54 protein-coding genes (2 of these 54 running past the window's edge) are annotated in these 55,930 nt (G+C 56.1%); 35 read left to right on the forward strand and 19 right to left on the reverse strand.

Annotation, left to right across the window (positions count from 1 at the left end):
• Positions 1-720, reverse strand: partial view of a class I adenylate-forming enzyme family protein gene (locus AC8GFZ_RS10715; RefSeq protein WP_506644870.1) — the start only. 840 nt of this gene lie to the left of the window's left edge; the window shows 720 of its 1,560 coding nt (coding positions 1-720); the start codon lies at positions 718-720; the stop codon falls past the left edge of the window.
• Positions 721-1,050: 330 nt separating this feature from the next.
• On the opposite strand from AC8GFZ_RS10715, the gene AC8GFZ_RS10720 reads away from it, so the two are divergent.
• From AC8GFZ_RS10720 to AC8GFZ_RS10740, 5 genes are read left to right on the forward strand one after another with little or no spacing between them, the layout of a single operon-like run.
• Positions 1,051-1,947: an NAD(P)-dependent oxidoreductase gene (locus AC8GFZ_RS10720; protein WP_506644871.1), complete on the forward strand. Its 897-nt coding sequence runs from the start codon at positions 1,051-1,053 to the stop codon at positions 1,945-1,947.
• Between the two features lie 16 nt (positions 1,948-1,963).
• The gene (locus AC8GFZ_RS10725) at positions 1,964-2,836 is read left to right on the forward strand and encodes an SMP-30/gluconolactonase/LRE family protein (protein ID WP_506644872.1); all 873 of its coding nucleotides are present in this window, start codon (positions 1,964-1,966) and stop codon (positions 2,834-2,836) included.
• Positions 2,837-2,847: 11 nt separating this feature from the next.
• Positions 2,848-4,101: an aromatic ring-hydroxylating oxygenase subunit alpha gene (locus AC8GFZ_RS10730; RefSeq protein ID WP_506644873.1), complete on the forward strand. Its 1,254-nt coding sequence runs from the start codon at positions 2,848-2,850 to the stop codon at positions 4,099-4,101.
• Positions 4,098-4,568 carry an aromatic-ring-hydroxylating dioxygenase subunit beta gene (locus AC8GFZ_RS10735; RefSeq protein WP_506644874.1) on the forward strand — a complete coding sequence of 157 codons (471 nt, stop codon included), beginning with the start codon at positions 4,098-4,100 and terminating at the stop codon, positions 4,566-4,568. The genes AC8GFZ_RS10730 and AC8GFZ_RS10735 overlap by 4 nt, the downstream gene beginning before the upstream one ends.
• A 19-nt stretch (positions 4,569-4,587) precedes the next feature.
• The gene (locus AC8GFZ_RS10740) at positions 4,588-5,394 is read left to right on the forward strand and encodes an SDR family NAD(P)-dependent oxidoreductase (protein ID WP_506644875.1); all 807 of its coding nucleotides are present in this window, start codon (positions 4,588-4,590) and stop codon (positions 5,392-5,394) included.
• A 20-nt stretch (positions 5,395-5,414) separates the two neighbouring features.
• On the opposite strand, the gene AC8GFZ_RS10745 is transcribed toward AC8GFZ_RS10740, so the two are convergent.
• The gene (locus AC8GFZ_RS10745; protein WP_506644876.1) at positions 5,415-6,005 is read right to left on the reverse strand and encodes a cupin domain-containing protein; all 591 of its coding nucleotides are present in this window, start codon (positions 6,003-6,005) and stop codon (positions 5,415-5,417) included.
• Positions 6,006-6,030: 25 nt separating this feature from the next.
• Entirely contained in the window at positions 6,031-6,765 is a 735-nt protein-coding gene (locus tag AC8GFZ_RS10750) for an SDR family oxidoreductase (RefSeq protein WP_506644877.1), read from the reverse strand.
• A 258-nt stretch (positions 6,766-7,023) separates the two neighbouring features.
• Between AC8GFZ_RS10750 and AC8GFZ_RS10755 the strand changes: the two genes are divergently transcribed.
• The 9 genes from AC8GFZ_RS10755 to AC8GFZ_RS10795 all read left to right on the forward strand — a co-directional run bounded on the left by AC8GFZ_RS10755 (position 7,024) and on the right by AC8GFZ_RS10795 (position 16,893).
• Complete coding sequence (locus AC8GFZ_RS10755; protein WP_506644878.1) at positions 7,024-7,704, forward strand: hypothetical protein; 681 nt, start codon at positions 7,024-7,026, stop codon at positions 7,702-7,704.
• Between the two features lie 32 nt (positions 7,705-7,736).
• On the forward strand, positions 7,737-9,497 hold the full coding sequence (locus AC8GFZ_RS10760) for a flavin-containing monooxygenase (RefSeq protein WP_506644879.1): 1,761 nt from the start codon (positions 7,737-7,739) through the stop codon (positions 9,495-9,497).
• 275 nt (positions 9,498-9,772) lie between these two features.
• Positions 9,773-10,156: a lipocalin-like domain-containing protein gene (locus AC8GFZ_RS10765; protein ID WP_506644880.1), complete on the forward strand. Its 384-nt coding sequence runs from the start codon at positions 9,773-9,775 to the stop codon at positions 10,154-10,156.
• Between the two features lie 804 nt (positions 10,157-10,960).
• Complete coding sequence (locus AC8GFZ_RS10770) at positions 10,961-11,953, forward strand: substrate-binding domain-containing protein (protein ID WP_506644881.1); 993 nt, start codon at positions 10,961-10,963, stop codon at positions 11,951-11,953.
• Positions 11,954-12,160: 207 nt separating this feature from the next.
• Positions 12,161-12,628: a hypothetical protein gene (locus tag AC8GFZ_RS10775; protein WP_506644882.1), complete on the forward strand. Its 468-nt coding sequence runs from the start codon at positions 12,161-12,163 to the stop codon at positions 12,626-12,628.
• Between the two features lie 82 nt (positions 12,629-12,710).
• Entirely contained in the window at positions 12,711-13,967 is a 1,257-nt protein-coding gene (locus tag AC8GFZ_RS10780; protein WP_506644883.1) for an MgtC/SapB family protein, read from the forward strand.
• 118 nt (positions 13,968-14,085) lie between these two features.
• On the forward strand, positions 14,086-14,511 hold the full coding sequence (locus AC8GFZ_RS10785) for a universal stress protein (protein ID WP_506644884.1): 426 nt from the start codon (positions 14,086-14,088) through the stop codon (positions 14,509-14,511).
• A gap of 132 nt (positions 14,512-14,643) precedes the next feature.
• Positions 14,644-15,759, forward strand: a complete 1,116-nt coding sequence (locus tag AC8GFZ_RS10790; RefSeq protein WP_506644885.1) for a DSD1 family PLP-dependent enzyme — start codon at positions 14,644-14,646, stop codon at positions 15,757-15,759.
• Positions 15,760-15,843: 84 nt separating this feature from the next.
• Positions 15,844-16,893 carry an Ldh family oxidoreductase gene (locus tag AC8GFZ_RS10795; RefSeq protein ID WP_506644886.1) on the forward strand — a complete coding sequence of 350 codons (1,050 nt, stop codon included), beginning with the start codon at positions 15,844-15,846 and terminating at the stop codon, positions 16,891-16,893.
• 37 nt (positions 16,894-16,930) lie between these two features.
• Here the strand turns inward: AC8GFZ_RS10795 and AC8GFZ_RS10800 are convergent, their stop codons facing one another.
• Both AC8GFZ_RS10800 and AC8GFZ_RS10805 read right to left on the reverse strand, forming a co-directional pair.
• Positions 16,931-18,679, reverse strand: a complete 1,749-nt coding sequence (locus AC8GFZ_RS10800) for a cation:proton antiporter domain-containing protein (protein ID WP_506644887.1) — start codon at positions 18,677-18,679, stop codon at positions 16,931-16,933.
• A gap of 18 nt (positions 18,680-18,697) precedes the next feature.
• Complete coding sequence (locus AC8GFZ_RS10805) at positions 18,698-19,276, reverse strand: TMEM165/GDT1 family protein (protein ID WP_506644888.1); 579 nt, start codon at positions 19,274-19,276, stop codon at positions 18,698-18,700.
• A 103-nt stretch (positions 19,277-19,379) separates the two neighbouring features.
• Between AC8GFZ_RS10805 and AC8GFZ_RS10810 the strand changes: the two genes are divergently transcribed.
• Together AC8GFZ_RS10810 and AC8GFZ_RS10815 are read left to right on the forward strand one after the other, a co-directional pair.
• Positions 19,380-20,345, forward strand: coding sequence for a Bug family tripartite tricarboxylate transporter substrate binding protein (locus AC8GFZ_RS10810; RefSeq protein ID WP_506644889.1), 966 nt, complete (start codon positions 19,380-19,382; stop codon positions 20,343-20,345).
• Between the two features lie 18 nt (positions 20,346-20,363).
• Positions 20,364-21,116 (forward strand): SDR family oxidoreductase, encoded by a 753-nt coding sequence (locus tag AC8GFZ_RS10815; RefSeq protein WP_506644890.1) that lies wholly within the window; start codon positions 20,364-20,366, stop codon positions 21,114-21,116.
• Positions 21,117-21,139: 23 nt separating this feature from the next.
• Here AC8GFZ_RS10815 and AC8GFZ_RS10820 read toward each other — a convergent pair whose 3' ends face one another.
• The 6 genes from AC8GFZ_RS10820 to AC8GFZ_RS10845 are packed head-to-tail and all read right to left on the reverse strand — an operon-like array spanning position 21,140 to position 24,908.
• Positions 21,140-21,601 (reverse strand): surface-adhesin E family protein, encoded by a 462-nt coding sequence (locus AC8GFZ_RS10820; protein ID WP_506644891.1) that lies wholly within the window; start codon positions 21,599-21,601, stop codon positions 21,140-21,142.
• Positions 21,579-21,962 carry a lactoylglutathione lyase gene (gene gloA, locus AC8GFZ_RS10825; protein ID WP_506644892.1) on the reverse strand — a complete coding sequence of 128 codons (384 nt, stop codon included), beginning with the start codon at positions 21,960-21,962 and terminating at the stop codon, positions 21,579-21,581. The genes AC8GFZ_RS10820 and gloA overlap by 23 nt, the downstream gene beginning before the upstream one ends.
• Positions 21,959-22,537 carry a PaaI family thioesterase gene (locus AC8GFZ_RS10830; protein ID WP_506644893.1) on the reverse strand — a complete coding sequence of 193 codons (579 nt, stop codon included), beginning with the start codon at positions 22,535-22,537 and terminating at the stop codon, positions 21,959-21,961. The genes gloA and AC8GFZ_RS10830 overlap by 4 nt, the downstream gene beginning before the upstream one ends.
• Before the next feature lie 9 nt (positions 22,538-22,546).
• The gene (locus tag AC8GFZ_RS10835) at positions 22,547-23,332 is read right to left on the reverse strand and encodes an enoyl-CoA hydratase/isomerase family protein (RefSeq protein WP_506644894.1); all 786 of its coding nucleotides are present in this window, start codon (positions 23,330-23,332) and stop codon (positions 22,547-22,549) included.
• Entirely contained in the window at positions 23,329-23,958 is a 630-nt protein-coding gene (locus AC8GFZ_RS10840) for a 2-dehydro-3-deoxy-6-phosphogalactonate aldolase (RefSeq protein WP_506645113.1), read from the reverse strand. The genes AC8GFZ_RS10835 and AC8GFZ_RS10840 overlap by 4 nt, the downstream gene beginning before the upstream one ends.
• Complete coding sequence (locus AC8GFZ_RS10845) at positions 23,958-24,908, reverse strand: 2-dehydro-3-deoxygalactonokinase (protein WP_506644895.1); 951 nt, start codon at positions 24,906-24,908, stop codon at positions 23,958-23,960. Before AC8GFZ_RS10845 ends, AC8GFZ_RS10840 begins: the two co-directional genes overlap by 1 nt.
• A 174-nt stretch (positions 24,909-25,082) precedes the next feature.
• On the opposite strand from AC8GFZ_RS10845, the gene denD reads away from it, so the two are divergent.
• Positions 25,083-26,090, forward strand: a complete 1,008-nt coding sequence (denD, locus tag AC8GFZ_RS10850) for a D-erythronate dehydrogenase (RefSeq protein ID WP_506644896.1) — start codon at positions 25,083-25,085, stop codon at positions 26,088-26,090.
• 5 nt (positions 26,091-26,095) lie between these two features.
• Here denD and AC8GFZ_RS10855 read toward each other — a convergent pair whose 3' ends face one another.
• Complete coding sequence (locus AC8GFZ_RS10855; protein WP_506644897.1) at positions 26,096-27,832, reverse strand: IlvD/Edd family dehydratase; 1,737 nt, start codon at positions 27,830-27,832, stop codon at positions 26,096-26,098.
• A gap of 75 nt (positions 27,833-27,907) precedes the next feature.
• Between AC8GFZ_RS10855 and AC8GFZ_RS10860 the strand changes: the two genes are divergently transcribed.
• From AC8GFZ_RS10860 to AC8GFZ_RS10890, 7 genes are all read left to right on the forward strand, one after another.
• On the forward strand, positions 27,908-28,855 hold the full coding sequence (locus AC8GFZ_RS10860; protein WP_506644898.1) for a 2-hydroxyacid dehydrogenase: 948 nt from the start codon (positions 27,908-27,910) through the stop codon (positions 28,853-28,855).
• Positions 28,856-28,920: 65 nt separating this feature from the next.
• A complete protein-coding gene (locus tag AC8GFZ_RS10865; RefSeq protein WP_506644899.1) occupies positions 28,921-29,700 on the forward strand; it encodes a FadR/GntR family transcriptional regulator in 780 nt (259 codons plus the stop codon).
• 36 nt (positions 29,701-29,736) lie between these two features.
• Positions 29,737-31,113, forward strand: a complete 1,377-nt coding sequence (locus tag AC8GFZ_RS10870; protein ID WP_506644900.1) for an ABC transporter substrate-binding protein — start codon at positions 29,737-29,739, stop codon at positions 31,111-31,113.
• Between the two features lie 65 nt (positions 31,114-31,178).
• A complete protein-coding gene (locus tag AC8GFZ_RS10875; protein WP_506644901.1) occupies positions 31,179-32,036 on the forward strand; it encodes a carbohydrate ABC transporter permease in 858 nt (285 codons plus the stop codon).
• 10 nt (positions 32,037-32,046) lie between these two features.
• Entirely contained in the window at positions 32,047-32,898 is an 852-nt protein-coding gene (locus tag AC8GFZ_RS10880) for a carbohydrate ABC transporter permease (protein WP_506644902.1), read from the forward strand.
• 10 nt (positions 32,899-32,908) lie between these two features.
• Entirely contained in the window at positions 32,909-33,979 is a 1,071-nt protein-coding gene (locus AC8GFZ_RS10885) for an ABC transporter ATP-binding protein (RefSeq protein ID WP_506644903.1), read from the forward strand.
• Positions 33,942-34,499: a gluconokinase gene (locus AC8GFZ_RS10890; protein ID WP_506644904.1), complete on the forward strand. Its 558-nt coding sequence runs from the start codon at positions 33,942-33,944 to the stop codon at positions 34,497-34,499. The genes AC8GFZ_RS10885 and AC8GFZ_RS10890 overlap by 38 nt, the downstream gene beginning before the upstream one ends.
• A gap of 49 nt (positions 34,500-34,548) precedes the next feature.
• Here the strand turns inward: AC8GFZ_RS10890 and AC8GFZ_RS10895 are convergent, their stop codons facing one another.
• Complete coding sequence (locus AC8GFZ_RS10895) at positions 34,549-36,303, reverse strand: DEAD/DEAH box helicase (RefSeq protein WP_506644905.1); 1,755 nt, start codon at positions 36,301-36,303, stop codon at positions 34,549-34,551.
• A 259-nt stretch (positions 36,304-36,562) separates the two neighbouring features.
• On the opposite strand from AC8GFZ_RS10895, the gene ettA reads away from it, so the two are divergent.
• A complete protein-coding gene (ettA, locus tag AC8GFZ_RS10900; RefSeq protein ID WP_506644906.1) occupies positions 36,563-38,224 on the forward strand; it encodes an energy-dependent translational throttle protein EttA in 1,662 nt (553 codons plus the stop codon).
• On the opposite strand, the gene AC8GFZ_RS10905 is transcribed toward ettA, so the two are convergent.
• Entirely contained in the window at positions 38,217-39,206 is a 990-nt protein-coding gene (locus tag AC8GFZ_RS10905) for a P1 family peptidase (protein WP_506644907.1), read from the reverse strand. The genes ettA and AC8GFZ_RS10905 overlap by 8 nt on opposite strands.
• Before the next feature lie 323 nt (positions 39,207-39,529).
• On the opposite strand from AC8GFZ_RS10905, the gene AC8GFZ_RS10910 reads away from it, so the two are divergent.
• The 4 genes from AC8GFZ_RS10910 (at position 39,530) to AC8GFZ_RS10925 (ending at position 44,189) form a co-directional block, all read left to right on the forward strand.
• Positions 39,530-40,174: a response regulator gene (locus tag AC8GFZ_RS10910; protein WP_506644908.1), complete on the forward strand. Its 645-nt coding sequence runs from the start codon at positions 39,530-39,532 to the stop codon at positions 40,172-40,174.
• A gap of 93 nt (positions 40,175-40,267) precedes the next feature.
• On the forward strand, positions 40,268-42,013 hold the full coding sequence (locus AC8GFZ_RS10915; protein ID WP_506644909.1) for a long-chain fatty acid--CoA ligase: 1,746 nt from the start codon (positions 40,268-40,270) through the stop codon (positions 42,011-42,013).
• A gap of 77 nt (positions 42,014-42,090) precedes the next feature.
• The gene (locus AC8GFZ_RS10920; RefSeq protein ID WP_506645114.1) at positions 42,091-43,128 is read left to right on the forward strand and encodes an LLM class flavin-dependent oxidoreductase; all 1,038 of its coding nucleotides are present in this window, start codon (positions 42,091-42,093) and stop codon (positions 43,126-43,128) included.
• Positions 43,129-43,151: 23 nt separating this feature from the next.
• Complete coding sequence (locus AC8GFZ_RS10925) at positions 43,152-44,189, forward strand: methionine synthase (protein WP_506644910.1); 1,038 nt, start codon at positions 43,152-43,154, stop codon at positions 44,187-44,189.
• Here the strand turns inward: AC8GFZ_RS10925 and AC8GFZ_RS10930 are convergent.
• The 3 genes from AC8GFZ_RS10930 to AC8GFZ_RS10940 are packed head-to-tail and all read right to left on the reverse strand — an operon-like array spanning position 44,180 to position 46,702.
• Entirely contained in the window at positions 44,180-44,671 is a 492-nt protein-coding gene (locus AC8GFZ_RS10930; RefSeq protein ID WP_506644911.1) for a hemerythrin domain-containing protein, read from the reverse strand. The two genes, AC8GFZ_RS10925 and AC8GFZ_RS10930, sit on opposite strands and share 10 nt — an antisense overlap.
• A gap of 54 nt (positions 44,672-44,725) precedes the next feature.
• On the reverse strand, positions 44,726-45,907 hold the full coding sequence (gene bktB, locus AC8GFZ_RS10935; protein WP_506644912.1) for a beta-ketothiolase BktB: 1,182 nt from the start codon (positions 45,905-45,907) through the stop codon (positions 44,726-44,728).
• A 36-nt stretch (positions 45,908-45,943) separates the two neighbouring features.
• Entirely contained in the window at positions 45,944-46,702 is a 759-nt protein-coding gene (locus AC8GFZ_RS10940; RefSeq protein WP_506644913.1) for an SDR family NAD(P)-dependent oxidoreductase, read from the reverse strand.
• Positions 46,703-46,941: 239 nt separating this feature from the next.
• On the opposite strand from AC8GFZ_RS10940, the gene AC8GFZ_RS10945 reads away from it, so the two are divergent.
• The 6 genes from AC8GFZ_RS10945 to AC8GFZ_RS10970 all read left to right on the forward strand — a co-directional run bounded on the left by AC8GFZ_RS10945 (position 46,942) and on the right by AC8GFZ_RS10970 (position 53,917).
• Positions 46,942-47,973, forward strand: coding sequence for a Bug family tripartite tricarboxylate transporter substrate binding protein (locus AC8GFZ_RS10945; RefSeq protein WP_506644914.1), 1,032 nt, complete (start codon positions 46,942-46,944; stop codon positions 47,971-47,973).
• A 9-nt stretch (positions 47,974-47,982) separates the two neighbouring features.
• Positions 47,983-49,188 carry an FAD-dependent monooxygenase gene (locus AC8GFZ_RS10950; RefSeq protein ID WP_506644915.1) on the forward strand — a complete coding sequence of 402 codons (1,206 nt, stop codon included), beginning with the start codon at positions 47,983-47,985 and terminating at the stop codon, positions 49,186-49,188.
• Positions 49,189-49,255: 67 nt separating this feature from the next.
• A complete protein-coding gene (locus AC8GFZ_RS10955) occupies positions 49,256-50,428 on the forward strand; it encodes an alpha-hydroxy acid oxidase (protein WP_506644916.1) in 1,173 nt (390 codons plus the stop codon).
• Positions 50,429-50,528: 100 nt separating this feature from the next.
• Positions 50,529-51,326: an SAM-dependent methyltransferase gene (locus tag AC8GFZ_RS10960; RefSeq protein ID WP_506644917.1), complete on the forward strand. Its 798-nt coding sequence runs from the start codon at positions 50,529-50,531 to the stop codon at positions 51,324-51,326.
• 53 nt (positions 51,327-51,379) lie between these two features.
• Positions 51,380-52,855, forward strand: a complete 1,476-nt coding sequence (locus tag AC8GFZ_RS10965; RefSeq protein WP_506644918.1) for an aldehyde dehydrogenase — start codon at positions 51,380-51,382, stop codon at positions 52,853-52,855.
• A gap of 36 nt (positions 52,856-52,891) precedes the next feature.
• The gene (locus AC8GFZ_RS10970; RefSeq protein ID WP_506644919.1) at positions 52,892-53,917 is read left to right on the forward strand and encodes a uroporphyrinogen decarboxylase family protein; all 1,026 of its coding nucleotides are present in this window, start codon (positions 52,892-52,894) and stop codon (positions 53,915-53,917) included.
• 56 nt (positions 53,918-53,973) lie between these two features.
• Here the strand turns inward: AC8GFZ_RS10970 and AC8GFZ_RS10975 are convergent, their stop codons facing one another.
• Positions 53,974-54,516, reverse strand: a complete 543-nt coding sequence (locus AC8GFZ_RS10975; protein ID WP_506644920.1) for a chromate resistance protein ChrB domain-containing protein — start codon at positions 54,514-54,516, stop codon at positions 53,974-53,976.
• A gap of 28 nt (positions 54,517-54,544) precedes the next feature.
• Positions 54,545-55,930: the 3' portion of an L-arabinonate dehydratase gene (araD, locus tag AC8GFZ_RS10980; protein WP_506644921.1), read on the reverse strand. The gene runs 366 nt beyond the window's last position; 1,386 of the gene's 1,752 nt are visible here — the last part of the coding sequence; its start codon lies beyond the right edge, outside the window; its stop codon occupies positions 54,545-54,547.

The following is a 55,930-nucleotide window of genomic DNA, read 5'->3' on the forward strand; positions in this document are numbered from 1 at the left end:
GTCAAAGTGTTCTTGCAAAACAATGCAGCCACCGTGGGTGAATAAATTGAACAGCGCGTTCTCGCAGCCCAAACCCCAAAACAATGACACGGCCAGCCACAGTTTGTCGTGCTCGGTGACATGTTGGCGTTGACCGATTTGCCACATGTTTTCAATCAATGCGTAGTGTTGCAACACCACCCCTTTGGGGTTGGCCGTGGACCCCGATGTGTACAAAATATAAGCGTCATCGCTGGGAGCAACTTGCCGCTTGGCTTCGGCCAGCGCGTCCAACTCGCTGCTGTTGGGCGCTTGCATCCATTGATTCCAAGACCATTCACTGCCGCTTAAAGTGGTGCCAACCATGAGTTGACCTTTTAAGGCGGGCAAGTGTTCACCAGAGCTTTTGATCTGGGCCAACATGTGGCGGTAGTCTTGTTTGAGGTACTGGCCCGTGGTGATGAGCAAGCACGATTCGCTGTGGCTGAGCACATAAGCCAGCTCTCGGGCCGTGACCCATGTGTTCACGCCCACCATGATGGCGCCAATGGAGCAAATGGCGAAGTCTGCAACGATCCACTCAACCCGGTTGCCCATGAGGATGGCCACCTTGTCGCCTTTGGTGACACCGTGTCTCAGCAAACTCGCAGCCATGGCATCCACCGCTGTGGCCAATTGCGCATAACTCAGGCGCTGATCGCCGCCAATCAATGCCTCGCGTTCAGGAAAACGCTTCGCCATCTCTGCGATCAAGGCAGGAATGGTGCGGCTGATGGGGGCAGAAAGCGTGGGTGATGGGGGTGACACAGCGAGACGGTGAGGCAATTTGAAAGAAGTATATTCAGTGAACGTGTGTTTGTCTGTCTTGCATGTGCCATGCACACGAAGGTTGGGGAATTCCTAGGGATTACCCGAGCCGAGAGGGCCCATGCTTCTTTGTTTGATGGGTTTTAAGGCGCAAATCTTTTCGCATGTACGTTGCATGCATCAACATGCCGTTAATATCTGCGCTCACTTGATCACGCAAGGTTTCAGTGATCACACACAAGGTTAAACCTAAGGAGATGGATGATGAGTAAGCATGTGGGTTTCATCGGATTGGGAGCCATGGGGACACCGATGGCCGAGCGTTTGTTGAAGGATGGCTACACCCTGACCGTGTTTGATGTCAATGCAGCGGTGGCTCAGGCCTTGGCACAAAAAGGTGCACAGGTGGTGGCGTCTGTGCAAGCGGTGGCGGATGCGGTTGATACCGTGTTGATTTCACTGCCCACACCAGACATCGTGAAAGATGTGACCACTGGGGACAAAGGATTGATCCATGGCTCTAAAGTCAAGACCGTGGTGGACCTCTCCACCACCGGCGCTGGCATGGCCCAATGGGTGCATGCGGCTTTGGCAGCAAAAGGCATCGAGTTTGTGGACTCGCCCGTCTCAGGTGGGCGAGGTGGCGCCATCGCTGGCACCTTGGCGGTGATGGTTTCGGGCCAACACGCCACTTATGAACGCTTGACACCGGTGCTGAAAAACATCGGGAAAATGTTTTTCATTGGCGACAAATCTGGCATGGCACAAACCATGAAATTGGCCAACAACTTGTTGTCGGCTGCGGCCATGGCCATCACCTCAGAAGCCGTGGGCATGGGGGTGAAAGCCGGTCTGGACCCCAGCATCATGATCGACGTGATCAACGCCGGCAGTGGCATGAGCACGGCCAGCCGTGACAAGTTTCCCCGCTCCATCTTGCCGCGCAAGTTTGATTACGGTTTCACCACAGCCCTGATGTACAAGGACGTGCGTTTGTGCCTTGAGGAAAGCCAGGCCTTGGGTGTGTCCATGCCTGTGGCGACGGCGGTGCGCGATATTTGGAAGCGCACCAACGACGATTTCGGCGGTGACAAAGATTTCACCAATGTCATTCGAGTGATCGAGCAATCCATGGGCGTGGAAGTCAAGGCCAAAACTTGATGACGGGCTGTCGGGGATGAACCTGAGAAGTTGGATCGATTGCGGCAACGGCTTGGGCGAAGGGCCCTTGTGGTGTCCCTTGAGCCAATGTTTGTGGTGGTTGGACGTGGCCGACCCCCATTTGTTTTGTGCCAACGCTCAAGGCCAGTTGCTCAATCGATGGAAATTACCCAAGTACCCAGGCTCAATGGCCTTGCGACATGACGGCAGCTTGCTGTTGATGTTTCGCCATGGCCCCTCGATTTTCCAGCCCATCGATGGATCGGTTCAATGGTTGGATGTGCCTGGACTTGATTTGGGCGAAACACGATTCAATGACGGCAAATGCGATCGCTTGGGGCGCTTTTGGAGTGGCACCATGGACCGCCGCACCGAGCGCGCCATTGGATCGCTTTACCGGATGGATGGTTTGCAGCGCATCCGCCAAATGGATGCCAGTGGGGTGACGATTGCCAATGGCATTGCATGGAGCCCTGACAACCGCACCATGTATTTCGCCGATACCCCAGCGGGTTGCATTTACGCCTACGACCATGATTTGGAGCGAGGGGAAATATCCCAGCGCCGGGTTTTTGCCCAATTCAAATCGGGTGAGGGTGGTCCCGATGGCTTGACGGTGGATTCTGAAGGCGGCGTTTGGTGTGCCTTGTTCAATCGCTCTGAGTTGCATCACATCGCCCCCAGTGGGCAACCCATCCAGGTCATTGATTTGCCTGTCCAGCAACCCACATCGGTGATGTTTGGCGGCCCTGATTTGGGAACTTTGTTCATCACCACGGCGCGCATGCACTTGAGTCCAGCGCAATTGCAAAATCAGCCCTGGGCAGGTCATGTGTTGTGCTTTGAGCCGGGTGTCAAAGGCCTGCCTGAACCGCGTTGTGCTTTTTGATGGAGAACGCCATGCACATTGATTGGCCCCGCAAAGACTACTCACAAGTGCCCTTTTCGGTTTACCACGACCCTGAGTTGTACCAACTGGAAATGGAGCGCGTATTTCGCGGTGACTGCTGGAGCTATCTGGCATTTGAAGCCGAGGTGCCCAATCCTGGCGATTTCCGAACGACCTGGGTGGGGGACACGCCTGTGGTGGTGTCTCGCAGTGATGATGGGCAATTGCACGCATTTGTCAACCGCTGCAGTCACAGGGGTGCGCAAATTGTGCGCGAGGTGTCCGGTCACTGCAAAACGGATCATGTCTGCATCTACCACCGCTGGTGCTATTCCAAGAAAGGCGAGCTGATTGGCGTGCCATTTCGCCGTGGCTTGCAAGGACAAGGCGGCATGCCCGCGGACTTTGACATGAAAGCCCATCATCCCAGGGCATTGCGCTTGGCCAATTACCATGGGGTTTTGTTCGGCACCTTTTCTGAAGCAGCAGAGCCCATTGAGTCTTATTTGGGAGAGTTTGGCACGGGCATGATCAAGCGTTTCATGCACAAGCCCATCAAAATTTTGGGCTATACGCGCCAGTTGATTGAGGGCAATTGGAAGCTCTACGCCGAAAACTTGCGCGACACCTATCACGCCAGCTTGTTGCATGAGTTTTTTGTCACTTATGGCGTGGACCGTGCCACCCAAAAGGGTGGGGTGCGCATGGATGATCGGCATCGCCACAACATGAACTACGCTTTCAGCAATTCAGACACCCAAAGCCAAGCGCAACAGGCATATGCGGGTATCAGTGGCGTTGAGCTGGACCGGATGCGTTTATCCGATCAAAAAATATTGGCCTATCAAAGCGAATTTGCGGACGGTTTGAACCTGGCCACTCCGACGTTTTTCCCGAATGCCATCATCATTCAAATCAACAACAGTTTGAGCAGCCGTCAAATCAGGCCCAAAGGCGTGAACGCGCATGAAATTTTCCAGACCTTGTTTGGTTATGAAGATGACACGGAAGAAATGACGCGCCACCGATTGATCAGCGCCAACCTAGTCGGGCCCGCAGGCTTGGTCAGCATGGAGGACGGAGAGGCGATTGAAATCGTGCAGAAAGCCACACGCCGTGAAACCGCCAGCCACAGCTTGGTTGAGATGGGCGGCTTGGGCCCCATCCAAAACCTGGAGCACAGGGTCACCGAAACGCCCATCCGTGGCTTTTGGTCTTACTGGTCTGAGTTGATGGGCGTGGAGCCTGAGGGGGGCGTCCGATGACTGCCCAATTCACCTGGGAGGCGATGTCGTTCTTGTCCAAGTACGGCATGCTGCTGGACCAAGACCGGCTGGAGGATTGGGTCGAGTTGTTTGAGCCGCAGGCTGAGTACAAGGTTTACTCGCGTGAAAATGAAGAGCTGGGCTTGCCGGCACCATTGATATGGTGTGACAACAGGGCCATGCTCAGCGATCGCATCCAGTCTTACCGCAACGTCAACGAACATAATTTCCACTGGGCGCGCCACATCATCGGCATGCCCCACATTTTGCATGCCGAGCCTGATTCTTTGCACTTCCAAGCGGGCTACAGCTTGTTCCAAACCAATTTGGAAGGCGAGACCCGGACCTTCAGCGTGGGCCGCTACGACTTCATTTGCCACCGCCATTCAGACGAGCTGCGCCTGAAAAGGGCTTGGGTGATTGCAGACACCGGCTTGATCAAAACACTGCTGGCAGCACCCATTTAACCGAACATCAGGAGACATCATGGGCAATCGTGTGGCCAACAAATTGGCGGTGGTTTTTGGCGGCGGACAAACGCCTGGTTTGACGGTTGGCAATGGGCGTGCCACCAGCGTCGTGCTGGCCCGTGAGGGTGCGCATGTGGTGGTCGTCGACCGTGACCTGTCATCTGCACAAGAAACAGTGGACATGATCAAGGCGGCAGGTGGGTCGGCCCAAGCGATGCAAGTGGACCAAACCCATGAAACTGAAGTTCAGTCGCTTTTGGCAGCGGTGCACCGAGAACACCATCGCCTGGACATCGTGCACAACAACATTGGTGCCAGCTTGTCAGTGGGGGATGCAACCGCTGATGTTCTCACCGAGTCCTCTTTTGACGCAAGCTTTGCCGTGAATGTGAAAAGCGCTTGGTTTGCTGCCAAACATGCACTGCCATTCATGCGGGAGCAAGGCCATGGTTCCATTGTGAGCATTTCCTCGGTGGCTTCCATTCAGGCCTATCCGCTGTTGGGTTATAAAACCATGAAAGCGGCGCTCAATGCCATGACGGAAAACATGGCCGCTGGCAATGCGAAATATGGTATTCGCGTGAATGCCATCTTGCCCGGTTTGATGAACACGCCCATGGCCATTGAAAACAGGGTGGCCAAAGGGCATAAGCGCGAAGACGTGGTGGCCGATCGCGACCGGCGCATTCCGCTCAAGGGCAAGCAGGGCACGGGTTGGGATGTGGCCCATGCCGCTTTGTTTTTGCATTCAGATGAAGCCAGCTTCATCACCGGTGTGACCCTGGTGGTCGATGGCGGTGAAACCATCGCCCACGGTCATTGACACCCATCGGTGTCTAAGAATCAAAGCTCAACGGTTTTAAACGTGCCGGGCAAAATCAGCTCAATCATTTCGCAATTTTCCGAGTAGTCCAGCACGGTATGCGGAATGGAGTTGGGCTGTATCCAGCATGATCCCTCTTCCATCTTGACCCGGCGGCCGTTGTATTCGCCGATCATCCAGCCTTTGAGCATGTACAGAAATTGAAACTGCACGCCGTGCAAGTGTCGGATGGAGACCACTTCGGGGTCGCATGCGCCCAGGAGGCGAATCACATGGGCCTGCACTGCGCCGTCTGTGGCTTGGTGCACCCCCAAATCGCGGTATGCAGCGTAGCTGCGAAGTCCGGTTTTAAACTTGCCGCTTTTCAGGTGCTGAACCATGAATTCTTGCGGTGTCCAGCGAGTGGTTTTGGGTATTTTCAGGGGCTTGATGGCGGAGAGTGTGGTTTTCGACGTCCCGCTTTTGCTCGGTTTCTTGACCGCTTTTGGGGCTGATGGCTTGACCGCCTTGCCAGCTTTTTCGGGTGTCGGTGGGGCTTTGCTGGTCGCGGTCTTTGATTTCAGAGGTTTGGTTGCAGCAGATTTGGTTTTAGATGCAGATGGACGTGCCATGGTGAACTCCTTTGGGGGCTGGTGATCAGACGGAACCTTGAGGTCTCAACTCGATCAGGTCGGGACACAGATTGGGCGGTGATTGAAGGGCATACAAAACGGCAGACGCCACCTCGGCTGGGCTCAAGGGAGAAAACTTCCGATTTTGAATGGCTGCGACCACAACCGGGTGGTCACTGCTGGCGCGGATATCGGTGTCCACCATCCCTGGCGCTATCTCACTGACCTTGATGCCGAATTCTTGTAACTCCATGCGAAAGGAACGCGCCATGGCTGACAGCGCGTGTTTGGTGGCGCAGTAAGCGGAGGCAGTTCGGTAGACCTCTCTGGCTGCAATAGACGTCATGAACACCAAATGGCCCTTGCGACGGGTCAGCATGTGGCGCGCCACACGTTGCGTTATTTCGATTGAAGCCAGCACATTGGTTTGAAACATCCACGAAAAATCTGTGGATTTCAAATCCATGATGGGGGCATAACGCAGCACACCCGCGTTGTTCAGAAAGACATCCACATCGGTCAATTCAGGCTCGAGGGCATCCAAATATGACGCCTCGTTGAGGTCCCCGGCAAACCAGCGCAGGCTGCCCTTGGGCGCCAAGTCTTGCAAAGACTGCAAAGCCTCTTCATTTCTACCCAAGGCCAGCACCTTCATGCCTTGAGAGGCCAAAAGCAAAGCGGTTTCTCTGCCAATCCCAGCAGAGGCACCAGAGATCAATATTTTTTGACCAGACAGAGTTTGTTCATGAGGGGTCATCATGTGCAGTCCTTTTCAATTCGTGATCGTCGATGTTAAAGCGGAGTTTTCCAGCATGGCTTGGACGGCAGATTGGAGCATTGGTTTCTGCCTGGTGATTAATGGTTATCCATGACGCCATTTGTCCAAAGCGCTTGGGCTATCAGCGCAAAATGGCACACAGTTGTTTTACAAAAAACCGCTCGTTCGTGGTTGGTGTATCTGGACAACCGATCATCGCCAATTTGGGAGCGATGGCAACTTCCATCAAGGGTTTTTACTATGAGTGAAAAGGGTGCACTGGCTTATTGGTTCGACATAGCGCCAGAGGTCAGAGAGATGTGGCTGGAGTGGTATCTCAGTGACCACATGCCCAGCAGGGTGGGCACGGTTTTTTCTGCGGGTCGGTGCTATGAAGCCATAGACGCATCTTCCAGCCACATGGTGTTGTTTGAAACGCCCTTGGCAGAAGATTTGCTCGCGCCTTCGTATGTGGCGCTGCTCAAGCAAGTCTCTGACAGTGATCGTGAGCGTCGCGCCTGGTACAGCCAAACCGTGCGCGCCACTTGCCGGGTTTTATCGGTGCTGGGCAACGGCACGGGTGGTGTCTTGGGGGTGGTCCGCATTCGCGGTGCCAAAGCACGTCAATCTGATATTCAAGCGTGTTTGACGCAGGATATTTTGCTTCTGTTGGGCGCGTTTTCCAGCATAGGAAGCGTTTCTGTCTTGTGCAATGATCCTGACATTCGCCAGCGCATGGATCAGGTTCGTGTGACAGGTCACCAAGATGGCCACACGGATTGGGTGGTCCTGATGGAAGCTGGCCAGGAGCGAGATGTTCGACATGCTTGGAAAGCCATGGAACAGTCCAGTGCTTGGCAAAGCCTTCACTTGGGAGATGCTGTCATTCACGATCTTTACAGGCTGTTGTATGTCATGGTTCAATCCAGCCCAGCCCCATAACTGTGTTCAATCAAGTCAATTTGGAAAACCGCATGAAACCAGATCCATCGTCAACACTCTCCATGGCGCAAGATTGGCTTCGAAAGTTTGAACTGGCCCTTTCGCAGCCAACTGTCGCCGCTATGGACAGTTTGTTCAATTCGGATTGCCATTGGCGCGATGTGTTGGCCCTGAACTGGGAGATCATCACGCACTCAGGTTCAACAGCCGTGCCACAAGCTTTGATCCGCGCTGCGCGACACCATGGCCCGCATGATTTCAAGGTCAATCAGCAGCGCTTGCCTGCGCAGTGGGTCAAGCGAACCGATGTTGACACCATTGAAGTCTTTTTTGACTTTCAAACCAAGATCGGGCCATGTGAAGGGGTGGTCAGACTGACGCAGGCGTCCGAGACGAGTGCACCCAAAGCTTGGACTTTGATGACCGCATTGGTTGAAATTGCAGGCCATGAAGAACGCTTCAAGCGCAAAGCCAAATTGAGCGATGGTTTCGGGCGCAGCTTTCTGGGCCCCAACTGGCTGGAAAAGCGTGAAAAAGAAGCCCGCTATGAGGACCGGCAACCCACGGTATTGGTCATTGGTGCGGGACAGGCTGGTTTGTCCATAGCCGCCCGGCTGAGACAGCTGGACATCGACTGTTTGGTGATTGAGCGCAACCCCAGGGTCGGAGACAACTGGCGCAAACGATATCAAGCGCTGGTGTTGCACAACCAGCGAACCGTCAATCATTTGCCCTACATCCCATTTCCAGATGTGTGGCCAGAATTTTTGCCCAAAGACATGGTGGCTGCTTGGTTTGAAAATTATGTCCAAGCCATGGAATTGAATGTCTGGTGCAACACCGAATTTGTCACCGCCCAATTTGATGAAAAGGCAGGGCATTGGAATGCCCAATTGACCTGTGAGGGTGTTGAACGGCATCTGCAACCCCGTCACATCATCATGGCCACCGGGGTCAGTGCCATACCCGACCGAAGCCCTGTGGCTGGATTGGAGGCCTTCAAAGGTGAGGTTTTGCACTCCGCAGACTACAAGTCGGCACAGAAGTGGGTGGGCAAAAAGGTCGTCGTCTTGGGCACAGGCACCAGTGGTCACGATGTATCACAGGACCTGTGTGAGCACGGAGCGCATGTGACGATGGTGCAAAGAAGCCCGACCATGGTTCAAAACGTCGAACCCACAGCGCAGCTGCCGTATGTGCTTTATGGACAGGGCATTGACTTGGCTGAGTGCGACTTGATCACCGTGGGCACGCCAATGGCTTTGTACCGTGCCTCCAACCGCATCAACTTGAAGTTGGCCCTTGAGTTGGACAAAGAAACCATGGAAGGTTTGAGCAATGCCGGCTTCAGGCTGAACAAAGGTGAAGACGGCAACAACTGGCAAATGATGTATTTGACACGGGGTGGTGGCTATTACTTCAATGTCGGATGCTCTGAGCTGATCAGTCAAAAGCGAATTTCCTTGATCCAAGCCCATGATATTGAACGCTATGAGGCCAATGGGTTGCGCCTGAAATCTGGTGATTTGTTAGAGGCAGATTTGGTGGTCACAGCAAAAGGGTATTTGGGTCAGTCGGCGATGGTTGAAAAATTGTTTGGAAAACCTTTGGCCGACAAGGTCGGCCCGATTTGGGGCGTCAATGAGCAGACCCAAGAACTGTGCAACATGTGGAATCCAACGCCGCAACAAGGTTTGTGGTTTCACGCGGGTAGCTTTGCCCAATGCCGCATCTTTTCAAAATATTTGGCCCTGCACATTCAAGCCTGTGAATTGGGCATGGCTAAACATTAAGCGATTATTCGTTTTTTGGAGTTGTGCATGCATCGGTCTCACGTCAAATGTCGACGGGAAACATTGGACTCATCACCCAACAGAGCCCATGAGCGCGTTAATCTGATATCTTTCAGCTTGGTTGAGGTGTTTGTAGGTCATAAGCGACTTCGACTGCCAGGTCAAGAAGCTTTGAATGCTAAACATCCTCAGCCATCCAACCATCAGTTATTCAAAGTTGCACTTCGTGCTTGAATCTGCCTTTCATAAAATATCGTTAAAAGGAGACAAAGAAAATGGATGATTTACAAGGTATTTGGCGCCTAGATGAGGCACGTGCATGGGATTCGAACGGAAATCAAATGCCACCTCCATACGGTCTTAATCCCATAGGACAAATTGCTTTTTCCAATGATCGAATGTTGGCTTCCCTTTGCAACGGGGATGCCACGGTGCTCCAAAGACGTGATTACATGTCGTATGGTGGCGTTTACCAATTTGATGGAAAGGTGCTTGACTGCTTGGTGGACATTGCTTCTGATGCACACCGTGTCGGTGGCCACGAAATTCGGCAAGTCGAAAGGGTCGGTCAGCAAATCATGCTCAGGCCGCCGGCGCGAATGTATGGTGATGTGATGCAGCAAAGAGAGTTGTTGTGGACCAAGGTCTGGGCACCCTGATCTCTGCCGTTGGCCACCATTGGCGTTGGCCCCAACCACCCTTACCTATGTGAAAGCCAATTCAATCCTGGGACGGTTCCAGGTTTGGACTTAACGCGAATCCGGCCTGTCCCCACCAATGGAGCTTTGCCAGTTGTGCAGTCCTAGATGGTTGGCGATACACAGGTTTTTTGTCATGTCGTCCGTGGTGTTGCCAAAGGCGCGGACCAATTGCCTTCGGGCTTTGTCCGTCACGGCGCATGGGCCCTTCAATTTTGACCTTGCTTGATTTTGAGCGCTATCGTGGGGTAAATCGCAGGGGCTTGATACACAGCTATTTGGAGATGAATGCGATTGTTTTCGAAATCTTATGTGCCAAGGCAAGCTGCTGAGTATTTTCTGAATTAGTCTCTCTTCCCCAAGTAAAGCAGCGCATTTTTAGCATATTTCTTGAGGTAATAATTTGAAAGGGTACTGCTCATTTTCGTTGTTTCAGGGTACCTTTCTTTCAGAACTGGCTGTTAATATCAATCGGCATCGTCCCTTTGAAGCCTGAAATAAATGGAGAAAAGAAAAGTACTTGAAGTTTCAAAGAGTCACGTTTTGACGCATCAAAAAGATATGCATTTCACTCGTTTCTGCCGGAAGTGTTGCTCAAGCGACAGCGAACCCAAGGCCCAAATGATGCTGTGGTTTGTTTTTGGAAGCGAAGCCCAGATGTAACACTATGATTGATGATTGTCGGCTTAGGTACTGCTGAGTTGGCTCAATCACCACGCACTTGTCGCGGTGGTGAAATTTAATCATCAAAGTTGGAGAACCCCAATGGGTAAATTGCGCGTCACCTTGGCATGCTGGGACTACGACAGAACATCGGCTTTGGCCAATGGCACCGTGGTGGCAGACGGCTTGGACATCAATTATTTGTCATTGCCCGTGGAGGAAACTTTCTTTCGCATGTTGCGCAATAAGGAGTTTGAATGCGCAGAAATGTCGCTGTCCTCATACTGCGTCTCTTTGATGAAATCTGAACCAGACTTCATTGCCATTCCGGTTTTTCCGTCACGCATGTTTCGGCACAACTCCATTTACGTGAACGTGGATAGCGGAATTCAAAGCCCTTCTGATTTGATCGGCAAAAAAATTGGAACACCTGAGTATCAAATGACCGCTCCGGTTTGGATTCGAGGCATTTTGGAGGAGCACTACCAAGTGCCCCACACCAGCGTTCAATATTTGACCGGTGGGGCTGAAACGGCTGGACGCGATGAAAAGATCAAGTTGCAATTGCCGCCAGAAGTGAAAATTTCTCCCATCGGCCCCACCCAGACCTTGACCGAGATGATTGCCAATGGCGACATCGATGCCATGCACACGGCACGCGCACCGTCGAGCTTTTACACCCAGCCCCACAAAGTCAAAAGACTTTTTGAGAATTATCCGGAAGTGGAGTTGGAGTACTACCGAAAAACCAAAATTCTGCCCATCATGCACACCGTCGTGATTCGCAGAGATGTGTATGAAAAAAATCGTTGGATGGCCCAGTCTTTGTTCAAGGCCTTTGTCATGTCGCAAAAAGTCACTTATCAGTCTTTGCGCGAGGTGGCGGCTTTGAAGACCATGTTGCCTTGGTTACCCGCCCATGTGGAGCAAGTTGAAAAGGAATTGGGCCCTGATTGGTGGGCCTACGGTTTTCAGAGCAATCGACACGTGTTGGAAACCTTCTTGCGCTATCACCATCAACAAGGTTTATCCAGCCGCTTGCTCAAACCGGAGGAGTTGTTTGCGCCAGAGACCTTTGACGCATTCAAAATCTGAACAAGGCCCTTTGGGCCTACGGACGTTGAGTGCCGTGTCTCCTGGCTTGTTTTTGAGGGCCGGTATCAAAACCCTGCGTTGAAGCCTGGCTTTTGCCAAAGCTTGATGCATATCAAGCTGTTAATGGTTGTCACGCCTACGATGGGGCATTGATGGCCGCAGTCTTCTTTTCATGTGGCCATCCGATCTCTGCGAAAGGAACCCCACATGAAGACCCAGGCCACCAATCACCAATTGGGCTTGTGGGCCTTGGTCAAAAGATCCAGGCCCATCAACCTGATCACAGGTCCGATGATTTACAGCGTCATCGTGCCTTTGTTGGTGTTGGACGCATTTGTAACGCTGTATCAATATTTGTGTTTCCCCATCTACCAGGTGAAGCCTTTCCGGCGATCAGACTTTATTGTGTTTGACCGCCAGGAGTTGAAATACCTGGATTGGATTTCGAAATTTCACTGCACCTATTGTGCTTACGCTGTGGGCTTGATCGGTTTCGTCAGCGCAGTCATCGGTGCCACTGAAGCCTATTTTTGTCCCATCAAGCACCATTCAAAAAATTCTCACGCTTCCAATCGAACTTATTCATACGTGGCGTTCGAACAAGCTGACGACTTTGACTTTGATTCGCGATTGAATGGCATGCGCGAAGCCATGATGAAACAACGCAATTTATGACCGGTATGGATGAAGGCCTGTTCAAAGGATTCGAGTGTTACAACCGCAGGGAATGCGGTTATGGCGCAAGCCCTCGGGCCTGATGGATGAGTTGATACCCGCCATATCCAGCCTGGAAAACCTGGGTTTGGCCCTGGGCATTGGGTTGTTGATTGGTGCCGAGCGAGAGCGCAGCAATGCAGCACTGCCCAGCCACATTGCAGGCATTCGAACCTTCGCCATCAGTGCATTGGCCGGTGCAGTGGCTGTTACCTTGGATGGGGCGGGCATCTTTCCTGTTGTGTTGATTCAATTGGTGCTTTTGATTGGCATTGGCTATTGGCGAAGCAGCCTCCTCAACCCGGGCGTGACCACGGAGTTGGCCTTGTTCATGACTTGTCTCATTGGTGGTTTGGCAGTGACCCAACCCACCTTGGCGGCTTTCAGTGGGTTGGGCTTGGCTGTTTTGTTGGCGGCTAAAAAACGCATGCACGAATTTGCGCAAAACATTTTGAGTGCCAGTGAATGGAAGGATTTGGTGTTGTTCACCGCTTTGATCCTGATTCTCTACCCATTGACCCCGGATGTGGACATGGGCCCTTGGAAGGCCATCAATCCGCATCAGTTGGTGCGCTTTGTGGTGCTGATCATGGCCATCGGAGCCCTGGGGCACATCAGCAGTCGCCATTGGGGAGGTCATCATGGTTTGGCATTGACTGGTTTTGCCGGTGGTTTTGTTTCCAGCACGGCCACGGTGTATGCGATGGGAAAACTTTCGCGCGACATGCCAACGCAAATACATGGCGCTGTGATGGGCGCTGTCTTGACCAGCGTATCCACCATCATTCAGCTTTTTTTGTTGATCAACCTGATCTTGCCGCAGCAGGTGATGGTTTTCAGTTGGCCATTGCTGTCGGGCGTCATGTGCGCCATTGTTTATGCCACGGCGATGTGGTCCCGGGCAGGCCCCCCATTGCCAGTCCAAGAGCCCTTGATTTCTGCCCACCTGTTTGAATGGAAGTCCACCTTGACGTTGGTGGGCCTGGTGGTTGTTGTGATGCTGTTGTCTGCTGGCATGAACCATTGGCTGGGACAAGAAGGCATCTTGATCACTTCAGCCATCGCTGGCTTGGCGGATGCACATGCCATCGTGGCCTCCATGGGCTCTCTGGTTCAGTCGGGTCAGATCGCGGTCGAACAAGCCCAATGGCCCATCGTGGCTGCATTGCTGAGCAACATGGTGTCCAAGTCTTGGGTTGCATGGCATTCCGGCACAGCGGCCTATTACATGCGGGTGATTTTGGGCCAATTGCTGGTGATGACGGGTATTTTGATGGCCTTCGTCCTCACCACTGCCTGAGTCCACAGCTGGCTTGGGCTGTTTTCCCTTGCCGCTCAATTGAGGATTGTTTGCGCCAACGCAAATTTAAATGCGCCAAAGCGACTTATGGTGAAGGCTTTTACCCAGGAGTCTCAACATGAAAATTCTTGTCCCCACAGATGGTTCGGTATGTGCTTTGCGTGCTTTAGATTACGCCATTGAAATGGCTCATTTAATGGGCAATATCGCCAGTATTTCCTTGCTGTCTGTGCATGATGACACTGGTTTAAAGCATGTCAGAAAACATTTTCCCAAGGGGACCATTGAAGACTATCTGCATGATTTGAGTGCCAAAGAGTTGAAGGTGTCCAAATCCAAATTGGACAAATCAAACCTGGACCATGAAGTCATCATCAAAACAGGTCATGTGGCCGGAGAAATTGTCAAAGTGGCTAAATCGGGCAAGTTTGATTTGATTGTGATGGGTGCCAAGGGCCGGTCGACCTTTACCGACTTGCTGATCGGTTCAGTGGCTCAAAGGGTGCTCAGTGCCACCCATGTGCCGGTGACTTTGATCAAGTAGGCCCATACGATAGGCTGGGGTGATGCCTTAAAATTTATCGGACTATATGGATGATTTGCCTGCGACTGAGCTGATCCATTCAGATCCGGAGCCAAAAATGATTGATCTTTCTGCCTTGAATGGGCTTGGGCGGTGAGCCCATGGTCTGCCGCTGCGCTGGGTGATCCCGTCGCGAACATTGAAACCCCAGCCTTGGTGTTGGATTTGGATGCCTTTGAGCGCAACTTGCTGCGCATGGTGGAGGCATTGAAGGGCAGCGGTATGCGCTTGCGGGCACATGCCAAAAGTCACAAATGCCCTGAGATTGCACATCGGCAAGTGGCGATGGGGGCGGTGGGTATTTGTTGTCAAAAAGTCAGTGAAGCGGCGGTATTTGTCAATGCGGGCATTCAAGATGTGTTGGTGACCAATCAAATTGCGTCTATGGCCACAGCCCGTCATTTGGCCAACTTGGCCCACAAATCGCGTATCGGTGTGTTGGTTGACGATATCCAACAGGTGCTTTGGTTGCAGCAGGCCGCCAAGGATGCTGGCGTTAGCCTGGATGTCTATGTGGAGATTGACGTGGGCTCAGCCCGATGCGGGGTGGCCCCAGGTGATGAGGCTGTGGCCTTGGCCATGCAAGTTGATCGATCGAAACCCTTGCGCTTTGCCGGATTGCAGTGTTACCAAGGTGCGGCGCAACACATGCGTCAACCTGAACAAAGGAAAGCCGCTATAGCGCAAGCCAGTGAATGGGCGCGCATGACAAAAGACGCCATCGTCGCCAAAGGGGTGGCTTGTGAGCGCATCACTGGTGCAGGGACTGGGACGTTTTGGCACGAGCGCGACTCAGGCGTGTTCAATGAAATACAAGCAGGTTCGTACATCTTCATGGACCGCGACTACAGCGACAACCAATCGGCTGCAGGGGATTGTGCGTTCGAGCATGCTTTGTTTGTGCAGACAACGGTGATGAGCCAAACCAAGTCAGGCAGGGCCATCGTTGATGCGGGACTCAAAGCCTCGAGTGTGGACAGCGGCATGCCAGCACTTTGGCAAAGGCCTGATTTGACGTACATCAAGGCCTCGGACGAGCATGGTGTTTTGGCGTTGACACCCCAAGCCCAGTTGTCATTGGGCGACAGGCTGTGGTTGGTGCCGGGACATTGCGATCCGACCGTTAATCTTTATGATGAATTGATTGGCGTTCGCCAGGGGCGCGTGGAGTCCATCTGGCCCATCAGCGCACGCGGTGCCTTGTTGTGATTGAGAGCGCCGCAGAGGCGATGCGACCGCCGCGGGCAGCGGAATGGTTCGAACCTAGCCATTGGCGAACGATGTGAGGCCCCCATGACCTATGACCCGATTCAACTGAAACAGTTTGCTCAGTCCTTGTTGCAAGCGGCGGGCTTGCCCGAGCTGAGGGCCGATTGTGTCGCTGAGGTGTTGTTGGAGGGGGATTTGCTGGGACACACCACCCATGGCCTGGCCTTGTTGGCGCCGTATTTGAACGAAATTCAGTCGGGCTCCATGCAAACAAAAGGTGAGCCTTTGGTGATCAGTGACCACCCCAGCGCATTGCTTTGGGATGGGTGCCGATTGCCTGGCCCTTGGCTGGTTCGCCAAGCGATGGCTGTGGCCATGGCGAGGGCAAAAGTCAATGGAACTGGTACGGTGGTGATCAAGCGCAGCCACCACATTGCCTGCTTGGCCGCTTATCACCCCTGGGCCACTGAGCAAGGCATGGTCATGCTGCTCCATTCATCAGATGCCAACACCGCCAGCGTGGCGCCTTTTGGCGGACTTGACCCTGTGTTCACGCCGAATCCCATGTCTGCGGGCTGGCCAACTTCTGAATCGCCTGTTTTGGTGGATGTATCCACGTCCGCCACCACCAATGGCATGACCAATCGCATTTACAAAGAGGGAGGGCAATTGCCGGCGGCGTGGGTCATGGACGGCCATGGCCATAGCAGCCGTGACCCTGCTGTCCTGTTTCAAAAACCTGTTGGCACCATATTGCCTTTGGGTGGCATGGACTCAGGCCACAAGGGCTACGGATTGAGCTTGACGGTGGAGGCCTTGACGGGTGGTTTGGCGGGTCACGGTCGGGCCGATCCACCAGAGGGCTGGGGTGCGACGGTGTTCTTGCAAATCCTGGACCCCCAGGCGTTTGGTGGACTCGCTGCTTTTCAGCGCCAAATGGATCAGGTCAACATGCTGTGCCATTCGGCCAGACCGAGCAAACCCGGTGAAGATGTGCGTTTGCCGGGTGAGCGCGGTTTGCGCCACAAAGCGTTGGCCACGTCAAAGGGTTTGGCACTGCACCCCAGCATCATGCTGATGTTGCAAACTTGGGCTGACAGATGGCAGGTCGCTGTGCCTGCCCCACTGGACTGACCACCTCAAACAATCGCTAACGATAGAAGAGGGCGCTTCAATGGGATGACGCGTTGGAGTCATCCTTGAAACCTGCGTAGCGCGTTTGCCGTTGTGACTGAACCAAGCGGCGAACGCGTCGCGCTGGAATACCAATGTGGTGCAAAGTTTGGCTGGCCAAACTCAGACTGGCTTCAAAAATTTCTGGAACCACATCCCGCGCACCTGCTTCGCGGAAATCGTTCAGGTCATGGTCGTCGCGGGTGCGCACCACCACAGGCACCTCAGGCGCATGGGCCTGAACCAAGGCCAGCACCTTGAGGGCAGAGGGGGTGTCCTCGTAACTGATCACCACGGCCGATGCACGGGCCAAGCCCGCAGACATCAAGCTGGCCAATTGAGTGGCATCGCCGTACTCCACTCGGTGACCGGCCAGCATGGCAGAGTGCACCACATCTGGATGCAATTCCAACGCAAGATAGCCAATCTGCTCTGACTCGAGTAAGTTGCACAGGTTTTTGCCGGTCCGGCCAAAACCGCAAACGATCACATGGTGATCGATGTTGATGGTGTGTTGGGCCAATGCGGTGATGCTGAGGGATTGTGAGAGCCAGTCATCGGCGGCAAATCGGTACACCAGGCGGTCTGCGTACTGGATCAAAAATGGCGTGGCCACCATGGACAAGACCATCGCTGCCAGCACCGGGTTGGACCACAGCGGATCGATCAGCCCGTTGCTCAAGCCCAGGGACAGCAGCACAAATCCAAATTCACCGGCTTGCGCCAAATAAATACCTGTCCGCGCAGCCACCCCCGTGGGAGCACCAAAACCATGGGCCAAAACGGCCACCAACAGCGCTTTGACGGCAATGGGGACCAGGGCCAGCACCAGCACCCAGGCCCATTGTTGGTACAGCACCGCCCAATCGAGCTTCATGCCAATGGTGATGAAAAACAAGCCCAGCAGCACGTCATGGAAGGGCCGAATGTCATTTTCAACGCGTTGCTTGTAATCGGTCTCCGCAATCAACATTCCGGCCAAGAAAGCACCCATGGCCAGTGACAGGCCCGCATGTTCGGTGAGCCAAGACAAGCCCAGGGTCATGAGCAAAATATTGAGCATGAACAGTTCATCGCTTTTGCGTTGATCAATGGTTTTCAGCCACCAGCGCATCAGCTTTTGACCACCCCACAGCAACAGCATCACCAAAGCTGTGGCCTTGAACATGGCCAGGGACAGGGTGCTCCACAAATTGCCTTCATTGACTTTGCCCAGTGCCGGAATCAACACCAGCAAAGGCACCACCGCCAAGTCTTGGAACAGCAAAACGCCCATCACGCGTTGACCATGGGGTGTTTCCAATTCGGCCCTGTCGGCCATCATTTTGACGACGATGGCGGTGCTCGACATGGCAAAGGCTGCGCCCAGCGCCAGTGCGCCTTGCCAGCTCAAGTCCCAGGGTATTCCCATGGATTGCAGCAACCACCACAACAAGGTGTGCCCAGCCACAGCACCGAGCAAGGTGATCATGACTTGGGCCATGCCAAAGCCAAAAACCAGTTTTCGCATCCCCATCAGCTTGGGTAAATTGAACTCCAGGCCAATCACAAACATCAGGAAAACAACACCAAACTCGGCCAAATAGACCACGCCCTTGTCGTCGGTGAAATTTTCATTGAAGGCGTGGCCCAACAAGATGCCTGCCAACAAATAACCCAGCATGGCTGGCCAATGCAGCAACCTGCAAACCACCACACTGGTGACAGCGGCAAGCAAATAGATCAAGGTGATGTCGAGGGCATTCATCGTCAATGGTCCATCGCGTTAAAACCCAATTCGTTCACCAGCACCCAAAAGGGTGGCAACCCCCAGGGCTGCAAAAACCAATGCGGCAGCCGCATGCACCCACTTCAAGGATATTTTGCTGGACAGCTTGTCGCCCAGAAAAACCGCTGGCACATCGGCGATCATCATGCCCAGGGTGGTGCCGGCAACCACCTTCCAGGCATCCATGTAATGCGCCGCCATGGCCACGGTGGCCACTTGTGTTTTGTCGCCCATCTCTGCCAAGAAAAATGTAACGAAGGTGGCGCCCAATACCCCAAACCGATGGGAGGCAATGCTGTCATCGTCTTCCATTTTGTCCGGAATCAGGGTCCAGGCCGCCATGGCCAAGAATGAGATGCCCAGCACCCAGCGCATGACTTGAGGGCTCAGCGAGGTGGTGATCCATGCGCCGAGCGCGCCGGCCAATCCGTGGTTGATGATGGTGGCCAAAAAAATCCCCGCGATGATGGGCACGGGGCGCTTGAAGCGAGCCGCCAGCAAAAAAGCCAGCAGCTGCGTTTTGTCGCCCATTTCGGCCAAGGCAACCACGCCTGTCGATACCCAAAAAGATTCCATGAATGTGACGATGCTTGGAGGAGTGGCAAAGCTTGATTGTCTCGCATGAGTCTGCGGCACTGCGGTTAAACTGATTTAACTGTTTTTCCAGCCATGGGGTCATATGCGCAACTTGAAATCTTTATGTGTGGGTGGATGGCTGGCCCTTTGGCTAGGCCTGGTGGGTGCTCAAAATTACCCCGCACAACCCATCAAATTGATTCAGCCTTTTGCCCCAGGCGCGGCGAGCGAGGTGGCTTTGCGCATCGTGGCCGAACGCTTGAGTGTGGCCTTGAAAACCACTGTGCTGATTGAAAATCGACCCGGTGCGGGTTCTACCTTGGGCGCCGATTCAGTGGCCAAGGCCACTGCTGACGGCTACACCTTGCTGGCCAGTTACAACTCATCGATTGCACCCGGCCCCTTGATGTATACCAAGATTCCCTACGACCCGATCAAGGATTTTCAGCACATTGCACTGATAGGTGTCTACCCCCAATACCTCATCGTGCGCGCAGACCATCCGGCCAAATCGATTCAAGACTTTCTCACCACCGTGCGAAACAAGCCTGGCACGGTCAATTACGCTTCAGCCGGCGTGGGCACTTCTGGCTTTTTGGTGGCTGAATTGCTCAAGCAAACGCTGTCTTTGCAAATGACCCACATTCCTTACAAGGGACCGGCACCGGCCATCACCGATCTCTTGGGTGGGCGCCTGGACATGGTGTTGACCGCCAGTGCCACAGAATTGGTCAAGGCCGGCAAGGTCAGGGTGCTGGCGGTGAGCAGTGAAAAACGCGTGCCCATGTATCCAGACATTCCGACCTTGGAAGAGATTGCGCCTGGCGTTCAAGCGGTGTCTTGGGTGGGTATTTCTGCCCCAGCCCAAACCCCCAAAGCGATTACCAGCCGATTGGAAAAGGAAATTTTGGCCGTGCTGAATACGCCCGACATGCAAGCGCGGTTGTCAGAGCCTTCATTGGGCTTGTTCCCATTGACACTGGGTTCAGACAAGTTTTCTGAATTCATTCAAAAAGAAATGCGCACATGGTCGCCGGTGATCAAAGCGGGCAATATTCGCGTGGACTGAACAGAAAGGGATTGAACCATGTCAGAGATTGTGATCATCACCGGAGCCAGCCGTGGCATTGGTGCCGCCACTGCGCGGTTGTTGGGTGCCAAAGGTTTTTCTGTGGTGGTGAATTACAGCAACTCTGAGGCCGCAGCCCTGGAGGTGGTGGCCGATGTGGAGCGTTCGGGCGGCAGAGCCATCGCTGTCAAGGGCGATGTGGGGAACGAAGCCGATGTGATCCATTTGTTTAAAGAAACAAAACGGTTCTTTGGTACCCCCACTGGCTTGGTCAACAATGCGGGCATTGTGGGTTCACACAAGCGGCGCATTGAAGACATGGACGTGGCCATCATGACCGAGGTGATGCGCATCAATGTGATCGGTGCCTTGCTGTGCGCCCGCGAAGCGGCGAAATGCATGTCTACCCGGCATGGCGGAACCGGCGGCGTGATTGTGAATGTGTCTTCTATTGGTGCTCTGACGGGCTCGCCTTTTACCTTCATGGACTATGCCGCGTCCAAAGGTGCCATGGATACCTTCAATCAGGGTTTGGCCACTGAACTGGCCGCTTATGGCGTGCGGGTCAATGGCGTGCGTCCGGGCTTGATCGATACCGACATCCATGCTTCGGCAGGGATGGAAGACAGGGTCAACAAGGTCGGTGCCAAGATGCCGGTCGGTCGTGCAGGCAGCGCTCTCGAAGTGGCGGAGGTGATTGCGTTTTTGCTTTCACCCGCTTCCTCTTATGTGACCGGTAGCATGGTCAATGTGTCAGGTGGCGTGCGCTGAGGCTTGGCGCAGACCTGGCCAGGTCAATACTTAGACGTGTAAATTTTGTATCCGCGCTTCATTTGCTGGCGACAGCCGGCAAATTGAATGCTGCGAAACATGCTGCCCACTTTGGTGACTTCCCAAGCGCCGGTATCACTGCGCAGGGTTTGTGAATAGCCGCTTTGCGACTGCCCCGAATAACCGACCAATTTGAGCAAGCGCACTTTTTCATCTTTGCAATCGATCTCAATGAGCATCATCATGGATTGGGCGCCATATACATTGGGCGAAGGGTAGTTTTGTAGTACCCAGACGCGGCGATAGCCATTGACGGTTTCAACGTTCTCGGCATCCACAAAAAAACCAACCCCGTCTTGTAGGCCCATGGAAGTCCAGGCCGCTTGTGCAGGCATAACCCCGAGCAGCGCGCACAGTAGCAAGAGGTGGGCAAAAAAGCGTTGGCACATGGCGATCAAAACTTCAGGGGTGCTGAACCAGCTCAATTTTGTAGCCATCTGGGTCCACGACAAAGGCGATCACCCGGGTTCCGCCGGCCACGGGGCCGGGCTCTCGGGTGATTTGCCCACCTTGGGCACGGATCCGCTCACAAGTGGCATACACATCGCTCACACCCAAAGCTAAATGGCCAAAAGCGGTGCCCATTTCATACTGGTGCACGCCGTGGTTATAGGTGAGCTCGATCTCGGCATGCTCAGGATTGCTGCCGTAGCCCACAAAGGCCAATGAATACTTTTGTTCTGGTCGCTCGGTGGTGCGCAACAGGGTCATGCCCAGCACCCGGGTGTAGAAATCGATCGCGCGTTGCAAGTCGGTGACGCGCAACATGGTGTGTAACAGTCTCATCGGGGTGTGCTTTCAGGCAGGTCAAAAATCAAACAAGTACAGGTGGCATGGGCGTACAGGCAGCCATCGGGGCCCAGCAATTGGCTTTGGGCTGTGGCCAATTGTCTTCCACAGTGCACCACTTCAGCCACGGCTTGAACCCGCTCCACACTCAAAGGTATCGACCTGACCAACTGAAGGTTGAGCTGGCTGGTCGTGTATCCGCGACCCGCTGGCAGCATGGTGTGCACAGCGCAGCCCAGGGCTGAGTCCAAAATCGTGGCGTACCAGCCCCCATGGACGGTACCCATGGGGTTCAGATGGCTGTTTTGGGGGCGACCCTGAAAAATCACCTTGCCCAGACTGGCTTGGACGATACAAAAATTCTGGTTCGCACCGATGGGGGCCGGTGGGGTGCGGCCCTCCAACATGCCTGTGATGGCTTCTAAGCCCGTTTGACCGCGCCAAATGTCCCCAGCTTGCATGGCTGCTGGTGGCGCGTGGCGTCGGACTTCTTGTTCCAGTTCTAGCCAATTTTCCAGCACCACCTGTGCGGCTTGGGCGTCGAGCTTGTTGCGAAGCGGGGAGTGGTTCATGTCAAGCCCTTATCGTCCTTGAAACACGGGTTTGCGTCGCTCTTGCATGGCCAGCCGGCCTTCCGCAAAGTCGGCGCTGCTTTGACTGCTGGCCTCGCGGGCTTGTATCGCGGCGATGTCTGGCATGCCTTCGGCCACATCGAGCAAGGATTGCTTGGTGGCCTGAACGGCCCCGGGTGCCAATCCCAACACTTGTTGCACCAATTGATGCAGATGATCCTCAAATTGGGATTCACTGACCAAAGCATGGAACATTCCGCATGCTTGCAGTTGCTCAAAGGGCATGGCCGTGCCCAACAAAAAAGCCCGCTGACTCAGGCTAAGCCCCATTTTCTGAATATAGCGTTGTAAACCACTGGCGTAGTAGTGCAACCCTATGGCGCAGGCAGGCATTCGCCACGCCATGCCCTGTTGCGCCAGCACAAGGTCACAGGCCAGCACCAGATCGGTGGCGCCACCATATACGCTGCCATTGAGCGCACAGATGGTGATGGGCCGCAGGCGGGCCAGTGCATCTGGCACGGTTTGAAAAAAGTTGGGTGCCGATGTATCCCCATCCAGACCGGCCACGTGGTAGCCAGCACTGAACACGGGGTGCGGCATGTCTTGGGTATGTGCGCGCAAAACCACAACGCGGATGTCTGGGTTGGCATTGATGGCCTCAAATTGATCCAACAAGGTGCTCAGGTCTTGGTTGTTCAAACTGTTGCGCAAAGCAGGGCGCTGCAAGGTGATGGTGGCCACGCCTGCAGCGACCTGCAAACTCGGTGCGTCATTCAAAGGGGGGATATTCATTTCAAATCTGTCCATGCCTGGCGAAACCGCAGGGCTTGATGGTGCACTGCATCAGAGCTCATGCCGGGCTTGAACAGTGCTGAGCCAATGCCAAACCCTTTCGCCCCAGCGCTGCGATAGGCGGCCATGTTCTCTGGGTTGATGCCCCCGACAGGGAACAAAGGCGTGTGGGCTGGCAACACTGCACACCATGCTTTGAGCACGGCGGGTTGAACCATTTCAGCTGGGAACACCTTGAGCCCATCGGCCTGGCAGCGCAAAGCGGCGAAGGCTTCCGAAGGTGTGGCCACGCCGGGCAAGGCGATCATTCCCAGTCTTTTGGCTTCAGCGACCACCAAGGGGTCAAAGTGCGGGCTGACGATGAGTTGACCGCCAGCGGCATGGACATCGCGCACCTGCTGCACATCCATGACAGTACCCGCTCCGATCAAGCACTGACCCAGCCGCGCTCGCAGGGCCGCAATGCTCTGCAAAGGTTTGGGTGAATTCAATGGCACCTCAATCATGCACCAGCCCGCATCGACCAAGGCATGTCCCACTTGCAGGGCTTGATCGGGTTCTATGCCACGCAAAATCGCGATCAAGGGCAATTGCGCCATGGCGCTGGGCAAGTCAGGGGTGTTCATCATGCAGAGATGCTACCAAGGGTGTGGCGAGTCAAGTGGCTTGCCAGGCATTGCAAGCCTTGCCAGGTGGCATCGTCACCCAAGGTTTGACAGCTGAACCCGCGCAAGGCCAAAGCGCGTTGATAGCGTCTTTGCAAAGTGGGATTGGCCACCACCACCAGGGGCCCCTTCAGCAGATGGGCTTGGGCACGCAACTCTTCGCCAATCAACAAGCCCGACAGGTAGGCCAAGCCTTGCGTGGGCTTGAGTCGATCCATCAAAGCCAAGGTGCGCACAGAAAAAAGCGTGTGCAAAAGGCTGGCCCCGGTGAACGCGAGCGCAACGCCTTGATCAAACAATCGTTCATCCCCCTCATCCGCTGACGATGGGTCAGACTGGGGCGCGCTCAGCGTTCGTTCCAAGATGGAGTGCTGCTTCAGCAGGGCAAAGCATTCTCCTGTCATGAAGGTTTGAAAGTGCATCACGCTGTGGTTTTCCACCATCACCCACTTGCTGTGGGTGCCCGGCAAGATCACCGTGGCGTCAGCACAGCCCAACAGTTGCAGCGCCCCCAGCACTTGGGTTTCCTCGCCGCGCATCACATCGGGGGCATGCGACAGTTCGCAAGAAATGCCTGGGACCAATGCCACTTTGTTGGGCACCACCCAAACCAAATGTTGGGTCAGGTTTTGTAGTGGTCTGGGGCAAGCCATGTATGGGGCGAGCTGCCAACCTTGGGCGCTTCCGGCCATGCCGCAGATGAGGGTCAGGGCTTGGGAGTGAGCCATCCAATCACCACAAAAATGGTCCAACGCGTTGGCAAATCCCCCCGGTGCGATTTGCAAAATACCTTGATCGCTGTGCCGCTGCGAGACGATTTTTCCATCGGCAATCAGCGCGGCTCGCAACGCACTCGTGCCCCAATCCACGGCAATCAAGGTCGGGTGGTGAATGGTTTCGCTTGGGGGCATGAAGGGTCTCCCCATGGGCAGGGTTTGGGCAGATGTGGATAGGGTGCTGGGATAAAGTGAGTATAGAAGTGATGTGTTTTGAGGGTTTGCTCTCGGGCCTGGCCAGTCCAGCCCTGAAATAATGTGCCACACGGTCCAGCAGCGTAAAGCCTTTCAGGACGATAAGGAGACAACATGAAAATTTTGATCACAGGCGGCGGCGGTTTTTTGGGCGCACGCTTGGCGCGGACCTTATTGGCCACAGGTCAATTGGATGGCAAAGCGGTCAGCGGCTTGATGCTCACCGATCAGCAAGCCCCACCTACCGATTTGGTGGCCCAGTCCAATGTGCACGTGCGCACGGGGCCGCTGCTCGCACAAGTGGCTGATTTGGCAGCATGGCAGCCCGATGCCGTTTTCCATTTGGCCTCTGCGGTGTCTGGCGAATGTGAAGATGATTTTGATTTGGGCTTGCGCTCCAATATCGACTCTACCCGCGCGTTGTTGGATGCTTTTCGGCATGCCAAGCACGCACCGCGGTTTGTTTTTTCCAGTTCTGTGGCGGTGTATGGCCCCGATGCGGGTCACCATTGGCCGGGTGTGGTCAGCGACGACACCTTGCCCACCCCGCAGACCTCTTACGGCATCCACAAGCTCATTTGCGAGCATTTGGTCAGCGATTACACCCGCAAAGGTTATATCGATGGCCGCAGTGCCCGCTTGATGACGGTCACCGTGCGCCCAGGGCGACCCAATGGAGCGGCGTCATCTTTTTTCAGCGGCATCATCCGCGAGCCTTTGGCGGGTGAGCTTTCTATTTGCCCCGTGGATGCCAGCGTGTCTCACCCGGTGGCATCGCCGGGAAAAACCATTGAGGGTTTGATCAAGGTCTTTGAAGCCACTCGCGAAGCCTATAGGGGACGCACGGCCATGAACTTGCCTGGCTTGAACATCACGGTGGCCCAGATGTTGGATGCTTTGGAGGCCGTGGCGGGGCCAGAGGTTCGGGCCCGTGTGCGCTTTGAGCGCAACGCACAAATTGCCGGCATTGTGGCCAACTGGAGCCAGGGCGCCACAGCACAGCGGGCCGCTGATTTGGGTTTGATGCCCGACGCGGACTTTCAGACCATCATCCGTCAATACATCGCCGATTGCGAGCTGGCTGGCTTGGGTGCCAGCGCGCTCAAGGGTTTCAGACGCTGAGCGCTTCAGTGGTTGTCGCGGGGCACAAAAGCACCACGATGGCCACGCAAAAAGTCCAGATCGGCACCTTCGTCGGCTTGCAGCACGTGGTCAATATAGAGTTTCCAGTAACCTGAGTTGAGCCGGGGCTCGGGGGCTTTCCACAGGGCACGGCGCTGCGCCAACACCGCTTCGCTCACATGCAGTTGCAGCAAGCGCTTGGGCACGTCCAGTTCAATGATGTCGCCGTTTTCCACCAAAGCCAAAACACCGCCAGCGGCGGCCTCAGGTGCCGTGTGCAACACCACCGTGCCGTAGGCTGTGCCACTCATGCGCGCATCGCTGATGCGCACCATGTCGGTGATGCCCTTGCGCAAAATTTTCGGTGGCAATGGCATGTTGCCCACTTCGGCCATGCCAGGATAGCCTTTGGGGCCGCAGTTCTTTAACACCAAAATGCAGCTCTCATCGACGTCCAGGTTTTCGTCATCGATGCGCTGGTGAAAGTCTTCAATGTTTTCAAACACCACGGCCCGCCCTTTGTGCACCAGCAAAGCCGGCGTGGCTGCACTCGGCTTGATGACCGCACCTCTGGGGGCCAAATTGCCGCGCAGCACTGCAATACCTGCTTTGTCTTTGAAGGGGGCCGCAAAGGGCTTGATCACACGCGGGTCGTGGTTTTGCGCGCTGGCGATGTTTTCAGCCACGGTGTGGCCGCTGGCGGTGAGCAGGTCTTTGTGCAGCAGGTGTTCGATTTCTTTCATCACCACCGGCAGCCCGCCGGCATAGCAAAAATCTTCCATCAGGTGATCGCCTGAGGGTTGCAAATTGACCAAGCAGGGCAGGTCGCTGGCCAGGCGATCAAAGTCCTCCAGTGTGAGGGTGATGCCCAGGCGTCCAGCCATGGCAATCAGGTGGATCACCGCATTGGTGGAGCCGCCGATCGCAGCCAAAGTTTTGATCGCGTTTTCAAAAGCTTCGCGGGTCAAAATCTGAGAAATTTTGTGATCGCTGTGCACCATTTCCACTATGCGCCGACCCGCCATGCGGGCCAACACATTGCGACGGCCGTCGACCGCGGGGTAGGCGGCATTGCCAGGCAGGCCCAGACCCAAGGCTTCCACCATGCTGGCCATGGTGGAAGCGGTTCCCATGGTCATGCAGTGCCCATGGCTGCGGTGCATGCAGCTTTCGGCTTCTAAAAATTCGGCCAATTTCAAAGTGCCTGCTCGCACTTGTTCACTCATGCTCCACACGCCTGTGCCCGAGCCCAACTCTTGACCACGCCACTTGCCGTTGAGCATCGGCCCGCCACTGACCCCAATGGTGGGCAGGTCCGCACTGGCCGCACCCATGATGAGGGCTGGGGTGGTTTTGTCGCAGCCCATGAGCAACACCACGCCGTCCATGGGGTTGCCACGGATGCTTTCTTCCACGTCCATGCTGCTGAGGTTGCGGTAGAGCATGGCGGTCGGGCGCAACATCACTTCACCCAGCGACATGACCGGAAACTCCAGCGGAAATCCGCCTGCCTCATACACCCCGATCTTGACTTGCTCGGCGATGGTTCTGAAGTGCGAGTTGCAGGGGGTCAACTCACTGAAAGTATTGCAAATGCCAATCACGGGTCGGCCATCGAATTGATCGTGGGGGATGCCCTTGCCCTTGAGCCAACTGCGATAGGCAAACCCATCGCGATCTTGGCGCCCGAACCATTGTTGGCTGCGCAGTTCTTCCGGCTTTTTGCGAGGTGAAGTGGTCATCTGGGTCTCCGTGGTGCTGGGTTTTGGGCATCGTTATCGTATGATGTTAGCTCGAAATTCACTCTGGAGCTATCCATGGGCACCCCTGAAATCTTGTGCGTATCAAAACTTCCCCCGTTCTTGATGAGCGATTTACAAGACCATTTCCAAATCCACGACCATGAGCACATCACCGACCCAGGGGCCTTGGGCCGGATTCGGGCCATCGTGGGTGGGGGCGAGTCCAAAATTGACAAAAAATTGCTCAGCTTGTTTCCTGCTGTGGAAATGGTCTCGATTTTTGGCGTGGGTTATGACGGCGTCGACATCCCCACCATCCAAGAGCGCGGCATCCGCGTCAGCCACACGCCCGGGGTTCTCAATGACGATGTGGCTGATTTGGCACTGGGTCTGATGTTGTCGGTGGCGCGTCGCATTCCGCAAGCACATCAATTTGTGCGCACTGGTGATTGGGTGGACGGGCCCTTTCCACTGGCTCGCAAGTTGACGGGTGCTCGATTGGGTTTGGTGGGCATTGGGCGCATTGGGCAAGCGATTGCCAAACGCGCAGCCGCTTTTGACATGAGCATTGCATACACATCGCGCAACGAACACCCCGATTTGCCATTCACCTATTACCCCAGTCCCAAGGCCTTGGCGGCTCAGGTGGATTTTCTGGTGGCCATCACCCCTGGGGGCGATGGCACGCGTGGACTGATCAATGCCGAGGTGTTGGCCGCCTTGGGCCCCAAAGGTTTCTTGATCAACGTGGCCCGTGGTTCTGTGGTGGATCAACCCGCCTTGATCCAGGCCCTCAAATCCAAATCCATCGCCGGTGCGGGCTTGGATGTCTATATCGACGAACCCAGGGTGGTGCCCGAGCTGCGGGCTTTGGACAATGTCGTCCTCACCCCCCACATGGCCAGCGGCACCATGGAAACGCGGCGTGCCATGGCCAATTTGGCATTGATGAATCTGCAGGCACATTTCTCAAATCAACCCTTGCTCACCCCCATCCCAGAGTGCCCGCCTCCTCGGGAATAAGCGCAAACCCGTTCAGGGTTTTCATGGGTGTCTGCGTTCAGCCAATGGTCATACGATAAGAACCTATGCACTCATTGCGCCTGATCTCTCCCACGCGGATCCCCGTTAAGAATGCCCACGCCAGCACCGTTGAGGCACTTGGAAAAAGCATTGTGGCGGGCCAATATCCTGTGGGAACCAGTCTGCCGCCAGAGCCCCAGTTGTGCGAGAACTTTGGGGTCAGCCGAACCGTGGTTCGCGAGTCCATCAAGTCGCTGGTCGCCAAGGGCTTGATCGTCACAGGACCCAAGCTGGGAACACGCGTTTTGTCGGAGGACCAGTGGAATTGGTTTGATCCCGATGTGGTGTCTTGGTTGTCTCAAAAACGATTGAGTGCTGATTTTTTGCGCGATTTGCAAGAGTTGCGACGGATTGTGGAGCCGGCTGCCATTCGATTGGCCGCTGAGCGCGCAACGACACAAGAGCTCACTTCCATTGAAGTGGCCTTTTCTGGGATGAAAAATGCCGTTGAAAACGGGGGCGATTACGTCACCCACGACCTGCGCTTTCACCAGGGTTTGTTGCAGGCCTCTGGCAACCGCATGTTGGTGCAAATGAGCAAAGTGTTGGGCGCATTGCTTCGCACCAGTTTTGAAATTTCCACAGCCAAGAAGAATGGCCCGGCCGAATCTTTGTCCATGCACAGAGAAGTGCTGGATGCCGTGATCGCTCGAGAACCCGATCGCGCCGAAGCCGCCATATTGCATTTGATCGACGGGGCCAAGCAAGACATTGATTTGGTCTTGTCTTCGCGCCGACGAATTCCCTACATTGGGCGCCCCGCATCCCCTTTGCGGGCGCTCTGATGATTTCCACCACTTCCATATAAAAGGAGACAAAGCATGAAAATGAAAAAAATGTGGGCTGCTGCCATGGTGGCCGCAGGCATGATGGCGGCATCCCCGGCCATGTCACAAGAAAAACTGAATGTTTTTTGGGTCAAAGGCTTTTACAAGGCTGAAGATGATGCGCTTTATGCGGCCATCAAAAAATTCGAAGCCAAGTACAAAAATGTCAAGGTCGAGTTGTCGCAATATCCGATTCAAGACATGATTCCAAAGACCGTTGCGGCTTTGGACTCGGGCACCCCACCAGATGTGGCCTATGCCGACGTGTATGACTTTCAAGTGACGGCTTCCTGGGCCTACGATGGCAAGCTCGAGGACATCAGCAGCGTGATCAACCCGATCCGTGCGCGTTTCGCTGGCAACACCATTGAAACCACCTTTTTGCTGAACAACAAAGAAAATAAACGCGCTTATTACGCCTTCCCCATCAAGCAGCAGACCATGCACATCCAGTACTGGGCTGACATGTTGAGCGATGCGGGCTTCAAGGACACAGATATTCCCACCAACTGGAAAGATTACTGGGAATTTTGGTGCGGCAAGGTCCAAGCGGCACACCGACAAAAAACAGGGCAGCGCAGCTTTGGCATCGGCCAACCCATGGGCGTTGATTCCAGCGACTCGTTCTTTTCTTTCTTGACCTTCATGGATGCTCACAACGTCAAGTTGGTCAGTGACTCGGGCAAATTGCTGGTCGACGATCCTGATGTGCGCAAGGGACTGATCGCTGCCATGACCGACTACACCGCTGTTTATGGTCGCGGTTGCACGCCACCTTCTTCGACCAGCTGGAAGGACCCGGACAACAACGTTGCGTTTCACAACAAAACCACGGTGATGACCCACAATGCCACCATTTCCATCGCGGCCAAATGGTTGGACGACATGAACAACGCGGCGCTCACCCCTGAGCAGCGCGCGACCGCCACCAAAAACTACAAAGAGTTGGTGAAAACAGCGGGCTTTCCGAACAAACCCGACGGCTCCAAAATGGTTTATCGCGCGGCGATCAAAACCGGTGTGATTTTCAAGGACGCTAAAAATAAGGCCCGTGCCAAGGACTTCGTCAGCTTTTTGCTGCAAGAAGAAAACCTGACCCCTTATGTGGAAGGCTCTTTGGGTCGCTGGTTCCCGGTGACCAAAGTGGGCCAACAAAGCAAGTTTTGGCAGGACGATGTCCATCGCAAAGCGGTCTATACCCAGTTCATGAACGGGACCAGCCCCTTTGAGTTCACCAAAAACTTCAGGTTCACCCAGCTCAACAACGAAAACGTTTGGGCCAAGGCGATGAACCGCGTGTTGAACGAAAAAGTGCCGGTGGAAAAAGCCGTTGATGAGATGATTGATCGCATCAAGACGGTCGCCCGCTGATGGCCAGATGACAAAAACGGGGCCCAATTCAAGCTTGGGCCCCGTCCTTTTGGTTCAATTGCGATATGTCTGATTCCCTCGCTCTGACACCTGCTGCGCCATCCACACTTACCCAATGGGAGCGTGCTGGCCGGTGGATGTTGGTGCCTTACTTATTGATTTTTTTCTTGTTTGTGCTGTACCCCGTTTGCTACGGGTTGTGGTTGGCACGCCATCCAGAAAGTTACGTCAAGCTGTTTGACGACCCTATTTTTTTCCGCACGGCTGTGAACACCTTGGTTTTTTTGGTGGTGGCCATCAATGTCAAGATGGCCATGGCCATGGTGTTATCGGGTTTCTTTTTGCACAAAAGATGGTGGATCAAGGCCCTGTCACTTTTGTTCATCTTGCCCTGGGCCCTGCCGTCGATCCCCACCATTTTGTCGGTGCGTTTCATGCTCAACCCCGAGTGGGGTGTGATCAATACACAAATTTTTCAACTCACCGGTCTAGATGGCCCGAATTGGCTCAACGACACCACCTTGGCCTTGTCCTTTTCCATGGTCATGCACATCTGGAAATCCTTGCCTTTTTGGACCTTGATCTTGCTGGCAGGTCGCATGTCCATTCCCGCTGAGCAATACGAGGCTGCCTCGGTGGATGGTGCCAGTTCTTGGCAGAAATTCAGGTTCATCACCTGGCCTTCGATGCGGACCCTGTATTTGACTTCCACGATTTTGTCGATGATTTGGACATTGGGCGACTTCAATTCTGTTTATTTGCTCACCGGTGGTGGTCCCGCAGATTTGACCCATGTGCTGGCCACATTGGGCATTCGCTACCTGAGATTGGACCAAGTGGACTTGGCCATGGCCTCGATTGTGGTGGCGTTGCCCTTGGTCTTGCCCTTGGTGTTTTTCATGATGAAGCGTTTGTCCAAATGAAGGCCTATCCATGAAAACCTGGACTTGGCGCAATACCTTGACCGAGGCCAAGCTGCTGTTGATTGGTATCCCCCTGTTTTTGTGGACCATGATTCCGGTTTATCACTTGGTGCTGTTTTCTATTTCGCCCCGGGACTCGGCGACGTCGGGTCGGCTGTGGCCCAAAGAGCCCACGTTGCAAAACTTCAACTTTGTGTTTTATCAAAAGCATTTTTACCTGGATTATTTTTGGATTCAGTTGGGTAACTCGGTGTTGATTGCGACAGCGGTGGCATTTATCACTTTGGTGATTTCCACCTTTGCCGCTTTTGCCATCAGCCGTTTGCGCGTGCAAGGAGGCAGGACAGTGCTGAACATGGCCTTGTTCACCTACTTCATACCGGCTGCTTTTTTGGCCGTGCCGATGTACAAAACCATGGGCGTTTACGGTTTGCTCAACAGCCAGTGGGCTTTGATTTTGGCCATGGTCACCATCGCCTCTCCGTATTGCATTTGGGTTCTCAAGCAAGCCTCAGACAAGTTGCCTTATGAACTGGATGAGGCGGCACGCATGGATGGCGCATCTCCCATGCAATTGTTTCGCTTGGTTTATTTGCCGTTGATGGTGCCGTCTTTGGTGGCAGTGGGCACCTATTCTTTGCTGTTGGCTTGGAACGAATACCTGTATGCTTTTTTGCTGCTGTCGCGCGACGACACCGTGACCTTGGCCGTGGCGCTGGGAAATTTCTTATCTGCCGACGATTCGCCTTGGGAGTTGCTGATGGCCACGGGCTTGGTGTATGCCTTGCCACCAGCGGCAATTTATTACACTTTTAAGCGCTACATGGTTTCGGGCCTGACTGCAGGCGCCGTTAAATCCTGAAAGAGACGACATGGCCCATATTTCTTTTCGCGACATCAAAAAATCATTTGGCCCGGTGGATGTCATCCATGGCATCAGCTTTGATATCCATGATGGTGAGTTTGTGGTGTTGGTGGGTCCCTCGGGTTGCGGTAAATCTACCTTGTTGCGCATGTTGGCTGGCTTGGAAGACATCAATGCGGGTGAAATCGCCATCGATGACCGGGTGATCAACGACTTGGACTCCAAGGATCGGGACATTGCCATGGTGTTTCAAAGCTACGCTTTGTATCCCCATATGACGGTGTATGACAACATGGCGTTCAGCTTGAAGTTGCGCAAAGCGCCCGAAACCTTGATCCGGGAGCGGGTGCTCAATGCCGCCAAAATCTTGAGCCTAGACAGCTTGTTGCAACGCCAACCGCGTGAGTTGTCCGGCGGTCAACGCCAGCGTGTGGCCATGGGCCGAGCGATTGTGCGCGACCCCAAAGTGTTTTTGTTCGACGAGCCCTTATCCAACCTGGATGCAAAGTTGAGGGTTGCCATGCGAGCCGAAATCAAGGCCTTGCACCAGCGGCTCAGAACCACCACGGTTTACGTCACGCACGACCAAATTGAAGCCATGACCATGGCCGACCGCATCGTGGTCATGCGTGACGGCATCATTGAGCAAATTGGTACCCCGCTGGAATTGTTTGACCATCCGTGTAATTTGTTCGTGGCCCAGTTCATTGGGTCCCCGGCCATGAATGTCTTGCCGGGTCAGGCTGTGTACGATCAAGGCCAGTGGGATGTTTTGGTGAATGGGCAGCGCTGGCCTGCGCCGGCCCTGGCCGGTTTGAAGGCCGGTCAAGCGGTCCATTATGGTTTCCGGCCCACCGATTTAAAACTGTCTGCCAACGGCGAAGGTGTTCAAGCGGAGGTGACCTTGGTCGAACCCACTGGCTCTGAAACCGAGCTGATGTTGCGCTGCGGTGAGCACAATTTGGTGATGGTGATTCATGGCCGTACCTCGGTTCAAAGCGGCGACCAAGTCCATTTGCTCATGGATGCAGCGCGCGCCCATGTGTTTGACAGTGCCAGCGAGCAGCGCATTGCCTGAGTCAAGCATGGTGGTGGTGGTCATGGGTGTGAGCGGTTGTGGCAAAACCACCATCGCATCCTCTTTGGCCCAGACCTTGGGCTGGGCCTTTATCGAAGGCGATGCATTTCATCCCCCCGAAAACGTTCATCGCATGGCACACGGCATTGCGCTCACGGATGCCGATCGCGCCTTGTGGTTGGAGCGTTTGGCTTTGGAGCTGAAAGATCAGTCTCGTGTCAATTCAGGTGTGGTGCTGGCTTGCTCCGCCTTGAAAAAATCTTATCGAGACGTCTTGAGGAGCGGTTGGCCGAATGCACTTTTTTTGTATTTGCATGGCAGCGCCGATTTGATTGGTCAACGCTTGACTGCCCGCAAAGGGCATTACATGCCCAGCAGTTTGTTGCAAAGTCAATTTGAAACCCTGGAGCCGCCTGGGCAAACAGAGCGCGCTTGGCGCTACGACATTGGCCAGTCTCCACAAGCCATCGTGGACGATGTGCTCAAGCGAATGGGCAACGACACCACGCAATTCGCGTGAGTGAAGGCCCCTCAACCGGGTGCCTGCACTCTGGGACAGTAGATGTGAATTAGCGCGGAAATCCGCCGCCACGACCGCCGCCGCCGCCCCCGGAGCGACCACCACCGCCGCCACCACCAAATCCACCTTTGCGTGGGCCCCCAGGGCGACCACTGTTGTTGCGTTGACCACCGCCCCGATTGCGCTCGGTCATCAGGTCCACGCTGGTGCGGGTAGGGTCGGGTTGGCGCATCGCGCTGTTTTGGTTTTTATGACCAAAGGCATTGACACCACTTTGGGTGCCCAAATGCGCATTGGCGCGCGGTTGGAAATCGTCGGGCTCCGCGCCACCTTCTGATGGGTTGTGGTGAGGGGCTTGTGCATGCGGGGCATCACGCACCATCATGGGGTCACGTGGTGGGCGGTCATCACGGTATCGGTTGCGGCCCTGGCCTTGTCCCCCATTGGGGCGCGGTGGTTTGGCGCCGGGGGTGCGCACCTGGCCATTGGGGCGTGGCGTGGCCCGTTGGCCTTGACTGGCTTTGCCATCGCGCATGCGCTGCATCATTTCGGAGCGCGCGGCTTTGGCGGCCGCCGCCATCACATCGCGGCTGGGGGGTTGACCCAAACCGCCCCACAGGGTTTGACGCCCCATGGCAATGGGTTCGGCGACTTCATTTTCCTCAGGCCCAAAGCCTTCAATGGCTTGGACGGGTACCGCTTGCCCAGTGAAGCGCTCGATGTCGCGCATGAACCCTTGTTCATCCAGAGAGACCAAACTGACGGCCTCACCCGTGGCGCCGGCTCGGCCGGTGCGGCCAATCCGGTGCACATAGTCTTCGCTGATGTTGGGAATGTCGTAATTGACCACGTGGGGCAATTCGTCGATGTCGATGCCCCGCGCTGCAATGTCGGTGGCCACCAGGGCTCGGATGTCGCCAGATTTGAAGCCAGCCAAAGCTTGGGTGCGTGCGGTTTGGCTTTTGTTGCCATGCAAGGCCATGGCCGTGATGCCATGCTTGTTCAAAAATTCGGCCACGTTGTTGGCACCAAATTTGGTCCGGGTGAAGACCAGCACCTGGCTCCATGCATGCGCCTCAATGATGTGGGCGAGCAAAGCCTTTTTCTTGCCGCGACCCACCGGGTGCACCACTTGGGTGATGCTCTCCACCGTGGTGTTGCTGGGCGTGACTTGGATGCTTTGTGGGTTGCGAAGCAAGCCATTGGCCAAATCGCGAATCTCTTCGCTGAACGTGGCAGAGAAAAGCAGGCTTTGCTTTTCGCGCGGCACCAGGGCCAGGATTTTTTTGACATCGTGCACAAATCCCATGTCGAGCATGCGATCGGCTTCATCCAAAACCAATATTTGAACCGTCGACAAGTCCAGAAAGCCTTGTTGCTGCAGGTCCAACAACCGCCCGGGGGTGGCGACCAAGATGTCCACGCCGTTGCGCAGGCGGTCAATTTGGGGGTTCATGCCAACACCGCCAAAAATCACGGCTGAGGTCAGTTGCAAGTATTTCCCATAAACACGCACAGACTCTTCGACCTGAGCCGCCAGTTCGCGGGTAGGGGTGAGCACCAGGGCACGGATACCAAAAACACCGTGCTTATTGGGGGTGCTGCGGCTCATGGCCAATTTGTGCAGCATGGGCAAGGTGAAAGCAGCGGTTTTGCCTGTGCCCGTCTGGGCGCCAGCCAGCAGGTCTTGTCCATCCAAAACAGCCGGTATGGCTTGGGCTTGAATGGGGGTGGGGGTTTCGTAGCCTTGCTCGCGCACGGCTTTCAAAATGGCCGGAGCCAGTTTCAGATCGTCAAAGTTCATGATGGAGCGCCGTCTCGGGCGCGGGAGTTCGGCCTGATCCGCTGTTTGCAACAGCAGCCAGTCATCGGCCAACAGGGTTCACAGGTGGGCTGTAAAGCTAAATGCAGTGTGCCTAGCTCAGCCCCAGCAGAAGCGCTGGTGTTGCACCAACTGGAGGATGCAACGTGATCGATTGTCGCATGATTTGATTTGCCTTGGCCGGGCCAGCGCTCAGGGCTGATAATCACTGGTTTTCAACCGCGTTCCAAGGATATTTCGCATGGCCCAGTATGTTTTCACCATGAAACGCGTCGGCAAAATCGTGCCACCCAAGCGGCACATCCTCAAGGACATTTCGCTGAGCTTTTTCCCGGGCGCCAAGATTGGTGTGTTGGGTCTCAACGGTTCAGGCAAGTCCACCTTGCTGAAAATCATGGCGGGTGTGGACACCGAGATCGAGGGCGAAGCCCAACCCATGGCAGGCTTGAAAATTGGCTATTTGCCGCAAGAGCCTAAGCTGGACCCGCAAAGCACGGTTCGGCAGGCGGTTGAAGGGGGCATGGGTGAGGTGCTGGCGGCGAAAAACCGGTTGGAAGAAATTTATGCCGCTTATGCAGAGCCCGATGCGGACTTTGACAAGTTGGCGGCTGAGCAAGGCGAGTTAGAGGCGATCATTGCCACCGCAGGCAGCGACAGCGAACACCAGTTGGAGATTGCCGCGGACGCCTTGCGCCTGCCGCCTTGGGACGCCGTGATTCAAAACCTGTCAGGCGGCGAAAAGCGCCGCGTGGCCTTGTGCCAATTATTGCTCTCCCGTCCCGACATGTTGTTGCTGGATGAACCCACCAACCACTTGGACGCCGAATCGGTGGATTGGCTGGAGCAATTTTTGGCGCGTTTTTCTGGCACCGTGGTGGCCATCACCCACGACAGGTACTTTTTGGACAATGCCGCTGAATGGATTTTGGAACTCGACCGAGGCCACGGCATTCCCTACAAAGGCAACTACACCACCTGGTTGGAACAAAAGCAAGACCGCTTAGAGAAAGAGCAAAAGGGCGAGGAAGCCCGTGCCAAGGCCTTGAAAAAGGAACTCGATTGGGTCCGTCAAAACCCCAAGGGCCGTCAAGCCAAAAGCAAGGCGCGCATTGCTCGCTTTGAAGAGTTGTCAGATTTCGAATACCAAAAACGCAACGAAACCCAGGAAATTTTCATCCCGGTGGCCGAGCGTTTGGGCAATGAAGTGTTTGAGTTCACCCATGTCAGCAAATCCTTTGGTGACCGTTTGCTCATCGACGACCTGAGCTTCAAGGTCCCGGCCGGTGCCATCGTCGGCATCATTGGCCCCAACGGGGCCGGCAAATCCACCTTGTTTCGGATGATCGCGGGCAAAGAACAACCCGACAGTGGCACGATCAAGATCGGCTCCACCGTCAAAATGGCCTTTGTCGATCAAACGCGCGACGACCTGTCCAACGAAAAAACGGTTTGGGAAGATGTTTCGGGTGGCTTGGACATCCTGACCGTGGGCAAATTTGAGATGGCCAGCCGCGCGTACTGTGGCCGCTTCAATTTCAACGGCGGTGACCAACAAAAGCGTGTGGGCACCCTGTCGGGCGGTGAACGTGGCCGGCTGCACTTGGCCAAAACCTTGATCGCCGGTGGCAATGTGTTGCTGTTGGACGAACCCTCAAACGACTTGGACGTGGAAACCTTGCGCGCTTTGGAGGATGCCCTCCTGGAGTTTGCTGGCAGCGTGATGGTGATCAGCCATGACCGTTGGTTCTTGGACCGCATTGCCACACACATCCTGGCTTGCGAAGGGGATTCGCACTGGACTTTCTTTGACGGCAACTACCAAGAGTACGAAGCCGATAAGAAGAAGCGCCTGGGCGAGGAGGGTGCCAAGCCCAAGCGGGTGCGCTACAAAGCCCTCACTTGAGGTCTCGTGCGCTGGGCCACCATTCACCACTGGTCAGGCGCAAACTTTCAGCACTGGCCACAGCGCTGAGTACCGCCAGAGCGGTTACTTCTGTGGCCAGGGTTGACAACAGCATCATGTCCGCGGGCACCCCACTTTTACCGGTAGCCAAAGCAAACAGCGTGTCACCATCCCAGGGGGTGTGAACGGGTCGAATGGTTTGGGCCAAACCGTTGTGACCCATTTGGGCCAGTCGATGGGCTTGGCTTTTGCTCAAAACGGCATCGGTGGCCAGCACGCCGATGGTGGTGTTCCCCCCTGTGGAAAGTGCGCCCGTGGATGCGCCCTGGACCAGGCTGTTGACCGTGTCTTGAAGTGTCAGCCCTGAAGCTGTGGTTCTGGCACCGGCAAGGATGCGCCCATTCTTTGGGTTCACCACATCGCCCAAGGCATTGACCACCACCAAAGCGGCCACGGTCACGCCCCCCACGGTCAATGCAGCGCTGCCAATGCCCCCTTTCATCGCCAGGTGGGGCCCAAAAACTTTGCCGACTGTGGCGCCTGAACCCGCGCCCACATTACCCAGGCTCACCGGAGCCGAGCTGGCCGCTTCACAGGCCATCCAGCCGCTCGTGAGGTCGGGACGGATGCGGGGTTCTCCCACGCCCAGGTCAAAAATCACGGCAGCCGGCACGATGGGGACGCGAACAGGCCCCACCGGGAAACCATGGCCATGTTGCTCCAACCATTTCATGACCCCGGATGCCGCATCCAAGCCAAAGGCGCTCCCCCCTGAAAGCAAAACCGCGTGTACATGGGGCACGGTGTTGTGGGGGGCCAGCAAATCGGTTTCTCGCGTGCCAGGGGCGGCACCTCGGACTTCGACCCCGCCCACCGTGCCATCGGGGCAAATCACAACGGTGCAACCCGTGGGTCGCTCACCCAAACTGTGGTGCCCTACCAACACACCTTGAAGTCGGGTCAGCGTTGAGTTGTGTGTCATGTGGGCGTTTGCGGCAGGTGATGATTAGAAAGACTGATATGCGTAGATTTCAACACAAGGTGCCAGCCTTTCCCATCGACTAACAATGCAGATGCAGACGGGTCATGGCTCGGTGAGAAGGTTTTTACACGGCACCCAGAATAAATGTTACATTCAGTTACAAATAAGCGGGTTTCACCAGCGAACCGCCTGGGACTGGCCTTGGGAGTCAAGTGGATGTGTGGAGGGAATTCATAAATAAAGAGTTTATTAATAATTTTATTTATTAAGTTAATACTTTATAATGAATTCTCAATTTCAATTTAACCTCAAAGGGGCAACTCATGAGTAACAAGATCACTTTTGATGCAGGCAGTGAATATTGCGGCACCAGTTACGCCGCCAAGATGTTGGACCTGTCCGTGGGCACGGTTCAATCGCTGGTCGAAAAAGGTGAATTGGTGGCATGGAAAACCCAAGGCGGCCACCGGCGCATCTCCATCCAATCGGTGAGAGATTTCCAACGCCGCAACAACTACATCTCCAAGTCCCATTTGGTTTCAGGCCAAAGGCTGAAGGTGATGGTGGTCGAAGACGAAGACCTCACGCGCCAGATGCTGAGTGATCACTTTCAACAATGGGACTTGCCCTTGGACCCGAGCTTTTTCAGTTCGGCCATGACAGCACTGCTCGATTGGCCGCAGTTGCAACCCCAAGTGCTGATCACCGATTTGCGCATGCCGGGATTGGATGGGTTTGAGCTGATCCGCACATTGCACGATCACCCCCGCTATGCCCAAATGGTGGTGGTGGTGGTCACCGCTCTGTCGCCACAAGAGATCGCTGCAGAGGGTGGCATGCCAGAAGGCGTTCAATTGATGCACAAACCCATCGACATGGGTTGGCTCAAGGGTTATTTGAATGCATTGGTCAGCATGGGACAAATGGCCAAGCGGCAGGACGAATTGGTTCGCATGCGCGACATGTGAGTCCGACACGGGGCATCGGCTGTGCAGGGGTTTCACCCATGCCCCGAATGACAAAGCCTTTTATGCTTGTGGCCTGTTTAACATGAGTTTGTCATGCCACTGAAGTTGCCCCCATCGGGCCCCAATCCCCACCAGCGCGCGCACCACCCCCATTGGCCCCAGCGTTTGCCGCTTGACATGGTCTTGCCATCCACCACGCTGTGGGACAACTTGGCGGTCAATGCCCTTCGATATCCTCAAAAGAGCGCCGTCCATTTCATGGGCACAGCGTGGACTTACCCGGAAGTGATGCGCCAAGCTGAGCGTTTGGCGGCTTGGCTCGTTGTGCATGGCGTGGTGGCTGGCGACCGGGTGCTGCTAACCATGCAAAACTGCCCCCAATGGTTGATCGCTCACTTTGCGATCTTGCGCGCCAATGCGGTGGTGGTGCCGGTCAACCCCATGAACCGCAGTTTGGAATTGCAACATTACATTGTGGACGCTGATGCCCGTGTGGCCATCACCTCCGCCGACTTGGCCGATGAAATGGCGCTGGCCAACGAGGCCTTGCCCCTCGATCAGCAATTGAACCACGTGTTGGTCACGCAGCACAGCGATGGATTTGATCCCAAAAGCACACCTGAGGGGGACATGCCAGAGGCTTGGCGCGATTGGCTGCTGTCATCGCATCCAGTGCCTGTATTGAAATCTGGTCAAACCCACCACTGGGTGGATGCGCTGGCCTGTGCAGCCGAGTTGCCCGCGCACACCGCCCAAGCCGCTGACATGGCGGTTTTACCCTACACCAGCGGCACCACCGGCCTGCCCAAGGGGTGTATCCACCTGCACCAAAGTTTGATGCACAACGCCATGGCCTCGGCCTTTTGGAGCCAGGGCACGCCAGACAATGTGAGCTTGTGCGTGGTGCCCATGTTCCACATCACGGGCATGGTCTCGGTGATGCATTCGGCCATCTATTTGGGGGCCACTTTGGTGTTGATGCCCCGCTGGAACCGGGATTTGGCGGCCCGCTTGATCCAGCGCCATCGGGTCACCCATTGGACCAATATCCCGACCATGGTGATCGACCTGTTGGGCAGCCCCGATGTGGACCAATACGACCTGAGCAGTTTGGTGCATATCGGCGGTGGCGGTGCAGCTATGCCGCAAGCGGTGGCGCAGCGTTTAAACACCCAGTGGGGGCTAAAATACATCGAAGGTTATGGTTTGACCGAAACCTCTGCCCCATCGCATTCCAACCCGCCAGACCGGCCCAAGCAGCAGTGTTTGGGCGTGCCATTCATGAGCACAGATGCGCGCGTCGTGGACCCCCAACATTTGACTGAGTTGCCGGTGGGAGAGGCTGGGGAGATCGTGATCCATGGTCCCCAAGTGTTCCAAGGCTATTGGAAGCGCCCCGATGAAACCGCCAAAGCTTTTTTTGAGTTGGACGGCAAAAGGTTTTTTCGTTCGGGTGACCTGGGCCGCATGGATGAGGAGGGCTATTTTTTCATCACCGATCGGCTCAAGCGCATGATCAATGCTTCGGGCTTCAAAGTGTGGCCGGCCGAAGTGGAGGCGCTGATGTTTCAGCACCCGGCCATCTTGGAGGCCTGCATCATCGCCACCCGTGACCCGTACCGCGGCGAAAGCGTGAAAGCGATGGTGGTGCTGCGCCCTGAGCACCAAGGGCGGGTCACGGAACAAGACGTCATGGCTTGGTGCCGAAACCACATGGCCGTGTACAAGGCGCCCAAAGAAATTGAATTCATGGGCGTCTTGCCCAAAAGCGCCAGCGGCAAGGTGATGTGGCGCGCCCTGCAAGAGGCTGAATACGCCCGCCCATCCAAGGCGGTTTGAGCCGGGCAGGGCACTTGATTCCAGCCCAGCCCCGATGGGACGGATGCGACCACGGCTTGCGCTAAGCTTGGGACATGATTCAACTTTCTGTCCTTGACCAGTCCATCGCCGCGGCCGGTTCCTCCCAAGACCAAGCGGTGCGCAACACTTTGGCGCTGGCGCAGCACTGCGAAGCTTGGGGCTACCGGCGTTTTTGGGTCAGCGAGCACCACAGCCACCCCAGCATCGTCGGCACCGCGCCCGAAATCCTCATGGCCGCTATCGCCGCGCGAACCCAGCGCATTCGCATTGGCAGTGCCGGGGTGATGTTGCCCCACTACTCAGCCCTCAAAGTGGCCGAGCAATTCAGGGTGCTCAATGCCCTGGCACCAGGGCGCATCGATTTGGGTGTGGGGCGCGCACCCGGCAGCGACGGCCGCACCGCGCAGGTCCTCAATCCGGACCGATATGCATCTGAGCGCTTTCCCCAGCAGGTGCTGGAGTTGCAAGCTTGGATCACCGGCACGCCCTTGCCAGTGGGTCATCCTGGGCACGGGGTGTTCGCCTACCCCAGCAGCGACACCACGCCCGATATTTGGATGTTGGGCAGTTCAGACTATGGCGCCCAATTGGCCGCACACCTGAGCTTGCCCTATGCGTTTGCCTACTTCATCACCGAGGGGCAGGGCTTGGAGACCGCCTTGGATTTGTATCGGCAAAACTTCCGGCCTACCGAGGAACGACCCCGGCCCCACGCGACGGTGTGTGTCTGGGCCTTGGCCGCTGACACCGAGGAACAAGCCTGGCATTTGTTCAAAAGCCGGGCCCGTTGGCGCATGGACCGCAACCTGGGCCGCATTGGCCCGGTCATGCCGCCAGACCAGGCTGAGCGTGACTACAGCCCGGCTGAACAACTCGCCCTGGCGCAACTCAAAGCCAATGCCTTGGTGGGCTCGGGCCCCCAAGTGGCCAACAAACTGCGCGCTTTGGCGCAACGCATGGACATCGATGAAATCGTGGTGATCACCTGGACCCATGACCCTGTGCACCAGCGTCGCTCTTATGAACTGTTGGCCAAAGAATTTGCTTGGGGTCAGCGGGCTCCATCCCCCGAGCTTGAGGCGGCATTGAGCTGATCCTCCACACAGAAAGGTTTTTGATGTTTTCGACTTCAATTGCGGGCAGCTTGCCCAAACCTGAATGGCTGGCCGAGACCCAAAAACTCTGGCCACAATGGAAACAAGCCGGTGCCTCTTTGCTGCAAGCCAAGGCCGACGCCACGCTGCTGTGGATCAAGGCGCAAGAAGACGCCGGTTTGGACATCATCGGCGACGGCGAGCAAGCACGGCAGCATTTTGTGCATGGTTTTTTAGAGCAGGTCGAGGGCATTGACTTTGAAAACAAGGTCAAGATGGGCATCCGCAACAACCGCTATGACGCCATGGTGCCGCAGGTGGTGGCCAAGCTGCGCTTGAAAGGGCGAGTCCACGCCATGGAAGCCCAACTGCTGCGTGCCCACACACAGAAAAAAACCAAGTTCACCTTGCCCGGCCCGATGACGATCGTGGACACCGTGGCCGACCGGTTTTATGGTGAGGGCAAAGAGGGCCGCATCCAAATGGCCATGGCCTTTGCCGAGTTGCTGAACCAAGAGGCACTGGCGCTGCAAGCCGATGGCATCGACATCATCCAGTTTGACGAACCCGCTTTCAATGTCTACATGGAAGACGCCGCCGATTGGGGGGTGAAAGCGCTAGAGCGTGCCGCCCAAGGCCTGACCTGTACCACCGCGGTGCACATTTGCTATGGCTATGGCATCCAAGCCAATGTGGACTGGAAAAACACCTTGGGCCACGAGTGGCGGCAATATGAAAAAGTGTTTCCAGCGCTGGCCAAAAGCAGCATCCAGCAAGTCAGCCTAGAGTGCTTTCACTCGCATGTGCCCATGGATTTGATTTCTTTGCTCAAAGGCAAAGATGTGATGGTGGGCGTGATCGATGTGGCTTCCGATGTGATCGAAACCCCTGAAGAAGTGGCCGACACCATTGGCAAAGCTTTGCAATTTGTCAGCAAGGAACACCTGTTTCCTTGCACCAACTGCGGCATGGCGCCCATGGACCGCGAGACGGCTCAGGCCAAATTAAAAGCCTTGGTCGCGGGTTCAGCCTTGGCCATTGAAAGGCTGTCTCAGCACTGAGGCGCTGATGCCACCGCCTCGGGCTTGGCCATCAAACCGGTTTCCGGGTCAAACTCGGCGGCCTTGAGGTACAGGGCCAAGCCAGCATCCATGGTTTGGGCGTGTTGCTCAAACCAAAGGCCGACTTCGTGCAACAGTTGCCTGACCAAGGGCAATTGATGGAGCTCGCGGCCACGGCGCAAACCTTCTTTCATGACTTGCAAAATGGTGTCGTGTTGCTGGGCGTGGCAACCCATAGGCCCAAATTGGGTTTGCGCCATCCAGCGGTCTTCGCGCTCGAAATGGTCTTGGGTGTGGGTGAGGACGGCCTCGTAGCGGTCCATCAAATCGGCATCGTTGGCCATTTGGGCAGCGCCCAGCAGGGCGACAAATTCCACATGGGTCTCGTCCATGGGGGCCATGTCCACCACCAAGTCATCTGACCATTGCAAACTGGGTTCGCTGGGGTTGGTGTATTTGTCGTCAATCACGATCTCGGTCATGGTGTCGCTCGCATCAATGGGTTTTGGTTGGGGACAGTTGGGTTCAGCCTGCGCTCAAGCGCGCTCAAAGATGGCGGCAATGCCTTGACCGCCACCAATGCACATGGTCACCAAGGCATAGCGCCCTTGGATGCGATGCAGTTCATGCAAAGCCTTGACGGTGATCAAAGCGCCCGTGGCGCCAATCGGGTGGCCCAATGAAATGCCCGAGCCATTGGGGTTGACCTTGGCGGGGTCCAGGCCCAGGTCGCGGGTGACCGCACAGGCCTGAGCGGCAAACGCCTCGTTGGCTTCGATGACATCCAAATCGGCCACCGACAAGCCGGCTTTGGCCAGGGCTTTCTGGGTGGCAGGGACGGGGCCAATGCCCATATAAGCTGGGTCCACACCCGCATGGGCATAGGCCACCAAACGTGCCATGGGCTTCAAGCCACGTTGCTGGGCCACTTGGGCGTCCATCAACACCACGGCGGCTGCCGCGTCGTTGATGCCCGATGCATTGCCTGCGGTCACGGTTCCGTTTTCTTTGATGAAGACGGGCTTGAGTTTGGAAAAGTCTTCCGCAGTGGCCCCAGTGCGAAAGTGTTCGTCGGTGGCATAGGCAACGTCGCCTTTGCGGGTTTTGAGCATGACGGGCACGATTTGGTCTGTGAACCGACCTTGCGCCGTGGCACGCTCGGCGCGCAGGTGACTTTCCAGCGCCAAAGCGTCTTGCTCATCCCGGGTGATGCCCCATTTTTTGGCGATGTTCTCGGCCGTCACCCCCATGTGGATGGTTTGAAACGGGTCGTGCAAGGCGCCGACCATCATGTCCACCATTTTGGTGTCGCCCATGCGTGAGCCCCAGCGCATGTTCAGGCTGGCAAAAGGCGCGCGGCTCATGTTTTCTGCGCCACCACCAATGGCAATGTCGCAGTCACCCAATTGAATTGACTGGGCCGCAGACACAATGGCTTGCAAGCCAGAACCGCACAAGCGGTTCACATTGAAGGCGGGGGTTTCTTGGCCGCAACCGGCTTGGATGGCAGCCACCCGAGACAGGTACATGTCTTTGGGCTCGGTATTGACCACATGGCCAAACACCACATGGCCCACATCCGCGCCATTGACCTGGGCGCGGGACAAGGCCTCACGCACCACCGTGGTTCCCAATTCGATGGGCGGCACATCTTTGAGGCTGCCGCCAAAGGTTCCAATCGCGGTGCGCACGGCACTCACAACGACAACATCACGCATGGGGTTCTCCTGGATAAAAGTGACAGTTCAGTGGGCTCAAGCGTCGCGGGAGTCCGCCACCGGTTGCTGGCCAAAGTCGGGGCGCTTCAGGTAGGCCAGTATTCGAGCCGCTGCCTCATCTGGAGAGGCCAGCGCGCCCGTGGTTTTGAGGTTGACAAAATTCTCTCGGTCGGGAAACTGGCTGGGGTCCCCTGCACGCAAATCGGATTGCATGTCGGTGTCAATCACCCCGGGTGCCAAAGAAACTATGCGTGCGCCGTTGGGCAAGCTGGCCTCTTCCAAGGCCACACAACGGCTGAAGTGATCCAAGCCGGCTTTGCTGGCGCAATACATGCTGCTGCCAGCCATGGCGCGCCGACCCAGACCAGAAGAAATATTCACCACCTTTTTGGATGCATGCCAGGCGCGGGTGGCGGTCAAAAAGGCCGCAGTGAGTTGCATGGGGGCTTGCAAATTGATGGCCAAAGTTTGTTGCAAAAGCTCATCACTTTGAGGCGTCATTGGGCCTAAGTGGCCAATCACGCCCGCGTTGTTGATCAAGGTGATGCTGGCAAATTGAGCAGGGTCCAACTGTTGCAACCAAGCCAACAGCTTTTGCGCCACCGGTATGGGCTGCGAAAGGTCCGCACGCCACTGAACCAAGCTCGCACCCTTGCTGGAAGCCCAGCTGTCCAAAGCGGGAGCGCTTTGGCGTGAAATGCACAGCAACTGGGCATTCGCCTGGCTACAAAGTTGTTGCGCCAATGCCAAGCCCATGCCACGGGAAGCGCCGGTCAATATGGTCAGGTTTTTCATGCGGTGCGTGTGAATCAATAAGCGCTTCATTATGACCAGAGTTCAGGCCGGATGGCGGGGCAAGCAGGGCCCCAGAGTAGCTGTGGTGACATCCCTGCTTGGGGGGTGTCTCATGGGGTACAGCTGGATGCCCAAGCCCTGCTGGCATGGGTAAATCCCGCGGTTTGAGCCCATCTTTTTCGGGCATGATCAGTGATGTCGACCCACAGATTCAACCCCCACTCATTATTTGGCAGCGCATGAAAATTTTTCCCATGGAATGCCCCGACTCACCATTGGGCACATTGGACTTGAGCCGCCGCCAGTGGCTCAAAGCGGGTGCTTTGGGTCTGACGGGTATGACCAGCATCACCCCTTTTTCGTCACTGGCCCAAGAGGCTTGGCCAGCGCGGCCGGTGAAGTTGATCGTTTCCTCCTCGCCAGGTGGTGGCACCGATCTGTACGCTCGCATGTTGGCCCAGGCCTTGGGCGATTTGTTCAAGCAGCAGTTTGTGGTCGAAAACCGGCCTGGGGCCAGCGGCAATATTGGCGCCGCAGCGGTGGCCAAATCGCCACCAGACGGTTATACGTTTTTGGTTTCGGCCAATACATCCTTGACCATCAATGGCAGCTTGTTTAAAAACTTGTCCTATGACGCGGAGCGCGATTTCGTTCCCATCATGCGCGCGTTTGCGCCTTTGGTGCTGGTGGTCCATCCAGCCACCAAGGCACGCAGCTTGGCCGAGTTGATTGATTTTGGCAAGCGCGAACCTGGCAAGGTCTCATTTGGCTCGGCGGGCACGGGCAGCACCACTTACCTGGGTGTGCGCATGCTGGAAGAGAAAACGGGTGCCCGCTTTTTGCATGTGCCCTACAAAGGTGTCGGCCCCGCCTACCAAGATTTACTGGCTGGGCAGTTGAATTTTTTGTTTCCGGATGTGGCCTCTGCCCTGTCTTTGATCAAGTCCGGCAAGATCATTCCCATCGCCAGCGAGCAGCGCACGCCTTTGTTGCCGGGTCTGCCCACTGTGGCCGAGGCGGGCTTTGCCGATGTCAGCACCAACAGTTCGTTCAGTCTGGTTGCCCCCACTGGCACCCCGGCTGCGGTGGTTGAGCGCATCCACCGTGAGTTGGTGGCCATCACCAAATCGGTCGCATTTGCGGCCAAGCTCGAATCACAGGGCTTGGTCGGTGAAGTGGATACCCTGTCGGCTTTGGCCGCCTCCATGAAAAAGGAAAGAGACAGTTATGCTGCGTTTATCAAGCGCAACGGGATCGTTGCCAGTGATTGAGGGGGTTTTATGCCATCCAGTTTGACCCAACAACACCCCGTGGTGGTGGTCGGCGGCGGCATAGGTGGCGTGGCCATGGCCCTGGCCATGGGGCGCCAAGGGCATCGGGTCCAGTTGCTGGAGCAGGCCGATCAAATTGGGGCCATTGGATATGGCGTGCAAATGGGGCCCAATGTCATGCCCATGCTGGATGAATTAGGGGTTGGGGAAGCAGTTCGCGCTGCTGCTTATTTCCCCAAAGAGATCATGCTCTATGACTACCTCACCGGGCAAACGCTGTCACACATCCCTTTGCAAAGCGCTGATTTCGCTCAACGCTACCAGTCGCAACCCTATATCGCTATTCACCGTGTGGACATGCATGAGTTGTTGCTCAAAGCCTGTGAAAAGTATCCTCATATTTCACTCAATCAGTCCACCACCGTCACCGGGTACACCCAAACCCCAGACACGGTGAGCTTGCAAACGTCACAAGGCCAGACCATCCAAGCCACTGCCGTGGTGGCATGTGACGGCTTGCGCTCGCGTTTGCGCGCCCAAATGCACCCTGAGGATGTCCCGCGTGAATCGGGTTATGTGGCCCACCGCAGCCTGATCCCGATGGACCAAGCCCCGGCCATGGTGCAACAACGCCAAAGCGTCACCATGTGGGCTGGGCCGGGCTTGCACGTGATTTACTACCCGTTGCGACAAGCCAGCTTGCTCAACATTGTGTTGGTGGTGCGCATGCCTGCGCATTTGTCGTCTACCCAAGACCAGGGGTATCAAGAATACTTGCAAGACTTGTTGGCACAGGCGCAGCCCGAGGCACAGCAAGTGGCGCGTTTGGTCAACCTTGAGCGGCGCTGGGCGATTGCTGACCGCGAGCCCATGCGCAACTGGCACGATGGTCGCGTTTGCCTGCTGGGCGATGCGGCCCACGCCACCCTGCAATCCTTGGCCCAAGGGGCTGGCATGGCGCTGGAGGATGTGGTGTGTATGTCGCAACGCATGCAGCAGCACGGCATGGACGTCTCGTCTGCTTTTAAGGCGTTTGAGCGAGCGCGTTTTTTGCGAACGGCGCGGGTTCAATGGGTGTCGCGCCACTTGTGGGAAGACTATCACTGCGACGGCGTGCAAGCGCAGGTGCGCTCTGACATCTTCAGCCAACGCAACGTGGAAGACCAGTACCGCTGCCTGGACTGGCTGTGGACGCCCCAGGCCCAGTTCACTTGACTGAAGTGGCTGGCCTTCACATGTCTGTTCACTGCTCTTGCGGCGGTTTGAAGCCAGGGGTTCGCGGTTGACAGCGGCCCACTCAATTGAAGACTTGCGTCTGGCGGCCCAGCGCCGTTTGCCACGCGCTTTGTATGATTTTTTCGATGGCGGTGCAGAAGATGAAGTGACCTTGCGCGCCAACCGCCAGGCATTTCAGGATCTGCGTTTCAGACCCCAGGTATTGCGCAATGTGTCGGTCATCGACACCCAAAGAGAGGTGTTTGGTCGCAGCATCGCCATGCCCATGGCCACGGCCCCGACCGGCGCATTGGGGTATGGCTATCCAGGCGCAGATGTGGCCATTGCCAAGGCCGCGGTGGCTGCCGGCATACCCTACATCTTGTCCAGCACGGCCACGGCATCCATGGAGCGCATTGCCAAAGCCGTTCAAGGGCGGCTTTGGTTTCAGCCCTATACCCTGAAAGACAAGGACTTTTTCTTTGGCTTGATTCGCCGCGCCCTGGCGGCCGATTACGAGGCATTGGTCATCACGGTGGATTTGCCGGTAGGTGGGAACCGCGAGCGTGACCGTCGCAACCACTTTTCTGTGCCATTCAAATTCACCGGCCACAACCTGTGGGACTTTGCATCCAAGCCGGCCTGGTGGTCGCGAATAGCGCGGCACGGCATGCCGGTGATGGAAAACCTGTTGGGTTTGGCCGCACATCAAACCAGCGCCTCGGCTTTGGCCTCATCGGTGGGGCGCAACCATGACACGGGTTTTGATTGGGCTGCCTTGCAACAAGTGCGGGATCTCTGGCCCAGGCCCCTGGTGCTCAAGGGCATCTTGCATCCAGCCGACGCAGAGCGCGCGTGTGCCATGGGCTGCGATGCTTTGGTGGTGTCCAACCACGGCGGGCGGCAGTTGGACGGGGCGGTGGCCAGCTTGCATGCTTTGCCCGATGTGTTGCGGGCGGTGCGCGGGCGCATACCGGTGTGGGTCGACGGCGGTGTGCGGCGAGGCCAAGATGTGGTGAAGGCCCTGGCATTGGGGGCGCACGGTGTGTTGATAGGGCGGGCCATGGTGTACGGCGCGACTGCAACAGGTGAGGCCGGTGCCCAGCGTGCATTGGCCATCTTGAAAGACGAGCTGATCCGCACCATGAGCTTGTGTGGCACCTCGAGCTTGAGCGACATTCGTGCAGAATTGTTGATGCCACTGCCTGAGGCTGGCATGACGCATCCAGCCAACACATGAACATGGGTGTTGAAGGGCGCTGTCGTATTTTTCCTTTGGGAGTATTTGAGACGTGAATTTCATTCAAAAAACAGGGTTCGTTTGGGCCTGCAGTTGTCTGTTGCTGTGTTCTATCGGCTGGGCACAAACCGCAGGCAATGAGGTCACTTACAAACCCACCTTGGGACAAATGGGCAAGGACGTGATGTGGTTGCCCACGCCCAACGAACTGGTCGACAACATGCTGCGCATGGCCCAGGTCAATGACCAAGACTTGCTGTATGACTTGGGTGCAGGAGACGGTGTGATCGCCATCACCGCGGCAAAGAAGCATGGCGCGCGCGCGGTGGGCATTGAGTACAACCCCAAATTGGCAGCTTTCGCCCAGCAAAAAGTGCTTGAAGCCGGGGTGCAAGACAAGGTGCGCATCGTTCAAGGGGATATTTTTCAAACTGATTTCAGCCAGGCCACGGTGCTGACCCTGTACTTGCTGCCTGAAATCAACTACCAATTGCGGCCCACCATCCTCAAAATGAAGCCCGGAACGCGGGTGGTTTCGCACGACTTTGACATGGTCGAGTGGGAGCCCGACGCCATCACCCAAACCGCCCGCGCCCGCGCCATGATGTGGGTGGTGCCTGCGGATGTGGCCGGAAACTGGACCTTTCAGCCCAGCAATGGTGCGCCTTTTGGTGTTCGGCTGGAGCAAATTTTCCAGCGCATTGGCGGAGTCAGGCGCTTTGGGGGGCAGGAGCAGGCCTTGGTAGGGGCCCAGTTGCAAGCCGATCGGTTGAGCTTTCAATATGTGGCGGCCGATCAAAGCATCCACACCGTCAAGGCCACGGTGCAAGGCAATCGCATGCAGGGCCAAGACACATCGGTCGGCCATGTGATCGATTTCACAGCCCACAGGCAATGATGGCTGTGGTTCAATCTTGGGCTACCCACTCTCATGTTCGCTGAGAACACACCATGGTCAATGAATTGAAATCTTTTTTTGCCGGTCAATGGCGCGATGCCAGCGGACCCCAATACTCCACCCATTACCCGGCCGATGGCAGCGAGGTGGCGCGACTGCATGCGGCCACCGTGGCCGATGTGGACGAGGCCGTGCAAGCGGCTGAAAAAGCCCGGCTGCACAAAAGTTGGGCCGGCCTCAAGCGCCATGAGCGCGCGGGCATCCTCTACCGCATGGCCGCAGGCATTCGCGAGCGGGCAGAAGAGTTGGCACAGCTGCAACGCTTGGACAACGGCAAGCCCATCAATGAGACCCGTGCCTTGGTGGCCAGTGCGGCCGGCACTTTTCAATACTTTGCAGCGGCCTGTGAAACCTGGGAGGATCAACTCACCCCCCAGCGCGGCGACTTCATCACCATGAGCGTGCACGAACCCTTGGGCGTGGTGGGTGCGATCACCCCCTGGAATTCACCCATCGCCAGCGAAGCCCAAAAAATCGCGCCGGCCTTGGCCGCTGGTTGTGCCGTGGTCATCAAGCCCGCGGAGATCACCCCCCGCATGGCCTTGGAGTTGGCGCGCATTGGCCAGCAAGCGGGTGTGCCCGATGGCATTTTGAGCGTGTTGCCGGGCAAAGGCTCGCTGGTGGGAGAGGCCTTGGTGCGCCACCCCTTGATCCAGCGCATCGCCTTCACCGGTGGCACCGAAGTGGGTTTGGGCATCCAGCGCTTGGCCGCCGAAAAGCTCATGCCCACGTCCTTAGAGCTGGGCGGAAAGTCCCCCACCATTGTTTGCGCCGATGCCGATTTGGACCACGCGGTGGCGGGGGTGTTGTATGGCATCTTCAGCTCATCGGGTGAGTCCTGCATCGCCGGCTCCAGGGCTTTTGTGCATGCTTCGGTTTACGCCGCTTTTCGTGAGCGACTGCTGGCTGGGGTGCGTGCCTTGCGGGTCGGTGACCCCGCTGATGAACGCACCCAAATGGGCCCGCTGATCCACAGCCGCCACCGCGCGGAGGTCGAGCGCTATGTGCAGTTGGGTTTGTCAGAGGGAGGGCAGTTGTTGCATGGCGGCGACCGGCCAACAGGGGCCATGTATGAGCGCGGCAGCTATTACTTGCCCACCGTGATGGAGGGCTTACTCAACACGGCACGCATGTGCCAAGAGGAAATTTTTGGCCCCGTGTTGGCCCTGTTGCCTTGGCACAGCGAGGAAGATTTGCTGGCCCAATGCCATGACAACGTTTATGGATTGGCCGCCGGCATTTGGACCCAAGACTACAAAACCGCATGGCGACTGGGCACAGCGCTGCACACGGGGACGGTATGGGTCAACACCTATAAAGTGTTTTCCATCAGCACCCCGTTTGGCGGCATGAAAATGAGCGGCATGGGCCGCGAAAAAGGCCGCCAAGGTATCTTGGAATACACCCGGCAAAAGAGCTTTTACTGGGGCCTCAATGTCAACCCCATGCCATGGGCCACACCCACTTAACGACATTTTTTTGATTTTTATTCGCCAGGAGACACCATGCTTTTCCCCACCACCATCGTCGGCAGTTACCCCCAACCCGATTGGTTGATCGACCGCGAAAAACTCGCGGGTCGCTTTCCACCCCGGGTGCGTGCCAAAGAACTGTGGCGCGTGGCAGAGCCCCATTTGCAGCAAGCCATGGAGGACGCGACCTTGCTCGCCATCCGCGCCCAAGAGGATGCCGGTTTGGACATCATCACCGACGGCGAAATTCGGCGCGAGAGTTACTCCAATCGCATCGCCACCGCATTGGAGGGCATTGACATCGACAACCCTGGCGTGGGATTGGACCGATCAGGTCACCCCAACCCAGTGCCCCGCATTGTGGGCAAGATCCGGCGCGCCCGGCCCATCGAGTTGGAGGATTTGCTTTTTCTGAAGGCCCATACCCAGCGCAAGGTCAAGATCACCGTGCCTGGCCCGTTCACCATGTTGCAACAGGCGCAAAACGATTTTTACGCCACCGAAGAGGAGGCGGCCATGGACTATGCCGTGGCCTTGAATTCTGAGATCTTGGAGTTGTTTGCCAATGGCGCAGACGTGGTTCAAGTGGATGAACCCTATATGCAAGCGCGGCCTGAGAAGGCCCGTCAATATGGCATCCAGGCCTTGAACCGCGCTTTGCAAGGCGTCACGGGCACCACCGCTGTGCACATTTGTTTTGGCTATGCCGCCGTGATCCATGCACGGCCAGAGGGCTACAGCTTCTTGCCCGAATTTGCCCAGTGCAGTTGCAGCCAGGTGTCGATTGAAACCGCGCAATCAGGCCTGGATTGCTCGGTGTTGAAAACCCTGGGCGACAAGCAAATCATGGTCGGTTGCTTGGACTTGAGCGACATGGCCATTGAGTCCCCGGTGGTGGTGGCTTCGCGCATCAAGCGCGCTTTGGCGTTCATCAAGCCTGAACAAGTGATCTTGGCACCCGATTGCGGCATGAAATACCTTCCAAGGGAAGTGGCCCAAGGAAAGCTGCAAGCGATGGTGGAGGGCGCCAAAATTTTGCGCGCCGAGTATGGGTCTTGAGCCTGTGCCCTTGTCCACACGGGTCGCCAGCCTTGTTCAGGCCATGCCCGTGAATTTCAGCTCGAAGCCTTCAAAACTTGACGCAAAAAGCGCGTGGGCAAGGTGGGCCCCAGCCCTTGGTAGCCCGGCATTTCGAGATTTTTTTCTTTGACCAAAGCATGCGCGTGTAAGTTGGCATAGAGCGCGTCGTAAACGGGAAAGCTGGCCTTCAAGATGGCGTCGTCGGTGTCGTGCAACAGCATGATGCCTTCAGAAACCGCCAGCAGCCCCACAGCGATTTGCGCCCAGCGGTCGTCAGGACCCGCTTTGGCATGGTGCAGCACATGGTCCACGCCCGCTTGGATGATGGTGGCGATATGGCGCAGGGACGGGTCATCCAAGGCATATTGGCGCATGATTTTTTCAAAGGTGGTGCCATGTTCATCATGCGAGGACAAGGCCACGCCGGGCATCCCAAAGGGCGTGGCATCGCTGGGACGCGTTTCTTCTTGGCCCCAGGGCACAAACACAAATTCCGCTTCGGTGTCGACAAAGCGCTGTATCAACCAGGGGGAGGCCACGCGGTCGAGGTGGACAAAATCACGGGTGACCCATTTCATGTGCGTCCTTTGTGGGGGAGTGATGGATTCAATAAATGGCCGGTTCGTCGACCGGGCCACCGAATGCAGTCTCTAAAAAATCAAAGTCGCACCCCTGATCGGCTTGCAGGATGTGGCGGCTGAACATCCAGCCATAGCCGCGTTCATAGCGGGGTGCCGGGGCTTGCCAATGGGCGCGTCGTTGGGCCAACTCCGCGTCACTGACTTCCAGGTGCAAACGGCGCGCAGGCACATCCACGGTGATCAGGTCGCCGTTTTTGACCAAGGCCAGGGGGCCGCCAATGAAGGCTTCTGGTGAAACGTGAAGAATGCAAGCGCCGTAGCTGGTGCCACTCATGCGCGCATCGGACAAGCGAACCATGTCGCGCACACCTTGGGCCAGAAGTTTGCGGGGGATGGGCAATTGGCCCCATTCGGGCATGCCGGGGCCGCCTTGTGGCCCGGCATTGCGCAGCACCAGCACATGGTCAGCGGTGATGTCCAAATTTTCGTCATCCACGGCGGCCTTCATCTCGGGGTAGCTGTCAAAAACCATGGCTGGACCAGTGTGCTGGCGCAAATGCGGCGCGCAGGCGCTGGGTTTGATCACGGCACCCGCGGGGGCGATGTTGCCTTTGAGCACCGCCAACGCGCCTTCGGCATACAACGGGCGATCCAGCGGGCGGATCACATCCGCGTTGTGCACCTGCGCTGTGGCCACGTTCTCGCCCAGGGTCTGGCCATTGACCGTCATGGCATCCAGGTGCAGGTGGTCTGACAAGGTCTTGATCAGGGCTGGCATGCCACCTGCATAGTAAAAATCTTCCATCAAATAGGTGTCACCGCTGGGCCGGATGTTGGCGATCACGGGGGTTTTTCGGCTGGCCGCGTCAAAGTCGTCCAATCCCACGGTGCATGCGGCACCCGCTCGGCGCGACATGGCCACCAAATGGATGATGGCATTGGTGCTGCAACCCATGGCCATGGCCACGGTGATGGCATTTTGAAAATGGTGGGGGGTCAGCAGTTTGGCAGGGGTCAGGTCTTCCCAGACCATGTCCACAATGCGCCGTCCACAGGCGGCCGACATGCGCGGGTGATTGGCATCTGGCGCAGGGATGCTGGAGGCCCCTGGCAAGGTCATGCCCAGGGCCTCGGCCATGCCCATCATGGTGGCGGCTGTGCCCATGGTCATGCAGGTGCCGTGGCTGCGGGCAATACCACCCTCAATGCCCAACCATTGCACATCGCTGATTTTCCCGGCACGTCTTTCGTCCCAATATTTCCAGGCATCAGAGCCAGAGCCCAGGGCTTGCCCTTGCCAGTTGCCGCGCAACATGGGCCCAGCCGGCAAATAAATGCATGGCACACCGGCTGAAATGGCCCCCATCAGCAGACCTGGGGTGGTTTTGTCGCAACCGCCCATCAGCACGGC

The sequence above is a fragment of the Limnohabitans rimovensis (SeqCode) genome, assembly GCF_965234775.1.
Lineage (GTDB): Bacteria > Pseudomonadota > Gammaproteobacteria > Burkholderiales > Burkholderiaceae_C > Limnohabitans > Limnohabitans rimovensis.

Excerpts from the sequence above, each read along its gene's own strand:
- AC8GFZ_RS10795 (WP_506644886.1), top strand. The coding sequence starts at position 15,844 with ATGACCTATGACCCGATTCAACTGAAACAGTTTGCTCAGTCCTTGTTG.
- AC8GFZ_RS10755 (WP_506644878.1), top strand. The coding sequence starts at position 7,024 with ATGAGTGAAAAGGGTGCACTGGCTTATTGGTTCGACATAGCGCCAGAG.
- AC8GFZ_RS10810 (WP_506644889.1), top strand. The coding sequence starts at position 19,380 with ATGCGCAACTTGAAATCTTTATGTGTGGGTGGATGGCTGGCCCTTTGG.
- AC8GFZ_RS10915 (WP_506644909.1), top strand. The coding sequence starts at position 40,268 with ATGCCACTGAAGTTGCCCCCATCGGGCCCCAATCCCCACCAGCGCGCG.
- AC8GFZ_RS10805 (WP_506644888.1), bottom strand. The coding sequence starts at position 19,276 with ATGGAATCTTTTTGGGTATCGACAGGCGTGGTTGCCTTGGCCGAAATG.
- AC8GFZ_RS10835 (WP_506644894.1), bottom strand. The coding sequence starts at position 23,332 with ATGAATATCCCCCCTTTGAATGACGCACCGAGTTTGCAGGTCGCTGCA.
- AC8GFZ_RS10845 (WP_506644895.1), bottom strand. The coding sequence starts at position 24,908 with ATGCCCCCAAGCGAAACCATTCACCACCCGACCTTGATTGCCGTGGAT.
- AC8GFZ_RS10750 (WP_506644877.1), bottom strand. The coding sequence starts at position 6,765 with ATGATGACCCCTCATGAACAAACTCTGTCTGGTCAAAAAATATTGATC.
- AC8GFZ_RS10950 (WP_506644915.1), top strand. The coding sequence starts at position 47,983 with ATGCCATCCAGTTTGACCCAACAACACCCCGTGGTGGTGGTCGGCGGC.
- AC8GFZ_RS10870 (WP_506644900.1), top strand. The coding sequence starts at position 29,737 with ATGAAAATGAAAAAAATGTGGGCTGCTGCCATGGTGGCCGCAGGCATG.
- AC8GFZ_RS10830 (WP_506644893.1), bottom strand. The coding sequence starts at position 22,537 with ATGAACCACTCCCCGCTTCGCAACAAGCTCGACGCCCAAGCCGCACAG.
- AC8GFZ_RS10840 (WP_506645113.1), bottom strand. The coding sequence starts at position 23,958 with ATGAACACCCCTGACTTGCCCAGCGCCATGGCGCAATTGCCCTTGATC.
- AC8GFZ_RS10875 (WP_506644901.1), top strand. The coding sequence starts at position 31,179 with ATGTCTGATTCCCTCGCTCTGACACCTGCTGCGCCATCCACACTTACC.
- AC8GFZ_RS10735 (WP_506644874.1), top strand. The coding sequence starts at position 4,098 with ATGACTGCCCAATTCACCTGGGAGGCGATGTCGTTCTTGTCCAAGTAC.
- AC8GFZ_RS10760 (WP_506644879.1), top strand. The coding sequence starts at position 7,737 with ATGAAACCAGATCCATCGTCAACACTCTCCATGGCGCAAGATTGGCTT.
- AC8GFZ_RS10740 (WP_506644875.1), top strand. The coding sequence starts at position 4,588 with ATGGGCAATCGTGTGGCCAACAAATTGGCGGTGGTTTTTGGCGGCGGA.
- AC8GFZ_RS10970 (WP_506644919.1), top strand. The coding sequence starts at position 52,892 with ATGCTTTTCCCCACCACCATCGTCGGCAGTTACCCCCAACCCGATTGG.
- bktB (WP_506644912.1), bottom strand. The coding sequence starts at position 45,907 with ATGCGTGATGTTGTCGTTGTGAGTGCCGTGCGCACCGCGATTGGAACC.
- gloA (WP_506644892.1), bottom strand. The coding sequence starts at position 21,962 with ATGAGACTGTTACACACCATGTTGCGCGTCACCGACTTGCAACGCGCG.
- AC8GFZ_RS10780 (WP_506644883.1), top strand. The coding sequence starts at position 12,711 with ATGGATGAGTTGATACCCGCCATATCCAGCCTGGAAAACCTGGGTTTG.
- denD (WP_506644896.1), top strand. The coding sequence starts at position 25,083 with ATGAAAATTTTGATCACAGGCGGCGGCGGTTTTTTGGGCGCACGCTTG.
- AC8GFZ_RS10785 (WP_506644884.1), top strand. The coding sequence starts at position 14,086 with ATGAAAATTCTTGTCCCCACAGATGGTTCGGTATGTGCTTTGCGTGCT.
- AC8GFZ_RS10905 (WP_506644907.1), bottom strand. The coding sequence starts at position 39,206 with ATGACACACAACTCAACGCTGACCCGACTTCAAGGTGTGTTGGTAGGG.
- AC8GFZ_RS10910 (WP_506644908.1), top strand. The coding sequence starts at position 39,530 with ATGAGTAACAAGATCACTTTTGATGCAGGCAGTGAATATTGCGGCACC.
- AC8GFZ_RS10890 (WP_506644904.1), top strand. The coding sequence starts at position 33,942 with ATGTGTTTGACAGTGCCAGCGAGCAGCGCATTGCCTGAGTCAAGCATG.
- AC8GFZ_RS10770 (WP_506644881.1), top strand. The coding sequence starts at position 10,961 with ATGGGTAAATTGCGCGTCACCTTGGCATGCTGGGACTACGACAGAACA.
- AC8GFZ_RS10880 (WP_506644902.1), top strand. The coding sequence starts at position 32,047 with ATGAAAACCTGGACTTGGCGCAATACCTTGACCGAGGCCAAGCTGCTG.
- AC8GFZ_RS10720 (WP_506644871.1), top strand. The coding sequence starts at position 1,051 with ATGAGTAAGCATGTGGGTTTCATCGGATTGGGAGCCATGGGGACACCG.
- AC8GFZ_RS10860 (WP_506644898.1), top strand. The coding sequence starts at position 27,908 with ATGGGCACCCCTGAAATCTTGTGCGTATCAAAACTTCCCCCGTTCTTG.
- AC8GFZ_RS10765 (WP_506644880.1), top strand. The coding sequence starts at position 9,773 with ATGGATGATTTACAAGGTATTTGGCGCCTAGATGAGGCACGTGCATGG.
- AC8GFZ_RS10775 (WP_506644882.1), top strand. The coding sequence starts at position 12,161 with ATGAAGACCCAGGCCACCAATCACCAATTGGGCTTGTGGGCCTTGGTC.
- AC8GFZ_RS10945 (WP_506644914.1), top strand. The coding sequence starts at position 46,942 with ATGAAAATTTTTCCCATGGAATGCCCCGACTCACCATTGGGCACATTG.
- AC8GFZ_RS10800 (WP_506644887.1), bottom strand. The coding sequence starts at position 18,679 with ATGAATGCCCTCGACATCACCTTGATCTATTTGCTTGCCGCTGTCACC.
- AC8GFZ_RS10895 (WP_506644905.1), bottom strand. The coding sequence starts at position 36,303 with ATGAACTTTGACGATCTGAAACTGGCTCCGGCCATTTTGAAAGCCGTG.
- AC8GFZ_RS10940 (WP_506644913.1), bottom strand. The coding sequence starts at position 46,702 with ATGAAAAACCTGACCATATTGACCGGCGCTTCCCGTGGCATGGGCTTG.
- AC8GFZ_RS10925 (WP_506644910.1), top strand. The coding sequence starts at position 43,152 with ATGTTTTCGACTTCAATTGCGGGCAGCTTGCCCAAACCTGAATGGCTG.
- AC8GFZ_RS10730 (WP_506644873.1), top strand. The coding sequence starts at position 2,848 with ATGCACATTGATTGGCCCCGCAAAGACTACTCACAAGTGCCCTTTTCG.
- AC8GFZ_RS10965 (WP_506644918.1), top strand. The coding sequence starts at position 51,380 with ATGGTCAATGAATTGAAATCTTTTTTTGCCGGTCAATGGCGCGATGCC.
- AC8GFZ_RS10885 (WP_506644903.1), top strand. The coding sequence starts at position 32,909 with ATGGCCCATATTTCTTTTCGCGACATCAAAAAATCATTTGGCCCGGTG.
- AC8GFZ_RS10930 (WP_506644911.1), bottom strand. The coding sequence starts at position 44,671 with ATGACCGAGATCGTGATTGACGACAAATACACCAACCCCAGCGAACCC.
- ettA (WP_506644906.1), top strand. The coding sequence starts at position 36,563 with ATGGCCCAGTATGTTTTCACCATGAAACGCGTCGGCAAAATCGTGCCA.
- AC8GFZ_RS10725 (WP_506644872.1), top strand. The coding sequence starts at position 1,964 with ATGAACCTGAGAAGTTGGATCGATTGCGGCAACGGCTTGGGCGAAGGG.
- AC8GFZ_RS10975 (WP_506644920.1), bottom strand. The coding sequence starts at position 54,516 with ATGAAATGGGTCACCCGTGATTTTGTCCACCTCGACCGCGTGGCCTCC.
- AC8GFZ_RS10815 (WP_506644890.1), top strand. The coding sequence starts at position 20,364 with ATGTCAGAGATTGTGATCATCACCGGAGCCAGCCGTGGCATTGGTGCC.
- AC8GFZ_RS10865 (WP_506644899.1), top strand. The coding sequence starts at position 28,921 with ATGCACTCATTGCGCCTGATCTCTCCCACGCGGATCCCCGTTAAGAAT.
- AC8GFZ_RS10745 (WP_506644876.1), bottom strand. The coding sequence starts at position 6,005 with ATGGCACGTCCATCTGCATCTAAAACCAAATCTGCTGCAACCAAACCT.
- AC8GFZ_RS10855 (WP_506644897.1), bottom strand. The coding sequence starts at position 27,832 with ATGACCACTTCACCTCGCAAAAAGCCGGAAGAACTGCGCAGCCAACAA.